The sequence below is a fragment of the Rhizobium sp. NZLR1 genome (genome assembly GCF_017357385.1).
In the GTDB taxonomy this organism is placed as follows: Bacteria; Pseudomonadota; Alphaproteobacteria; order Rhizobiales; family Rhizobiaceae; genus Rhizobium.
In genome coordinates this window covers 1190748-1246831 of the sequence record NZ_CP071632.1, presented here as the reverse complement: position 1 = coordinate 1246831, position 56084 = coordinate 1190748, and the positions used below count along the sequence as shown (strand labels likewise).

The 56084-nt window shown below is 60.3% G+C and carries 58 protein-coding genes and 3 pseudogenes (2 of these 61 cut by a window edge); 32 read left to right on the top strand and 29 right to left on the bottom strand.

Features of this window, described 5'->3' with window-relative positions:
- On the top strand, positions 1-897 hold the 3' portion of the coding sequence (locus J3O30_RS06240) for a fatty acid desaturase family protein (protein ID WP_207583381.1). Its footprint begins 111 nt before the window's first position; the window shows 897 of its 1008 coding nt (coding positions 112-1008); its start codon lies off the left edge, out of view; it ends in the stop codon at positions 895-897.
- Between the two features lie 27 nt (positions 898-924).
- Positions 925-1887 (top strand): class I SAM-dependent methyltransferase, encoded by a 963-nt coding sequence (locus J3O30_RS06235; RefSeq protein ID WP_207583380.1) that lies wholly within the window; start codon positions 925-927, stop codon positions 1885-1887.
- A 68-nt stretch (positions 1888-1955) separates the two neighbouring features.
- Here J3O30_RS06235 and J3O30_RS33110 read toward each other — a convergent pair whose 3' ends face one another.
- The 15 genes and pseudogenes from J3O30_RS33110 to J3O30_RS06150 form a co-directional block, all read right to left on the bottom strand.
- Entirely contained in the window at positions 1956-4028 is a 2073-nt protein-coding gene (locus J3O30_RS33110; protein ID WP_246762731.1) for a hypothetical protein, read from the bottom strand.
- 154 nt (positions 4029-4182) lie between these two features.
- A complete protein-coding gene (locus tag J3O30_RS06215) occupies positions 4183-4500 on the bottom strand; it encodes a hypothetical protein (protein ID WP_207583379.1) in 318 nt (105 codons plus the stop codon).
- Complete coding sequence (locus J3O30_RS06210; RefSeq protein WP_207583378.1) at positions 4497-5501, bottom strand: tail fiber domain-containing protein; 1005 nt, start codon at positions 5499-5501, stop codon at positions 4497-4499. The genes J3O30_RS06215 and J3O30_RS06210 overlap by 4 nt, the downstream gene beginning before the upstream one ends.
- Positions 5467-5883: a GNAT family protein gene (locus J3O30_RS06205; protein ID WP_207583377.1), complete on the bottom strand. Its 417-nt coding sequence runs from the start codon at positions 5881-5883 to the stop codon at positions 5467-5469. Before J3O30_RS06205 ends, J3O30_RS06210 begins: the two co-directional genes overlap by 35 nt.
- On the bottom strand, positions 5880-7703 hold the full coding sequence (locus tag J3O30_RS06200; protein ID WP_207583376.1) for a hypothetical protein: 1824 nt from the start codon (positions 7701-7703) through the stop codon (positions 5880-5882). Before J3O30_RS06200 ends, J3O30_RS06205 begins: the two co-directional genes overlap by 4 nt.
- The gene (locus tag J3O30_RS06195) at positions 7700-8407 is read right to left on the bottom strand and encodes a hypothetical protein (protein WP_207583375.1); all 708 of its coding nucleotides are present in this window, start codon (positions 8405-8407) and stop codon (positions 7700-7702) included. The genes J3O30_RS06200 and J3O30_RS06195 overlap by 4 nt, the downstream gene beginning before the upstream one ends.
- 29 nt (positions 8408-8436) lie before the next feature.
- Entirely contained in the window at positions 8437-9000 is a 564-nt protein-coding gene (locus tag J3O30_RS06190) for a hypothetical protein (RefSeq protein ID WP_207583374.1), read from the bottom strand.
- 206 nt (positions 9001-9206) lie between these two features.
- Positions 9207-9992, bottom strand: coding sequence for a hypothetical protein (locus tag J3O30_RS06185; RefSeq protein WP_207583373.1), 786 nt, complete (start codon positions 9990-9992; stop codon positions 9207-9209).
- Positions 9993-10015: 23 nt separating this feature from the next.
- On the bottom strand, positions 10016-10990 hold the full coding sequence (locus tag J3O30_RS06180) for a phage major capsid protein (RefSeq protein WP_003587937.1): 975 nt from the start codon (positions 10988-10990) through the stop codon (positions 10016-10018).
- Between the two features lie 15 nt (positions 10991-11005).
- On the bottom strand, positions 11006-12094 hold the full coding sequence (locus J3O30_RS06175) for a hypothetical protein (protein ID WP_207583372.1): 1089 nt from the start codon (positions 12092-12094) through the stop codon (positions 11006-11008).
- Positions 12095-12129: 35 nt separating this feature from the next.
- On the bottom strand, positions 12130-12441 hold the full coding sequence (locus J3O30_RS06170) for a hypothetical protein (protein ID WP_207583371.1): 312 nt from the start codon (positions 12439-12441) through the stop codon (positions 12130-12132).
- 19 nt (positions 12442-12460) lie between these two features.
- Positions 12461-14554 (bottom strand): annotated as a pseudogene (locus J3O30_RS06165) (hypothetical protein).
- A complete protein-coding gene (locus J3O30_RS06160) occupies positions 14554-16125 on the bottom strand; it encodes a terminase (protein WP_207583370.1) in 1572 nt (523 codons plus the stop codon). Before J3O30_RS06160 ends, J3O30_RS06165 begins: the two are co-directional and overlap by 1 nt.
- Positions 16091-16561 (bottom strand): terminase small subunit protein, encoded by a 471-nt coding sequence (locus tag J3O30_RS06155; RefSeq protein WP_207583369.1) that lies wholly within the window; start codon positions 16559-16561, stop codon positions 16091-16093. The genes J3O30_RS06160 and J3O30_RS06155 overlap by 35 nt, the downstream gene beginning before the upstream one ends.
- An 18-nt stretch (positions 16562-16579) precedes the next feature.
- A complete protein-coding gene (locus J3O30_RS06150; protein ID WP_207583368.1) occupies positions 16580-16816 on the bottom strand; it encodes a hypothetical protein in 237 nt (78 codons plus the stop codon).
- A gap of 759 nt (positions 16817-17575) precedes the next feature.
- Here J3O30_RS06150 and J3O30_RS06145 point away from each other — a divergent pair.
- Positions 17576-18421, top strand: a complete 846-nt coding sequence (locus tag J3O30_RS06145) for a dienelactone hydrolase family protein (protein ID WP_207584273.1) — start codon at positions 17576-17578, stop codon at positions 18419-18421.
- 282 nt (positions 18422-18703) lie between these two features.
- On the opposite strand, the gene J3O30_RS06140 is transcribed toward J3O30_RS06145, so the two are convergent.
- Positions 18704-19261 (bottom strand): YidB family protein, encoded by a 558-nt coding sequence (locus J3O30_RS06140; RefSeq protein WP_207583367.1) that lies wholly within the window; start codon positions 19259-19261, stop codon positions 18704-18706.
- A 294-nt stretch (positions 19262-19555) separates the two neighbouring features.
- Between J3O30_RS06140 and J3O30_RS06135 the strand changes: the two genes are divergently transcribed.
- The 7 genes and pseudogenes from J3O30_RS06135 to J3O30_RS06105 form a co-directional block, all read left to right on the top strand.
- Positions 19556-19885, top strand: a complete 330-nt coding sequence (locus tag J3O30_RS06135) for a metalloregulator ArsR/SmtB family transcription factor (protein WP_207583366.1) — start codon at positions 19556-19558, stop codon at positions 19883-19885.
- Entirely contained in the window at positions 19882-20346 is a 465-nt protein-coding gene (locus tag J3O30_RS06130; RefSeq protein WP_207583365.1) for an SRPBCC domain-containing protein, read from the top strand. The genes J3O30_RS06135 and J3O30_RS06130 overlap by 4 nt, the downstream gene beginning before the upstream one ends.
- A 43-nt stretch (positions 20347-20389) precedes the next feature.
- Positions 20390-20806: a GFA family protein gene (locus tag J3O30_RS06125; RefSeq protein WP_207583364.1), complete on the top strand. Its 417-nt coding sequence runs from the start codon at positions 20390-20392 to the stop codon at positions 20804-20806.
- Positions 20807-21055: 249 nt separating this feature from the next.
- Positions 21056-21406, top strand: a complete 351-nt coding sequence (locus J3O30_RS06120) for a metalloregulator ArsR/SmtB family transcription factor (protein ID WP_207583363.1) — start codon at positions 21056-21058, stop codon at positions 21404-21406.
- Positions 21381-21860 carry an SRPBCC domain-containing protein gene (locus J3O30_RS06115; RefSeq protein WP_207583362.1) on the top strand — a complete coding sequence of 160 codons (480 nt, stop codon included), beginning with the start codon at positions 21381-21383 and terminating at the stop codon, positions 21858-21860. Before J3O30_RS06120 ends, J3O30_RS06115 begins: the two co-directional genes overlap by 26 nt.
- Positions 21853-22473, top strand: coding sequence for a glutathione S-transferase family protein (locus tag J3O30_RS06110; RefSeq protein WP_207583361.1), 621 nt, complete (start codon positions 21853-21855; stop codon positions 22471-22473). The genes J3O30_RS06115 and J3O30_RS06110 overlap by 8 nt, the downstream gene beginning before the upstream one ends.
- Before the next feature lie 29 nt (positions 22474-22502).
- A pseudogene (locus J3O30_RS06105) lies at positions 22503-22748 on the top strand (isocitrate lyase/phosphoenolpyruvate mutase family protein); the annotation flags it as partial.
- A gap of 67 nt (positions 22749-22815) precedes the next feature.
- Here the strand turns inward: J3O30_RS06105 and J3O30_RS06100 are convergent.
- Both J3O30_RS06100 and J3O30_RS06095 read right to left on the bottom strand, forming a co-directional pair.
- Complete coding sequence (locus J3O30_RS06100) at positions 22816-23352, bottom strand: hypothetical protein (RefSeq protein ID WP_207583360.1); 537 nt, start codon at positions 23350-23352, stop codon at positions 22816-22818.
- A gap of 412 nt (positions 23353-23764) precedes the next feature.
- Positions 23765-24511 (bottom strand): glucose 1-dehydrogenase, encoded by a 747-nt coding sequence (locus tag J3O30_RS06095; protein ID WP_207583359.1) that lies wholly within the window; start codon positions 24509-24511, stop codon positions 23765-23767.
- Between the two features lie 107 nt (positions 24512-24618).
- Here J3O30_RS06095 and J3O30_RS06090 point away from each other — a divergent pair, with 107 nt between their 5' ends.
- A complete protein-coding gene (locus tag J3O30_RS06090; protein WP_207583358.1) occupies positions 24619-24963 on the top strand; it encodes a helix-turn-helix domain-containing protein in 345 nt (114 codons plus the stop codon).
- A 45-nt stretch (positions 24964-25008) separates the two neighbouring features.
- Here J3O30_RS06090 and J3O30_RS06085 read toward each other — a convergent pair whose 3' ends face one another.
- Positions 25009-25497: a RidA family protein gene (locus J3O30_RS06085; protein WP_207583357.1), complete on the bottom strand. Its 489-nt coding sequence runs from the start codon at positions 25495-25497 to the stop codon at positions 25009-25011.
- A 196-nt stretch (positions 25498-25693) separates the two neighbouring features.
- Here J3O30_RS06085 and J3O30_RS06080 point away from each other — a divergent pair, with 196 nt between their 5' ends.
- The 5 genes from J3O30_RS06080 to J3O30_RS06060 all read left to right on the top strand — a co-directional run bounded on the left by J3O30_RS06080 (position 25694) and on the right by J3O30_RS06060 (position 30908).
- Positions 25694-26428, top strand: coding sequence for a TetR/AcrR family transcriptional regulator C-terminal domain-containing protein (locus J3O30_RS06080; RefSeq protein ID WP_207583356.1), 735 nt, complete (start codon positions 25694-25696; stop codon positions 26426-26428).
- A gap of 121 nt (positions 26429-26549) precedes the next feature.
- On the top strand, positions 26550-26864 hold the full coding sequence (locus tag J3O30_RS06075; protein WP_246762729.1) for a hypothetical protein: 315 nt from the start codon (positions 26550-26552) through the stop codon (positions 26862-26864).
- A 390-nt stretch (positions 26865-27254) separates the two neighbouring features.
- Positions 27255-27905, top strand: coding sequence for a pyridoxamine 5'-phosphate oxidase family protein (locus tag J3O30_RS06070; protein ID WP_207583355.1), 651 nt, complete (start codon positions 27255-27257; stop codon positions 27903-27905).
- A gap of 100 nt (positions 27906-28005) precedes the next feature.
- Entirely contained in the window at positions 28006-28797 is a 792-nt protein-coding gene (locus J3O30_RS06065) for an aldolase (protein ID WP_207583354.1), read from the top strand.
- 197 nt (positions 28798-28994) lie between these two features.
- Positions 28995-30908, top strand: coding sequence for an adenylate/guanylate cyclase domain-containing protein (locus J3O30_RS06060; protein WP_207583353.1), 1914 nt, complete (start codon positions 28995-28997; stop codon positions 30906-30908).
- A gap of 48 nt (positions 30909-30956) precedes the next feature.
- Here J3O30_RS06060 and J3O30_RS06055 read toward each other — a convergent pair whose 3' ends face one another.
- Positions 30957-31331, bottom strand: coding sequence for a helix-turn-helix domain-containing protein (locus tag J3O30_RS06055; RefSeq protein ID WP_207583352.1), 375 nt, complete (start codon positions 31329-31331; stop codon positions 30957-30959).
- A 45-nt stretch (positions 31332-31376) separates the two neighbouring features.
- On the opposite strand from J3O30_RS06055, the gene J3O30_RS06050 reads away from it, so the two are divergent.
- Positions 31377-32186, top strand: coding sequence for an SDR family NAD(P)-dependent oxidoreductase (locus J3O30_RS06050; protein ID WP_207583351.1), 810 nt, complete (start codon positions 31377-31379; stop codon positions 32184-32186).
- Positions 32187-32231: 45 nt separating this feature from the next.
- Here the strand turns inward: J3O30_RS06050 and J3O30_RS06045 are convergent, their stop codons facing one another.
- Complete coding sequence (locus tag J3O30_RS06045; protein ID WP_207583350.1) at positions 32232-32966, bottom strand: phosphotransferase; 735 nt, start codon at positions 32964-32966, stop codon at positions 32232-32234.
- A 206-nt stretch (positions 32967-33172) separates the two neighbouring features.
- A complete protein-coding gene (locus tag J3O30_RS06040; protein WP_207583349.1) occupies positions 33173-33907 on the bottom strand; it encodes an aminoglycoside phosphotransferase family protein in 735 nt (244 codons plus the stop codon).
- Between the two features lie 248 nt (positions 33908-34155).
- Here J3O30_RS06040 and J3O30_RS06035 point away from each other — a divergent pair, with 248 nt between their 5' ends.
- The gene (locus tag J3O30_RS06035) at positions 34156-34653 is read left to right on the top strand and encodes a DinB family protein (RefSeq protein WP_207584272.1); all 498 of its coding nucleotides are present in this window, start codon (positions 34156-34158) and stop codon (positions 34651-34653) included.
- Between the two features lie 402 nt (positions 34654-35055).
- Positions 35056-36846, top strand: a complete 1791-nt coding sequence (locus J3O30_RS06030) for an ABC transporter ATP-binding protein (RefSeq protein ID WP_207583348.1) — start codon at positions 35056-35058, stop codon at positions 36844-36846.
- Between the two features lie 183 nt (positions 36847-37029).
- Here the strand turns inward: J3O30_RS06030 and J3O30_RS06025 are convergent, their stop codons facing one another.
- Positions 37030-37944 (bottom strand): LysR family transcriptional regulator, encoded by a 915-nt coding sequence (locus J3O30_RS06025; RefSeq protein ID WP_207583347.1) that lies wholly within the window; start codon positions 37942-37944, stop codon positions 37030-37032.
- A 99-nt stretch (positions 37945-38043) separates the two neighbouring features.
- Here J3O30_RS06025 and J3O30_RS06020 point away from each other — a divergent pair, with 99 nt between their 5' ends.
- Both J3O30_RS06020 and J3O30_RS06015 read left to right on the top strand, forming a co-directional pair.
- Positions 38044-39024 carry an aldo/keto reductase gene (locus J3O30_RS06020; RefSeq protein WP_207583346.1) on the top strand — a complete coding sequence of 327 codons (981 nt, stop codon included), beginning with the start codon at positions 38044-38046 and terminating at the stop codon, positions 39022-39024.
- A 125-nt stretch (positions 39025-39149) separates the two neighbouring features.
- Positions 39150-40418 (top strand): multidrug effflux MFS transporter, encoded by a 1269-nt coding sequence (locus tag J3O30_RS06015; protein WP_207583345.1) that lies wholly within the window; start codon positions 39150-39152, stop codon positions 40416-40418.
- Between the two features lie 211 nt (positions 40419-40629).
- On the opposite strand, the gene J3O30_RS06010 is transcribed toward J3O30_RS06015, so the two are convergent.
- Positions 40630-41154 carry a DUF2867 domain-containing protein gene (locus J3O30_RS06010; protein ID WP_207583344.1) on the bottom strand — a complete coding sequence of 175 codons (525 nt, stop codon included), beginning with the start codon at positions 41152-41154 and terminating at the stop codon, positions 40630-40632.
- A 479-nt stretch (positions 41155-41633) separates the two neighbouring features.
- Between J3O30_RS06010 and J3O30_RS06005 the strand changes: the two genes are divergently transcribed.
- The 7 genes and pseudogenes from J3O30_RS06005 to J3O30_RS33100 form a co-directional block, all read left to right on the top strand.
- Positions 41634-42823, top strand: a protein-coding gene (locus J3O30_RS06005) for an IS3 family transposase (protein ID WP_207582029.1) whose coding sequence is annotated in 2 segments (ribosomal slippage) — positions 41634-41886 and positions 41886-42823 — 1191 coding nt in all. Because the reading frame shifts where the segments join, the coding sequence is not laid out codon by codon here.
- A 48-nt stretch (positions 42824-42871) separates the two neighbouring features.
- Complete coding sequence (locus J3O30_RS06000; RefSeq protein ID WP_246762727.1) at positions 42872-43258, top strand: transposase; 387 nt, start codon at positions 42872-42874, stop codon at positions 43256-43258.
- Positions 43249-43611 (top strand): IS66 family insertion sequence element accessory protein TnpB, encoded by a 363-nt coding sequence (tnpB, locus tag J3O30_RS05995; RefSeq protein WP_207584271.1) that lies wholly within the window; start codon positions 43249-43251, stop codon positions 43609-43611. The genes J3O30_RS06000 and tnpB overlap by 10 nt, the downstream gene beginning before the upstream one ends.
- 71 nt (positions 43612-43682) lie before the next feature.
- Positions 43683-45227, top strand: coding sequence for an IS66 family transposase (locus J3O30_RS05990; RefSeq protein WP_207583342.1), 1545 nt, complete (start codon positions 43683-43685; stop codon positions 45225-45227).
- A gap of 89 nt (positions 45228-45316) precedes the next feature.
- Positions 45317-45610: a hypothetical protein gene (locus J3O30_RS05985; protein ID WP_207583341.1), complete on the top strand. Its 294-nt coding sequence runs from the start codon at positions 45317-45319 to the stop codon at positions 45608-45610.
- Positions 45611-45733: 123 nt separating this feature from the next.
- A complete protein-coding gene (locus J3O30_RS33105) occupies positions 45734-45934 on the top strand; it encodes a hypothetical protein (RefSeq protein WP_246762726.1) in 201 nt (66 codons plus the stop codon).
- Between the two features lie 133 nt (positions 45935-46067).
- A pseudogene (locus tag J3O30_RS33100) lies at positions 46068-46166 on the top strand (ATP-binding/permease fusion ABC transporter); the annotation flags it as partial.
- 450 nt (positions 46167-46616) lie between these two features.
- Here J3O30_RS33100 and J3O30_RS05970 read toward each other — a convergent pair.
- Positions 46617-46958, bottom strand: a complete 342-nt coding sequence (locus J3O30_RS05970) for an NIPSNAP family protein (RefSeq protein WP_207583338.1) — start codon at positions 46956-46958, stop codon at positions 46617-46619.
- Positions 46959-47166: 208 nt separating this feature from the next.
- Between J3O30_RS05970 and J3O30_RS05965 the strand changes: the two genes are divergently transcribed.
- Positions 47167-48177, top strand: coding sequence for a DUF4105 domain-containing protein (locus J3O30_RS05965; protein WP_207583337.1), 1011 nt, complete (start codon positions 47167-47169; stop codon positions 48175-48177).
- Between the two features lie 720 nt (positions 48178-48897).
- Here the strand turns inward: J3O30_RS05965 and J3O30_RS05960 are convergent.
- Entirely contained in the window at positions 48898-49839 is a 942-nt protein-coding gene (locus tag J3O30_RS05960) for an NmrA family NAD(P)-binding protein (RefSeq protein WP_207583336.1), read from the bottom strand.
- 74 nt (positions 49840-49913) lie between these two features.
- Between J3O30_RS05960 and J3O30_RS05955 the strand changes: the two genes are divergently transcribed.
- Positions 49914-50717 carry a helix-turn-helix transcriptional regulator gene (locus J3O30_RS05955; protein ID WP_207583335.1) on the top strand — a complete coding sequence of 268 codons (804 nt, stop codon included), beginning with the start codon at positions 49914-49916 and terminating at the stop codon, positions 50715-50717.
- 184 nt (positions 50718-50901) lie between these two features.
- Positions 50902-51729, top strand: coding sequence for an acyl-CoA thioester hydrolase/BAAT C-terminal domain-containing protein (locus J3O30_RS05950; protein ID WP_246762754.1), 828 nt, complete (start codon positions 50902-50904; stop codon positions 51727-51729).
- Positions 51730-52440: 711 nt separating this feature from the next.
- Here J3O30_RS05950 and J3O30_RS05945 read toward each other — a convergent pair.
- From J3O30_RS05945 to J3O30_RS05935, 3 genes are all read right to left on the bottom strand, one after another.
- Positions 52441-52983: a hypothetical protein gene (locus J3O30_RS05945; RefSeq protein WP_207583333.1), complete on the bottom strand. Its 543-nt coding sequence runs from the start codon at positions 52981-52983 to the stop codon at positions 52441-52443.
- 169 nt (positions 52984-53152) lie between these two features.
- Entirely contained in the window at positions 53153-54418 is a 1266-nt protein-coding gene (locus J3O30_RS05940; protein ID WP_207583332.1) for an NAD(P)/FAD-dependent oxidoreductase, read from the bottom strand.
- Between the two features lie 244 nt (positions 54419-54662).
- Positions 54663-55193, bottom strand: a complete 531-nt coding sequence (locus J3O30_RS05935) for a dihydrofolate reductase family protein (RefSeq protein WP_207583331.1) — start codon at positions 55191-55193, stop codon at positions 54663-54665.
- A 343-nt stretch (positions 55194-55536) separates the two neighbouring features.
- On the opposite strand from J3O30_RS05935, the gene J3O30_RS05930 reads away from it, so the two are divergent.
- Positions 55537-56084: the 5' portion of an NYN domain-containing protein gene (locus J3O30_RS05930; protein ID WP_207583330.1), read on the top strand. The gene runs 226 nt beyond the window's last position; only the first 548 of its 774 coding nucleotides appear in the window; its start codon is at positions 55537-55539; its stop codon lies beyond the right edge, outside the window.

The window sequence follows — 56084 nt, the reverse complement described above, 5'->3', positions numbered from 1 at the left end:
ATGGTCTGGGTTCAGATCGTTATCTCTTGGGCGATCGCGCTCTTCGGCCCTTGGTGGGTGCTATGGCTGCCATTCCTGATTAACTCCGCGGTAACGCAAGGCATGTTGCTTTGGGTTCACGAAGCGTCGCATTTCCACCTCTTCTCCAGCCGCCGCAAAAACGATATCTGGTGCGATATATTCTTTGCCGCGCCTGTCGGGATGTCAGTCGGCGCGTATCGACTACGCCACATGAGCCACCATGCACATCTGGGTACAGAAAAGGATGAGGATGGTTACCCCTATCGCGAGCCGATCAAGGGCTTCCGGGCGCTCGCGTGGGTAATGGTAAAGGCGCTGAGCGGTGGCATGGGAGTGTGGCTGGCGGCTGACAAATATGGTGGTCTGGCTCGAAAGAAAGCATCGGGTAACTCGCTGTCGCCTTCCTGGTTAGCGCCGATGGTGACCATCATCTTCAACGGCTTGCTGTTTGCACTCTGCATTGTCACGGGACGATGGTATCTCTACATTCTGTTATGGGGTTATCCCATTGCTGCCGTGGCAATCGCCCTGAATATTATACGCACCATCGCGGAGCATCAGCCCGAGGATTATCCACTTTACGAGGACGGACGGGAGCGGGCCATGATGCCGCTCGCCCGGACGACAGTCCCTAATTGGTTTGAGAAATGGCTTATGTACCAGGCGAATTTCAACTATCATATCGAACACCATCTTTTTCCCGCCATTCCGCAGCACAATCTCGCAAAACTTCATAGGCACCTGCTCAAAGGTGGTTTCTACGAGCATTTTCCGAGGTGCCTGCAGCGCAGTGGTTTTGCAAAATTCATCCGACTCTCGAGAAATCGTAAGAACGATGATTTCTCAGATTCGGTTCAAGATGCGTTGGCTCTCTAGGGTCTAAAGGTATTGAACGCGGCAAACATGAACTCTCAAGCGACAAATCATATAAGATCAACCCCTACAACGTGCAGCGGTTGCGGCAGTGACAGCTGCACAGTTGTCGCTACCGGGCGCGACTATATATATCACGGCAGTGAAGACTTCTTCAGATACGTCCGATGCGATGGATGCGGTCATTTCTATCTCAATCCGAGACCCGACATCAGCCAACTGTCTTTGATGTATCCGGCGAACTACGGAACCTTCTCGAATAGATTTCAGAGCCGGGCAAATCTCCTTGGACGAGTAAAGACCATCGTCAATCGAAAGCGCCTTAAGGATGTTGTCGCGCATCTCCCTTTGCGGGGAAGAGTGCTCGATGTAGGATGCGGCAACGGCGAACTTTTGATTGCACTGCGTCAAGCGCGTCCTGATCTTGAGCTCTTCGGTCTCGATTGGCATTTCCCGGCTGAAACGCGTACCGCCCTGGAAAAACAAGGAATAAAGGTAGTCGAAGCGCCGCTCGAAGCGGCGGAATTGCCGGCCCAGCCATTTGATCTCATCGTCATGCTCCAGCTTATAGAACACCTTTGGGAGCCAGAAGAGAGCTTGCGGCGCCTTGTCCTCGCCTTGGCGAAGGATGGCCGGTTATTGATCGAAACGCCTAATACTGACGGCTGGGACAGACAGCTGTTTGCGGGCTGTGCATGGGGCGGATATTATTTCCCGCGGCATTTGAACCTTTACAATTTTGAGCGTTTGGCCGAACTCCTGCGCAGAGTGGGGTTGGCTGTCGAATCTCAACGCAATCTTCCGGCTCCTTTGATCTGGATTTACTCCCTGCAAGGCGCTGTGCAGGCGCGTTTCGGCTGGAAAAGCACCTTGACGAAGATTTTCGGCGTCAAAAATATACCCTTGATTGCTGCCTTTGCTTTTCTTGATATCGCCGCCATCGCGATGAGATTTACAACGTCAAACCAACAGGCAATATCGAGGAAGGCATAGCCGCCATGTGGGCTATGCCGGCGCCGAACGAGCTTTCACGCGTTGCGGCCCCGGAAGCCTGAATTGGCCTACCACAGACCACTTTGCTGCCGAGCGAGGAGCGCACGCACGAGGGCGGCCGCCGCCGGTTCGCGACCTTGGTTCATCGTCTGCCGCGGATTGCGGGAGGCCGGCCTCGGTGTCGAGTTGGGTGGGTTGTCAGGCAGGGCGAAGGGATCGGTGGCGCCGTCGGTCTGGTACTCCGGCAGAAAGCTCTTTGCTCTCGCGAGCCGGTTTGTGGCCTCCTGGTTCCCCGGAACATCGTAATCTCGAAAAGCCCAAGCCCTGTTCATCAGGCGTTGCGCCTCCTCGAGCGATTGAGCGGCGTTCAGCCTGGCGATCAGGCGAGGGTCCTCCTGCAGGAAGAACTCGGCCTGTGTCTGCGGGCTGATCGCACCCGGCTTTTCGCCCTTGGCGGCGGCGAAGTCGTAAAGTGCCTGCAGTCGGGTGTTACGCCACGACATAATGGCGCCTGATCTGCCGGGCTTTCCGCTCTTGCTTGGGTCGGACCAAGAACTATTGGCTCTCTTGGCCGAGAACTGGCTTTCGGACTGGCCCGTCGAGGCGATAGCCGCAAGACCATAAGGGTTGGTCACCTTGATGATCGACCCATCCCGCTGCTTATAGCCGTTCTTGATCGTGCCCATGAAGCCGTCGAAGACATCGGCGTCGACGGGTTGCTGGCTGGGAGTGCCCCTTACCGCCTGCCGATCGTGGCGGCCGGGTTTCGGTGTGGGAACGGGCACTTTGCCCGTTGGAACGAAGGGATCGTCGCCGGGCAGTTGGGGCGCCGTCGCGGGCTGCTGGCGGCGCTCGTCCGTCGTCAACTGCGGATCGGGATATTCCGGCCTCGGCGCGGGGACAGGCCCCTTGGCCGGCTGAGAAGGCACGGCATGCGCAACGCCCTTGGACTGTGCCGCGATCGCCGCTTCAATCATGCTGTCCGGATAAAGAGCGCCCGATGTTCCCTGCTCCTGCGTGATGAGGGCGCGAACAAACTTCTTTGCCATTGCCGGGTCGTTCAGGCGGAGATCATCGGCAGGGCCAATGCCCATCATTTGCGCGATGTTGGCAGCCGCCGTGAAAGAGTTAGGCGTCCAGCCCTTTGTTCCAGCGATGATTTGATTCGGCGTCAGCATGCCCTCTCGATACTTCTTCATGATCTGCCAGACATTGTGCTCCATGCCAGCTTCCGGCGTGGCATAGACAACTTGCGGATCGCCCTGGTCGGTGTTCTCGGAAGGGCCGATGATCCCCGGCCTATGTTGGCCGGCGTATTTGAGATTGGTGGGATTGTTGTTGCGCATGCCGGGCGGCAACTCGCCGCGACGAACGGGATCGGATAGAACCGTTTGAAGCTCTGCCCCGTCGTTTGCGGATCCGGCGGCGGCGGCGCCAGGAGCTGGCGCCGCGGGCTGTTGGCTGTGTTCGTCCGTCGTCATCTGCGGGTCGCGATATCCGGGTCTCGGCGAGGGAACGGGTCCGTTGTCAGGCAACGGAGCGAAGGCATCGTCGCCTGGTTGATCGGCCGCCATCGGCTGCTCGCGGCGATATTCGGTCGTAACCATCGGGTCGCGATAAGGCCGCGGCGTCGGAATGGGAGGGTTGGCAGGCGGTGCGAATGGATCGTCGCCAGGCTGGTCGGCCGCCCGGCGATAGTCCGTCGTGACCATCGGGTCGCGATAGGGCTTCGGCGTCGGAATAGGCCCGTTGTCGGGCAGCGGCGCGAAGAGACCGGCGCCGGGCTGGGCGGCCGGGGCCATGGGCTGTTCGCCGCGATCATCAGTCGTCATCAGCGGGTCGAGACTGGGTCTTTCCGGCGGAACGGGCCCGTTGTCGGGCAGCGGCGCGAAGGGATAGTCGCCCGGATCGCCGGCCGGCGCCGCGCTGCCCTCACCGCTTGCCTGCTGCTCCTGCTGGCGGATCGCCAGCCCGCCCAGGAGAGCCTGGACAAGACGCGCGGCCCCTTGCCAGGGGGATTGTACGGGGCCCGAATCCATGCCCTGCTGCAGCATGGCATCAGCCAGCTGCTTGCGCCGGTCGCTGATGTCGCCCTGTGTCTTGCCGGTATCGCCGCCGAAAATGAATGACGCTAGTGACATTGGTCCACTGCCCTTTCGTAGAAGACGCGGTCGAAACCGTCTGTCTGGATGGATTTTTCACACATTATTGAACACGAGGCCGATCCGGATCGGACCGCCGTCCCTGTATCGGTAGGGACCGATCAGCACGCCGTTATCCCGCTGATGTCCTAGTTCAGCCGTCAGTCCGGCGCGTCGGCCCGCCACCGAAGAACAGCGACAGGAAGCCGGGAGAGGCCGGCGCTGGTGTGGAAGGCTGGCCTGTCGGAGCGACGGCACCTTGACCGGCGCCTGACTGCTGCGCCTGCCGTTGCTGGCGAACCGCCCAGCCGCCGAGCCCGCCTTCGGCAAGCCGCGCGACCCCTTCCCACGGCGATTGCACCGGGCTCATATCCATGCCCTGCTGCAGCATTGCGTAGGGCAGTTGCTTGCGCTGGTCGTCGATATCGCTCTGTTTCCTGCCGGTATTGCCGCCTGAGATGGTTGGGATCATGCGACTGCCCTCTCGTAATCGACGCGATCGAACCCATCGGCAGCTTCGAACACGGCGTCCGGGTGAACCTCGCGCACATCATCCGACATCAGGCCGATCTGCATCGGGCCGCCGTCCTTGTATTTGAAGGCGTAGACCGGCAGGCCGTTATCCAGCGTGCCGACGCGTTTGATGTTTTCCTTGAGCCGACGGTCGGATTTCGCCCAGCCGCCGAGCAGTGAGCCACCAAGGCCGAAGAGGCCGCCCATCGCGGCGTTGGACTGGGAGACCTGGCGGTCGTAGAGGCCCATCTGCTGATTGAAGCCTTCATTGATCAGGCCGGCCTGGTCGACGTTCGGCAGCTGCGTCGTCGGCGTGTTGACATAGCTCGGCTGGTGGACCTGCGATCCCGACATCAGCGCCGAAATCTCGTTCAGCGGCTGGTTGCGCTCGGTCAGGATCGAGTTCTGGGCATTCGAATACATATCGCCGAGATACTGGTCGGAGGCGGCCTGCTTGCGCGTGGAAAAATCGCGCAGCGCGTTGTCATAGGCCGCCGAGCCCATCGAGATGCCCTTGTCGGCAAGGCTCTGGTCGAGGCTTGCCTGATCGCGATCCCACTGGTTGTTGAAGCCGGACTGCCAGTGATCGTTGACATATTTGTCGACATTGCCGGCGCTCAGATCGACATTGGTGCCGAGCACACCGGAGATCTTGCCGGTCTGGTCGTTGGCGAGCCTGGCGAGGCCGAGCTGGGTCTGCTGCGTCTGGTCGTAGATCGCCTGGTTTTCAGGCGAATAGGTCTGATAGGCCGAATAGGTCGGCAGTTGGTAGCTCTTGCCGGTCTGGTCTTTCATCGTCTGGTAGCCGCTGACCTTGTATTCCAGCGAACCATCCGGCGTGTACTGGTTGGTGTGGCTCAGGCCGGCATTGGCAATGGCGGTGTCGACGTTGGTTGCCGTCTGTGCCGCTGCGGTCTGTGTCGGATCAGGCGCCTTCGGGGCCTTCGGCGTGGAGACCATAGGGAAAATCCTCCTTGATGATTGCGTAGAGCAGCGCGTCGCAGTCGCCGAAATAGGCTTGCTGGCGGCCTTCCAGCCGTGCGCCGAGTCTTTCGAGCATCGTCTGGGCGTCGAAATTGTCGGCCCGTGTCCTGGCGGTTGCGCGGCGGCAGCCGAGCTGATGCACGACATAGCCAAACACCGATCGCATCAGCGTCCGCGTCAGCCGATCGGCGGCCAGCGAGACCTCGACGTCATGCGCGGTCCAGACGTTGAAGACGAAACCGGCGATGATCCGGCCGCGGTCGATATGGGCAAGCGTGGTGTAAGGCGGGTGGAAGCTGACGCCGATCCGGCCGCCGACCCAGGCGGCGATATCCTGGCGCGGTTCGGAGACGATCAAATCGGCGCGCCTTTTTCATAAAGCACCGAGCCGCCGACGACGGCCGCCTCGGAGACGGAGCCGGAGGAGCCCGAAATCAGCGCACGGATCGTCGGCGCCAAGGCCGAACCGGCGCCGCCGGCGGAGGCGAATTTGCGCACCAGCGAAACGCCGGGGAATTTCGACACACCCCAGACCGCCGTTCCCCATTTCGCCGCCGCATTGTTCTCGACCGAGGACAGCAGCGCCGTCGGTATCTTGGTCTGGTAGTCGACCGAGATCCCACCATACATCAGCGAGGAAACACCGATCTGCGCCGTCACCCCGATTAGCTTCGAGAGCTTGGTCGAGAGCCCGTCGCCATATCGGCTCCAGGCGCCGACCATCAGCGCATCGATCGCCACGCCATTGTCGTTGGCGCCGACCTCGGCCTCATAGACCGCGCCGTCGCCGGCGCCGAAGAACAGCCGGTCCTGCCAGGTCGCCCAGCAGGAGGCCGGCATGCCGACGAAGCGGCACCAGGCGCCGGTTTCGGTGTTCATCACATATTGATAGGGGCCGAAGGAGGACGGCAGGTTGACGATCGCCATCTGCCTGGCCGGGAAGCTCGAAAGCTGCCACTCCTGCGAAGTCGTGCCGATCGCCGCAACGGTCTCGCGCCATGTCGGGCCGATCCTGGCAGTGATCGCTCCGAGGCTGGTGGCGCCGCGGTCGAGCTGCACCGCCTTGGTGATCGGCACGATGCCATCGGTGGTCATGATCGCCAGATCGGCGCCGACCGAAAGCAGGCATCGATCGCTGCCGAGCGGCCGGCCGAGCTTGAAGGTGCCGATCAGGCCCCAGTTCGAAACACTCGAAGGATCGGAGCCCTGGAAGACGATCACCTCGCCTTCCGAGGAGATCAGCACCAGGCACTGCTGCAGGCCTGTCGAAACCGGAATCGTCCAGACGTTGATCGCAACCAGCGTGCCGCCATATTTCATGTTGCCGCCGACCGGCAGCACCGTGGCTGCGCCGCTGACGGCGTCGGTGGCGAGATACCAGACATTGGTCGAATTCTTCTCGATGAACCACAGGCGCGAGCGATAGGCGGTGACCGCGATCAGCAGCGAAGCGTCCGGTATGCCGGTGATCATCGTCGAGGCAACGTAAGGTGTGGCGACCGCGCCTTTTTCCAGCTGCGCATTGGTCACCGTTCCCGTCACGGTGACGACAAGCGTGCCGGCCGCCGGCGTGAAGGTGAGCGACACCCGATTGTTGACGCCGGTGCCGTTCAACGTGCCGGAGAAGGCGCCGGAGAGCGTGACCGAGCCGTTGCCGAAGAAGCTCAGCGTATAGGCCGTGTTGCGGACGGCAACGTTCTGGGTGGCGAGCGTTGCCGTGCCGGTGAGAAAATTGTTGGTCCAGGAGCTGCCGTTGAAGAGCAGCGGTGTATCGAGGCCATTGACCAGGCGTAGGAATTCCTGGCCGGCCGGGTTGGTATATTGCTGCACCGACCAATGGGCGCTCGCCATGCCGGAGACGACGGGCGCACCGGCAGCGCCCCCCACCGTCACGTCGAAGATCTTGTCGCCGGCGGCGGCAAACAGCCTGTTGCTGACGCCCGAATAGGGGATGACCGTCTGCACGTCGGCGCCAAGGCCGGTGGAAAAGGCGAGGAAACCGTAGCGGGCGCGGACGCGGTTGGCCTCGGGAAAGAAGTTGTCGAGCTGAAACGCCGCATCCTCAGGCATATCCGCCATCTCGACATCGGTTCGCCAGCCGCCGATCGGGGCGATCCAGTCTTTGCTCGGCGAAACGCGGCGGCTGCGGCCGTTCGGAGGGACAGGTCTGCGAGTCATGGATTTGCCACCGTGATCGTGCCGGGCCAATAATTCTCGGGGCCCTCACCCCTCGCCGGCAGCGAGAGGTCGACGGGGCTTGCGGCCCGATCGGCGCCGATGGCGGCTTCCTTGGATCGCTCGAAACTGGCGATCTCCTCGCCGTAATCGAGGCCCTTGGCCCGCTTCCAGCGCCAGATCAGCGAGAGTTCGAGAAGGTCTTCGGGAAAACGGGCCGTATCGGTATCGTTTGCCCAATTCGCCCCAGTGGTCGAACCGCCATTCACCGCCACCCAGAAGCCGGAGATATAGGCATATTCCACCGTCTCGCCTGGAGCGTTCGGATAGATGTCGAGCTTGCCGCCGGCCATGCGCCAAATCTGCGGCACCGGGTTGGAATTGAGGATCGTCTGGCGCTGCCAGGTCTGCGGCTCGACGGGGCCGTTGAGCTGCCAGAGGCGCGAGGCATTCCAGATCTTGGCATTGGCGGCAAAGCGGTTCCAGTCATCGGGCGGCTCGGCCGGCTCAGGATTTGCACCGGTCGCCACGAACTGCCGCCGCACCATCAGCGCCGACCAGTCATGCTCGCGCACCAGGTCGCGGCCGGCGCGGGTGGAGAGGATGCGCAGCTGCATGATCTGCGGATCCGCCGAGGACATGACGGCCGTCGGCGGATCGAGGTCGATTTCCGCGCAGACGTTCTGAATGATGGTCAAGAGCGACATGCGCGGGATCTCCTGTTCAGGCCAGTTGTTCAGGCGGCAGAGCGACGGGCTTTGTTGCCCTGGCCGTCGCTTTCGAGCGCCTCGAAGCGCGAGGCCATCTCCCTCATCTGCTCCTGCAGGCGGGTCACCTCATCCTTCAGCCGCTCGTTCTCGGCGGCGAAGGCCGAGGCGGCGCTGGAGTTTTCGGCAGTGGCGAGATAGGCCCGGGCGGCGGCGACGAGCTCGTTGGCGCCCATGCCGATCTTCTGCTTGGCGGTGTCGGAAAGGGCTGCGAGCTGCTCGACGGTGTAGATATTGACCGCCTCCATCTCCTTGATCTGGCTGGGTTTCAGATAAGGCCACTGCGCCAGCGGCGTGCCGGTCAGCTGTTCGCGGGCCTCGGCCCCCTGCTTGAACCGCTTATAGGCGTCGGCAAAGCGCTGTTTGTCGTTGTCGGTCACCTCGCGATAGACCTCGGTGTGTTTGTCGCCGGCGATAAAAATCCGGACGAATTCCTTGTCGGCAAAGATCGGCCGTCCTTCCTTCTCGGTCAGAAAGGTCTGCTCGACCGGTTCGAGGCTGAAGGAGGCATAAATTCCGGTGTTGTCGGGCATTTGCTGGTCTCGCTGTTGATGGCGGGGAAATAGGGATGGGCGGGGGAAGTATTCCCTCCTCGTCATCCTCGGCCTTGTGCCAAGGATCTGCTGCGCATCGACCGGCGGCAGAGGCTCGGGACAGGCCCGGGCATGACGAAAGGAGAAGTTGGAAGGCATTGGCAGCAGCCTCAGCGGGCGCCGAAGCGCCCGTTGATGGCTTAGGTTTAGTTCACCTTCGACAGGAACGGCCGCATCAGCGTCGCTTCGAGCACACCGGTCGCGGTGATGGTGATGCCCGTGCCGTTGGCGGTGGCGTTGGCCGAGAGCGTGATGCTCTGGACGACGCCGTTCGGGCTGTAGGTGATGCCCGAAATCGTCGTGCCGCCAGGGACACCCGTGCCGGCGACCGCCGCGCCGATGAACGGGCCGGAACCGGCACTCAGACCGGAAATACCCGCCAGCAGATTGGAGCCGTTGACGGTGGTTGCCGTGAACGTCTGGTTGGCGGCCGCAAAGTTGACGTTGGCGATGGCCTTGGTGGTGGCCGTGGCCGAGGCCGGGGCGCTCGCCTGGCCTGCGGTGGCGGTGGTTTCGGCAACGACGAGAGCCGCCGTTGCGGTTGCCACCTGCGACGGCGCCTGGCCGTTGCGCTGCAGCCAGAGATAATAGGTGCCGGCTGCGAGTGTCACGGCCCCGACCGGGCCGCCGGTCAGCGTCGGCGGCTGGGCGGCCCCCGAAAAGACGCCGCAGCGCTGGCCGACGACGGCCGCCGCCGTGGTCAGCAGCGAAGCGACATAATCCCGGGTCCACTGGAACCACTGGCCGGGCTGAAGGGTCGTCTGCGACGCCAGCACCAGCTGGCAATAGACCCATTCGGATTCACGGTCCCCGCCGGCGATAGCGCCGAGGGAGAAGTTCGGGCCGGGAATACCGGAGCCGGAAACGATCGGGCCTTCGACGACGAACGGGTTCGCGCCAAGACGATCGGACTGGATTGTTGCGACCGACATTTGCTTGTTCCTTTCGTTGACGATCAGGCGAACAACACGCCCTGCAGGAAGGCGTTGTTCATGGTGAGGTTGCCGGCAAAGCCCATCAGCTGGACGAAGGCATCCTGGTTGGTGTTCATGCGCTCGTCGCCGATCGGGGCCATGTCGCGGTCGCGGTGCGGGCGGTAGAACAGGTATTTGGTGTTCAGGAAGAACATCTGGTTGAGCGGCGCACCGCCGCCGAAGCCGCCGTCGAAGATCACGTCGGCGCCCATATATTGCAGCGACTGGAAGCCGGCCATGCCCTTGTCGGCCGAGGTGATGCGCTGGATTGCCTGCAGCGATTCCCAGTAGAGGCGGAAGAAGTTGTTGTCGGCGACGACGAGATCGGGCGCGTCGGAGCCGCGAACGCAGGACATATAGAGCCGGTTCATGTAGCTCTGGATATTGGCATTGGTGGCGGCCGCACCACCATCGGCCGAGGCCGAGAATTTCTGGTTGCGCCAGAAACCCCAGGTGGCGCGCGAGATGCCGCCGACGGTGCCCGAGGTCGGAGAGGTCGAGATCAGCAGCTGCAGGCCGCCGATCTGCCGCCCGCCATCGGCCGTGCCATCGGAATAGCAGTCAAGCGCGATGTTGTTCTTCAAAGTGGTTTCGGCGTTCTCGATGCGCTGCTCGAGCAGATCGAGGATCGCATCCTCGCCGGAGTTCTGCAGCTGTTCGAGGCCGGACATGGAAACTGCGACCGCGGCCTGCTTCAGATCGTATTCGGCCGCAGTGATGACGTCGGACGGCTGCACATTCAGGATATCGTAGCCGGAATAGCGCTTGAAGGTGCTGTTTTCCTGGTACTGCAGTTCCTGGACGATTGTGCGACCGCCGGAGATCGGCTTCTTGCGGCCGCGGCTGTTCAGACGGGTGAGAAGACCGTTGTTCTTCGTCACGTCGTCGGCCACCGTGCCGCTGCGATTGCGCAGCGTCGTGGTGACGATTTCAGAGAGGTTGGGCGAAATGGGCATTGATCATTCCTTTGCTCAGACCTGACCGCGCGAAAAGCGCATGGCGTCGCGCAGCGAGTCTCGGATGGAGGTGGGCTGGCCCCTTGCCGCATCGCGGGTCGGGCCCGGCGCGGAAGAACCAGAGATGGATCGCGAGGCGCGGCGGGCTTGATCTGCCGCTGCTGCCCTCTGGGCTTGCTGTTGTGGGACAGGCGCCGGTGCAGTCTGGCTGATCAACTGCTGGCGAATGTCCGGGCGCATCCAGCATGCGGCGTCGTAGGCGTCCTGGAGCGACGTTGCCCGCCCTGCGTTGACGAGGGCGATCATGTCGTCGAGCACATCTTCGGCGTGCGCGTTTGCCGGGTCGGAAAGGAAGGCATCGACTTGAGTTTCGGTGTCCCTTTTCCGCAAAACATGTTCGACCGTCGCCTCGACATTGAAAGATCGAGGCTGCGGCCCTCCTTGCTGGGGTCCGGCCTGCTGCGAATTGCGCTGCAGGATCTCTCCCGTCTGGCCATTGACCAGGGCGTGAAGATTGACCCCGGCCATCCTGGCAACGTGAACGACGGTGTTGACGGGATCGTGGATCAGCGCCTTCTCCCAGTCGATCGCCCGACGCATGACATCGGCATGGGTCATGCCGGCCTGGCGGACGATCGGGGTGAATTCCTCCAGCCCCTTGTAATCCTGCAGGACGCGGAAGCCGTTATCGACTTCCTGTTCGCGCTTGGCGATCGCCGCCTGCACTTCCCCGGGAAGGCCCCCGAATTGCGCCTTGGCTTCCGCCGACCAGCCGGGCGGAACCCGGTTGCCGATGGCTGCCGGCTGTTCTCCGCCCTGCCCGCGGCTTGGCACGCCCTGCTGCTGGGCGAGCGCGGCGTTTGCCGCAGGCGCCTGTCCTGCCCGCGCCGTGGCGGCTTGCTCCTGCCCCTTGGCCATGAAGCGGCCGTTTTCGCCGTCGCGCGGCTGGCCTGATATATCGCCCGGTCCATTGGTCTCGACGGTGTCGATCGCCGCTTTCAGGCTGTCGCGGATGCTGACCGGCCTATCGTTCAATGGCTTATCGTCGAACGCACCAAAATCTTCGCTGCCGTTGCCGGCCTCGTTCAGGTCTTCCATATCCATTGGGAAATTTCCTATGTCGGGGATTGATGCCCGGTTCAGGCGTTGTACTCGGTGTAAATTCGCCTCAAGTCGTTGCGGATCTCGCTGCGATCCGTCTTCGGCTTCTCGATCGGCTGCGGCTTTTCATTGCCGATCTCGATCACCCCGGCTGCCCGGTAAGCCGAACGCAGCCTGGCCTTCGAGGTGTAATGCTGTCCGTCATGCATTGACTGGATGTCGATGCTGTCGCTGACGAAATGCGGTGCCGGCAGATCCGACTGCGCCGGGTTTTGCGCTGGCAGGCAATTGTGCGGCCACTGATCGAGTTGGTGCCAGCCGCCGCAGACGCGGCAATAGCGTTCTCTCATGCTGTTGCTCCCGACCAATTCATTGGTACGCTGGCTGCTGGAACTGCTGCACGGCCTGCGCCGCCATTTCGCCGCGCGCCTGCTCCACCGTGGCGCGATGTTCGATCTCGGCCTCGGCGACGCTGAGCTCGGCTCTGCGCTGTTCGGCGCCGGCCTTCACCTCGGCCGTCTTCAGCTTGAGCATCTCGCCGGGCGCAGGCTGCGGCTCCGGTTTTGGCGTGGCTGCTGCCTGGGAGAGCTGCGCTCCCACCTGCTCCAGCGTGCTTTCGAGCTGACGGCCGGCCCGGAAGCCGCGGGCGGCAAAGAGCAGCGTTTCGACCATTACCGGCACCAGCATCGGGCTCTGCTGCGCCATCGCTCCCGCCTGCTGCATAAAGCCGCCGACCATCTGGACGAATTCCATGCGGCGCTGCTTTTCGGCATCCTCGTCAGGCTCGATGGTCGAATCCGTCTCGATCTCGATCTGGAAGCCGCGAATGCTGTCATTGCGTAAGAGCTGCACCACCTCGTCGATCGTCGGCTGCTGCATCATCTGCTGCAGCTGCGGCGGCATTTCGGGCGGCGGTGGCGCCGGTTGGCCGGTCTGCTTTGCCCGCATGGCCGCCTGCTGTGCCGCCATCTGCATCTGCTGCATCTGCATCTCGACCTGCTGCTTCTCGGCCATCGTGGGCAGCCGGATGCCGCTGACCACCATCAGCGTTTCCGGCTGGAACTGGTCGCAGATGATCTCGCCGGCAAGGCGGATGATGTCGCGGGCAAAGCGGGCCAGCTCGGCCTGGCGGTCGCGGATGCGGATCGAGCCCCACTGGCTCTTGATGCGCTGCGCCGTCGCGGTTTCGGAGGCCTGGGTGTCACCGCGGACGATGTCGGAAATGCCGGTAATCTGGTAGACATCCTCGATCAGCTGCTTGCGCGCCGTCATGCAGGCAATAAGGACCTTCTGCACCTCGTCGATCGGCAGCGTCACGATGGCCTTCGAGCCGCCCTTGTCGGTAAACGCCGCCCATTCCGGGATCGGCACCATGACCATGTCGTTTTCCGGCCGCATCGCCTTCTCGATCGCCGGCGAGATCGCGCCGTCGCCGGAGGGATAAAACACTTTCAGCCGCAGCTGATCGGTCAGCTTGTTGATGCGTTTGGTCAGGAGATCGATCTCGTCGCATTGCTGCTGGTAATAGACATAGTCGGGAACCGGGATCAGCGAGCTCGTCGACATCGTGCCATAGGCCGGGCGCGGGCACGGCCAGAAATGCGTCAGATCGAGCGGCGGCTCGGAGACTTCCAACGCCACCGGCGAACCGTCGGCGATCCAGACGGTATAGTTCTCGCTCTTGCACCAGATCTCCCAGACATGGGTCTTGCCCTCATTCTCCAGGCGCTCGGCCTGGCTGATGCCCGTGCGGCTGCCGGCACCTTCCGCCGCCCGCGAAGCCATGGCATCAGTGCCGAAGCGCTTCTCCATTTCCGCGTCGGTCATCGGAACGCGCCGCGCCACCCAGGTCACGTCCTTCCAGCGCCGCGCCGGCGAATGCAGGAAGTCCGACCAGTGGACGTAATCGATGCACACACGCTCGTCGCTGATCGCTTCCGGCTGAGCACCGCCCATCCGACCGGGCAAACTCTCGGGTAGATTTTGGGCTGCCGCCGGGTTCGAGGGCAGGACGCCCATATCGAGCGGCTCGAAATCGGCCTCCTAGCGCAGCCACACCGTGCCGCGGGCGCAGAGCAGAAAATCGTCGCGCACCGCCCGCATGATCGAATCGATATCGGCCTCATCGCCGGTATAGGCGAGATTGCGCTCGACCAGCTCCGAGGCGATGCGCGCCACCGGCTGGGCATCCTTGAAGCGGCGTTCGACGACCGGCTGCGGCACGCGGGCATAGACGGCCGGCTGCAGCACCGAAGTATTGGCCCAGAGCATCGGAAAGCGGCGCTTGGCGGCGCTCGTCTGGTCCGACTGCTGGTCGAGATAGATCTTCTCGATCTTGACGCAGCGGTCGTGCCAGAACTTGAAATAGCGCTGGGCGCGTTCGAGCTCTTGCTGCCAATGGGCGCCGACCTTGGCCGGATCCCAGCGCTGCTCGCCGTCTGAAGCCGTCATCTCGTCTTCCATCAAACACGCTCGCTTTGGCCAGGGGTGGAATCGGCAAATTCGTTGAATGTCATCGTCTGGAATGTCGGCAGCGCCTTACGCTCGGGCTTCAGCGGTTCGGGCGCCAATCCGGTGAAGATGATCGCCAGGCCGCCGAAAGCATCGGCGCCGTGTGAAGCCCAATTGTGCAGCGGCTCGTCGCGGAAGACGCTCAGATCCTCGTCCCAATCCTTGCGGTAGTTGCGCAGGCACTTGATGCCCTCGATGCAGCCGGCCTGGTCGAACTCGATCCTCGCCAGCATGCGCCGCGTGGCGTTGATGCGGTCATGGACATAGGCGCGCTCGACCTTGCGAACGGTGCCGAGACCACGCGCCCTCACCTCTTTCAGCATGACTTCGATGCGGGTCATGCCGCCGCGCGTCCACTCCCGGACCTTGATGTCATGCGGCATGTTGTGGACGCCGTAGACATAGCCGTTGTCGCGGGCGCGCCGCTCCAGCTCGTCGAGCATGCCGTCCATGCCGGTGCCGGTATGCTCGAAATAGCCGATCATCCGCACCCGGCCGGGCAGCACCTGAAACAGCCAGACGCTGTTGGCATCGTCCATGCCGATGTCGGAAATGGTGTGAACCGGATAGCCTTCGGCATGCGGGAAGACCCCGATGCGCTCTTCGGCGTCGGCGACCGCCATCTGCTCGGCGTAATAGGCGCCTTCGACGCTCGCCTCGAAGGCTTCGGCCGGCGTCGAGGGATATTCGCGCTTCATATCGCCGAGCTGGGTTTCGGCCTTCTTGACGTACCAGGCCTTCTGCCCCTCGGTCAGGGTGATGCCCTGGTCGCCCAGAGTGCGGAAATATTTGGCGAAAGCATCGCTGACGATGACGCCCTGAGGCGCGAGCGCATATTGCGGTTCCTTCCACCAGGGAAAGAAATGGAACTTGAAGTCCAGCTCGGTGAGCTTGGCGACTTGCCGCTGCTTGACCTTGGCATCCTCGCAGAGCGTATAGAAATGCCCTTCCTGGCCTTCCGCCGTGCTTTCGATGAACACCAGCTGGCCGGCCTGCACCGTATTCAAAGCGCCGGTCCGGACCTCCCGCGCCTTGTCGGGATATTTGGCGCAAAGCTTTCCATATTCGGAGATATGCAGGTATTGCAGCGTGCCCGAGCGCAGCGAGGTGCCGACGCGGATGCTCGAATTGTTGGCGAGCAGCAGTTCGGCCTGGTTGCCCCTGAAGACCGGCACGGCGTTGCGGATGGCTTCCGGCAGATTGTCGTAGGGGTATTTGACCTTGTCCCGGAAGATCGTCTGCACGTCACCCAGCGTATGGGCGATGGTGCCGGCCCTGATATCCCGGTTGAAGACGCAGGCATCGAGCATGAAGATCTGGATGAAGGTGGTCAGACCGAGCTGCCGGGCCTTCAGCAGCACGTTGAGATAATGCATCTCTTCGAAAAACGTCATCTGCGTCCAGTTCATTTCGAACCTGACGCGGCGGCCCGCTTTGTCGGTGATCCAGTAGAGATTGTTCAGCCGCCAGCGCCAGTCGGAAAACTGGTCAACCGCCGTTTGGAAGTCCGCGGGTTTTGCCATTGATATCTTCCAGCAATTGCGAGACTTCGCCGGTCACGCCCTGTTCGGGCTCGATCTTCGAACCGTATTTCTTCGGCTTCAGCTTCTCGGCGACCCATTGGCGGGTGGCGATGCGCAGTTGCGAGCGCCTTATCGCCTCGCCGTTCTCCTGCCAGCCGGTGGTCTCGCCGGCGGCATTCTTCTTCTCGATCCAGTCGTCGCTGCGGTCATCGGCAATTTCGACCAGTTCGTCGACGAAGCTGTCGGCGAGGATCTCGCGGGCCAGCGCATAGCGCGCCCGAAACGCCGCCTTGTCGTCATCGGCGAGCCAGGAGAGCACCGTCGATTTCGCCGGCATATCCTCATCCCGGCAGATCGACCGCAGGCTTTCCCTGTCGGCAATGCGCTCGCAGATCTTCTCGGCCAGCGCCTGGGTGAACTCGGTCGGTCTGCCCATGGGTCTGTTTCTGAGTGCTCAGAACAGCGCGATGATGTTCGACGCCGTCGTCCCGGTCAGCGCCACGATTGCCGCATGCACCGGCAGGATCGTCCCGGCCGGCACGCTCTTGAAGATCACCGGATCCATATCCCGCCGCGGCGCAATCGCCACATCTCCCGCCGTGCCGATATAGAGCGCGCGCGCCCCGACAATGGCACTATCATTCGGCGTCACCACCGAGGCCCGCGAGGCCGGAGCAATCGAAGGGTCCATTGCAGTTCTCCTTGAAAGGACACAGCCCGACCCGGCTCGATCCCGATGTGATCGAACATGAAGGCTCGGGCGGAAGGGGTGGGGATCGACGACGATCAGAGGACGCTGTCAGGGCCTCGGAAACGGCCGGTGCGCAAATCGTGCAAGTGACGCACGCGACCGCAGGCCGGCGCCGACTTGGTCGATCACCTCTGAATTCAAATCTCGCAGTTTGGATTTACGGTAGTCTTAACTGATCTGCCGGGGGGTGATCAAGGGTTGATCGTGGGTTAGTTTTGAAATCAAGCCTGCCCGACCAATTGGCGGCAGAATGCCATCCGCTATCCAGCAAGTTTGGCAAAACACGCTCCCCAACCTCCGTCCTCCTCGGCCTTGAGCCGAGGATCCATGCCCGCTGCTGATGGAGGCCACCGTGGATCCCCGGGTCAAGCCCGAGGATGACGGAGCAAGGGGTGAGCTCCTTGGGAAACCCGCGGCTGTGCTCAATGACCGTGGCGGCTCGCAAGTCTGGGCGAGTGACGCATGCGGCGGGAAGGACGACGCCGATTTGATCGTCATTCGTTAAGGACTCAAATTTCGCAGCTTGAATTTACGGTAGTCTTAACTGAGCTGCCGGGGGGTGATCAAGGGCTGATCGCGGATCGGTCTAAACTCTGCCCTGCCCATGCCCCAATCGGCAGCAGAACGCCCCATCCGCTTTGCCAACCTTCAGCTCCGGCGTACAATTGGCAGCCTGTCGGTCAAACGGTGGAGGCGTCAGTGAAAACCGCGGGACTTTTTCTTTGCCTTGTCGCTTGTCTCGGCATCACGCTTGCCGAAAACCGGGCCGATGCCGACGAATTGGTGCGGTTCGAAAGCGTGCCCGTCAAGCTGAGCCCCTTCCGGATACGCAAGGCTGGCGAACAAGGAGAAATTATCTCCCAACCGCAAGGCACGCCATTGCTGGGTTATCTGTCCCGCCCCCAGGGTCAAGGCCCCTTCCCGGCCATCGTCGTCATGCATGGATGCGATGGCCTGCGGTTGAGCGTCAAAGACCTTTGGCCGAAACGGCTGGTCTCATGGGGGTACGTCGTGCTGGTCGTCGATAGTTTCACCACCCGCAATATCAAGGACACCTGTCAAAGCACTCTCCCCGACCGGGTCTTCGACGCCTATGGGGCTTTGGATTTCTTATCGAAATCGAGTTTTGTCGACGTGCAGCGCGTCGCGCTGATGGGCTTTTCGGCGGGCGGCACCGCGACGCTGGAGGGAACGAAAATCGAAGGTAACGAACAGCTGATGGATCACAAATTCAGGGCGGCGGTTGCCTACTATCCGGTCTGCGCAGCCAGTCAGGGCGATGCGACGGTGCCGATCCTGATTTTGAGTGGCGAACGAGACAATTGGAGCCCAACGGAACCATGCCGGAAGAGGCTTGCCAATCTGACTGACGATAGTCCGCCGATCGAGCTGAATATATACAAGGGTACCTATCACGATTTCGATGCCCCGGAGTTTGCAGTGGGAAGGCGGGTGTTCGGTCATATCGAAAAATACGATCCGGACGCCGCAGCAAAATCCATCCGCAGCGTTCACACATTCCTTCGAAAGTATCTCTCGAACTAACGGGAAACTCCGCGATCTGGTGCGACATCGTAATGCGCCAGCGGCGAGTGTGGCACCAGCGCACCCCCAATCTCCGTCATTCCAGGCCTTGAGCCTGGAATCCATGCCCGCTGCTGATGGGGCCGGCATGGATCCTCGGGTCAAGCCCGAGGAGGACGGAGGGTGGGGTGAGCTACGCGGCAAATCACGACGTATGGCGGAATATAAGGGCAATTGCGCTTCCCGATCGCCCTCGCAACACGCGCCGGCTGCCTGCCGGCCGCGCGCCCATTTACCCAGGATTTAGATGCTGCTCGGCCGTGCCGACGTGGTCGAACTGCTCGCCGAAGACAAAAAGTCTTCTTCGGCGCTCGGCAGCTTGCCCTGCGGCGTCAGGTCGTCGACGGCCTTGGGGAGATCGCGGCTCAATCGGCCAAGAATCTCCTCGTGCGAAAGGCCGGTATTTTGAGCAATTTCGTTCAGAACATCCGGACCGAGGGCTTCGGCGAGCTGGCCGTCATTGATCTCGGCATTCTCGCCGGGCTTGACCCACGAGTCGATCTTGTCGCCGTGGCCGTTCTGCTGAAAGGTCTTGAGGAGATCGCCGAGACCGCCGCTGACGATGCCGCCGGAGGTGAGACCGCCGAGAAGGCCGCCCAAACCACCCGAGCCGCCCAGCCCGCCGAGGATGCCGCCGAGCCCGCCCGGCTGCTGGCCTCCGGCACCGGCCTGCTGCTGGCCTCCGGGGCCGGCCTGCTGCGGGTTCTGCATGCCGCGCAGGAGTTCCCCGATCTTGTCTCTGTTCTGATAGCCGGCAAGGGCAAGAACGGCGAGAAGCGCCTTCAATTGACCGCTCATCATGATGAATCCTCCCATGGTTTTCCAAAGCGCAGCCGACCCAAGCAGAGTGCTGCATGGGCAGCAATGTCCAGAGCGCCCAAAGGTTCCGCGCCAGGCGCTTAAAGCCCGGCCGTTCACCCTGCCGCAGACGCCGCAGATCAGATTTCCGGGCAGCCGCGCCGGTTGGCAAAGGTCATTCCTCAACGCAAAGAAGACGCGTGGCGGGCGCGGGCTAATCGATGCGGCCACTTCACCGTCCCTCTATCAAACTAATTAGTATTGACTCATCAATTAGTCCACGCTATTGCTTTCCTCATGATCGAAACCGCCTCCATTACCGCCGTCATGCGCGCCCTTGCCGATCCCACCCGGCGGGCAGTGTTCGAACTGATCGTCCGCTCCGACGAGATCACCGTCGTCGAACTGACGCGTGCAGGCCACGTCACCCAAGGCGCCGTTTCCCAACACCTCAAGGCGCTGAAGCAGGCGGGGCTTGTCACTGAGCGTCCCGAAGGCCGAAAGGTCTATTACCGTGCCGCCCCTGATGGCCTCGAGCCGCTTGTCGACTGGATGAGCCATTACGGCCTCTTCTGGCGCGAACGCTTTGCCGATCTCAGAACATTGCTGAAGGAAATCGATCCATGAACGAGACCGCATTGAAGCCCGACACGCAGGAGATCGTGATCGACGAGATCTTCCCGCATCAGCCGGAGACGCTCTGGAAAACATTGACCACGGCCAGTCTGATGGGCCGCTGGCTGATGGTGCCGGCCGGTTTCGAGCCGGTGGAAGGCAAATGCTTCACCTACGAGACGACGCCGGCCGGCGCCTGGGACGGCACCATTCACTGCCAGGTGCTGGAGGTGACGGAAAACGAACGTCTGGCCTATGCCTGGAAAGGCGGGCATGCGGAGAACGCCGGATATGGCTCGCCGCTCGATACCGTGGTCACCTTCATCCTGACCAGGGTCGAAAAGGGCACGCGGCTGCGCCTCATCCATTCCGGCTTCGTGCTGCCTCGCAACGAAACCGCCTTCCAGAAAATGGGCGAAGGCTGGAAGAAGGTCGTCCAGAACATCGGCGCCATCGCCGAAGGCAAGAACTGAGGCGACCAACCCGTCGTCCAACAACCCTTATCAGGAGAGAGACATGAGCAAGCCCTACACCGGCGGCTGCGCCTGCGGTGCGATCCATTATGAGATCGCAGCCGAACCGATCGCGATGAATGACTGCCAGTGCCGCGACTGCCAGAAGACCAGCGGCACTGGGCACGGCTCCTATCTGACCTTCCCGAGCCGGCAGGCGGTGAAGCTTGAAGGCCAGGCGACGCATTGGGACATGGTCGCCGACAATGGCAACGTCAAGACCCGCGGCTTCTGCCCCGCCTGCGGCGCACCGGTCTACCTGACCTTCTCCTACATGCCCGACTTCTTCACCATCCATGCCGCCAGCCTCAACGATCCCGATAGATACCAGCCCGAGATGGTGACCTACACCCAGAGCGGCCTTGGCTGGGACCAGGTCGATCCGACCGCGGCGAAATTCGAAACGATGCCGCCGATGTGAAGCTAGGCCAGCGGAAGTCGCGCGCTTCTTGTTCACGCGATCTGAACAGCAGATGCCGTATTCGCAGGAAAGCTGGGCACCACATTTGGCCCAGTTTTTCCCGTTGCGGGAATCTGCAGACGCGGGACTTCCCGCTTCGTTGCCAACGGGTGAGTTTCTTTCCCGTCACTGCCAATCTACCGCAAAATTGCCTTTGACATTTCGCTCCATAGAATATATCCATATGGCTATATAGCTGCATGGTGATATATGGACGACAGGCTCGATGCGATTTTCTCCGCACTCTCCGATCCCACAAGGAGAGCAATTCTTGGGCGGCTTGCTCACGGCAAGGCGACCGTGGCCGAACTCGCTGATCCCTTCGAGTTGTCTCAGCCTGCCATATCAAAGCATCTCAAGGTCCTGGAACAGGCCGGATTGATCCGCTCCGGCCGTGAAGCGAATTCGCGTCCCCGCGTCCTTGAGCCGGACGCGTTGAAGACAATCGCTGATTGGATCGCCGATTACCGACGCTTCTGGGATCAAAGCTTTGATCGTCTCGATGACTATCTGTCCAAGGTACAAGGATACGAAAATGACAAATCCGGAGATCGACACTGACAACACCCGCGACCTGGTTCTTGTGCGAAGGTTCGATGCCCCATGCGATCTCGTTTTCAGGGCATGGACCGACCCGAAAGCGTTGGCGCAATGGAGTGGTCCTCACGGTTTCAAGGCGGTGGGCGACCAGCTTGAAGTCCGGCCGGGCGGTAGACACCGCGCCTGTCTGATCGCGCCAGGTGGAGAAGAGCACTGGGTCGGCGGAAAATACCTGGAGGTCGAGCCGCCACACAGGCTTGTCTTCACACATGCCTGGGAGAGCGGGACCGGCGAAAATAGCCCGGAAACGGTCGTCACGATCACGTTCAGGGAAAGCGACGGAGGCACTGAAATGACTTTTCGGCAGAGTGGATTTGAAAGCGCATCATCGCTTGAGGGTCATGAAGCCGGTTGGTCGCAAAGCCTCGAGCGATTGGGCGTTTTTCTAGAATCCGAAGGACTGGATCATGCGTAAGGCGGCGATGAAACTATACTATTGCGAGACGCTCAATCCTCGGAAGGCCTGCGCCGCCGCTCGTTTTCTTAAAGCCGACGTCGAGTTCGTCAGGATTGACCTGGCAAGCGGAGAACAGCGCACCGCAGAATTCCTGGCGCTTAACCCGAACGGGAAAGTCCCGGTGTTGCAGGATGACGCCGGAACCTTGTGGGAAGCGAATGCCATCATGTGCAGGCTGTCTGACAGCGTTGCATCGGATTTCTGGCCGCATGACCACCGGCAGATCGACGTGCTCCGCTGGTTGAGTTGGGATGCCAGTCATTTTACCCGGCACGGGGCAACACTGTGGTTTGAAACCTTGATCAAGCCGTTGTTCGGTGGAGAGCCTGACGTCGGCCTGATCGAAGATGCGAAGACGAATTTTCGGCACCATGGCCGCGTGCTGGACGATCATTTGGCGAGGAACAGCGTCGCCGTCGGGAAGACCCTGACCGTTGCGGATTTCGCGCTGGCCGCTGCACTTCCTTATGCAGCCGCCGCCGAGATTCCCCTCGCCGAGTTTCGGCATATCCAAACCTGGTACGAACGGCTTGAAGAACTGGATGCGTGGCGAAACCCTTTCCCGGCGTAGGAGCGCACCGGCGAAGGACCCCTTTGCGTGTGAAAGGCGTTGTCAACGTGGTCATGGGCTTACGCGGACCGAGTTACTCCGTTGCCGAACTCTCGGCCGGCGGCGTGCGGCGAGTTAGTGTCGGCGGATCGTTTGCGCGGGCAGCACTCGGGGCTTTGATGCGGGCCGCCGAGGAAGTGAGATCAGCCGGCACGTTTGGCTATGCCGTCGACGCGCTCCCGGCTGCTGTCATCGGCCAGCTGATGTCACAGGGAAAACGCCGTGACAGGCAATGAGCCAAAGCGCGGGCCACGCGTCCGGCAATGCGATCAAGGCGTCAGTTGCAAGCGGATGAAGTTTTGCCTAAGGCGCTTTAACGACCGAAGTCTCGACCCACGCATTCGAAACGTCTTGCGGCGTGCCACTGTTTGTGACCACCACAGTCATCCACGTGTTTTGGCCCTCTATCAAATAGGCCGTGCCGCTTTGCCTGCGCTCTTTCGTTATCTGACCCAGCGAGGCTGCAGAGAGCCCAGCTTCGAAGGCTTCAAGCTCAACGTTGGAACAATGCATCCCTTCCTGACCACCCTTGCCCAAGGCTAAGACAAAATTGAACGAGCAAGTGGCAGAAAAGAGGTTTCGGTATTCCCGAAAAAGCATGGCGAACCGCTGCCCGCTCGGCATCGTGTAAACCTCGCTGCCGGTTCTTGGCTCCGAGCTTGCATTGGGCGGAGAAGAAATCGCGTCGACTTTCCAATCGCCTCGATCAACGCCGCTGTGCAGGGCAGCCAGGCTTCGGCCATTCAATACGCAGAGCTTCAAGGTATCGTCGAGAGGACACGCAACCGCTCCCACCTGGCTCGATATGATTATAATCGCCAAAGCTGCAATCAAACGCACGCGCTCAATCCCCAAATCACCCTGTCGGCACCGTAGTTTGGATGCTGGAGAAAGCAAGACAGCAGCCAGGCAAACACCCGCGGTGAAGCTTGAAGGCCAGGCGACGCATTGGGAAGTCGCCGGCGACAGCGACAATATCAGGAAAGCGCGGCTTCCACCTGGGACGCGGCGCGTCTTGGACGCGGTTCTGGCGATATTGCGCAATCGATCACGCGATATCTTTCCCTGGTCCGTGCCGCAGGCACCCGGGTAAAACCGTCAAGCGAAAGCTCAGGAGAGCCGCATCCTAAGGCGCGGGGGCCGAAGGCCGGAGCCTCGAAGGAGGGGGCGGGTGCCGCAAGGCCGCGGCAACCTCCCGTTTCTCTGGCTGGGAGCGCGCGCCCGGCAAGGCGCGCGCAACCTTCAACCAGCCTTAGCGAAAGCCGCCGCTGGCATTCAGCCGTTCGCCGGTCAGCCAGCGGGCGTCGTCGGAAGCGAGGAAGACCGCGACGCCGGCAATATCGTCCGGCTGGCCGACGCGGCCGAGTGGCGTCTGGCCGACGATGACCTGCTGGAAATCCGAGCCGATGACGCCGGCGGTGTGCGTGCCCTCGGTCTCGACCATTCCCGGCAGGATGGCGTTGACGCGGATTTTGCGTGGGCCGAGTTCCTTGGCAAGCACGCTGTTGATGCCTTCCACGGCTCCCTTGGTGCCGGTGTAGACCGCAGAGGCCGGCGGCGCCATGCTGGTGACCACCGATGAGATGTTGATGACGCTGCCACCCTCGCCGAGATGCTTGACCGCCGCCTGGGTGGTCAAAAGAAGGCCGAGCACGTTGACGTCGAACATGCGGTGATAATGTTCCTCGGTCACCTCATCGATCGGCGCGAATTCGTAGACACCGGAGTTGTTGACCAGCACGTCGAGCTTGCCGAACTCCCTGACGGCGGCATCGACCAAGCCCTGTGCCTGCTCGGCCTTGGAAACATCGCCCTGTACCGCGATCGCCTTGCCGCCGGCGGCGCTGATCGCCTCAACCACCGCGTCTGCCCCGGCCTTGCTCGAAGCGTAGTTCACCACCACTTGCGCACCTTCCGCCGCAAGGGCCTTGGCAATCGCGGCACCGATGCCCTTGGAGGCCCCGGTTACCACAGCGACCTTTCCCGTGAGCTTTGCCATATCCAATTCCTTCTGACCCGGACTGCCATCGACACTGACGGCCTTGTTCCGTAGTTCAGAAATTCGGAACTGTTGATCTTAATGTCAAGGGTCGCTATATAAAATTCATGAGACCGCTCTTTCACCCAGCATTAGAGGACATCCGCCCCGAAGCGGTCCTTTATGCGCTTTCCGATCCGGAGCGCGCCGCAATTTTCGCGTGGCTTTCCGGCGCCGGCTGCGGCGGGACCTGTTCTGCGCTCGGCCAGCTCGGCGAGCGGGTCATCCCGAAGTCGTCGCTGTCGAACCACTTCAAAGTGCTGCGCGAGTCTGGGCTGATCCTGAGCGAGCGCCAGGGCGTGGAGATGCGCAATCAAACCCGCTGCGCCGAGCTGGACGAGCGCTTCCCGGGCTTGATCAAGGCCATTCTGACGGCTTACAAACAGCTTCCCGGGCAGCCGGAGGCAGATTGACGGGCGGACTGCCGGAGCTTGCGCCGCCCGCTATTCCAGCCATCCTTATTCCAAGATGACGACGGCTTCGACCTCGAAGAGCATGGGGTCGATCGCCAGCTTGGGAACGGGAATCAACGTCTGCGCCGGCAGTGCAGCGCCGAACATCTCCCTGACGTTCTCCGTCAACACTTGAAGCTTGGACATATCGTGATCGACCACGAAGACCGTCAGCTTGGCGACCTGATCGGGCCTGGCGCCAAGCGCATCGAGGGCAGTGCGCAGATTGGCGTAGGCCTGCTTCACCTGGACGGCGAAGTCTGGCGACAAGGCGCCGGTGCTGTCCTGGCCGCCCTGTCCGGAGATGTAGGCCAGCCGGCCTTCCCTCGGCACGATCACCGCCGTGCTGTAGCCGTTCGGCGAGGGATCGTAGAGGTTTTTCGGATTGACGATGGTCAGCTTGAGATCGTTCTCGTTGGCTTTCGTCGCAGCGGAAATTCCGATGGTCATGATGATGAGCCCTCCGATGAGCAGATGCGTGATTGCGCGTGACATGAATTCTCTTGGGCGTTGAGGACTGAGGGGAACCTCCCCCACGGCCTGCAGGTTTGAACGTCGAATTGTTGCCTATACGATTGGCTCGTACATTGTACGATTAACTCGCATCGTACAATGTACGAGTCAATCCGTCAGCATCGACATTCGTCGCTTTGTCGGCTTAAATTGACGTTTTGTTCACTAAGGAAATCGGATGGCAGCCAAACGCAGCGGCGCTCGGAGCAAGCAGTCTCAACGGAAAACTCCGTTGCCCCAGTCCGGGCCTGAACCGCGCCATGAACCGCCTCTTTCTCTCGAACGGATCGTCGCGACGGCGGTCGAACTGCTGGATACCGAAGGGCTGGACGGATTGAAGATGCGTCGGCTGGCCGATCGCCTCGGGGCCGGCGCGATGAGCCTCTATTGGCACGTCGGCAACAAGGAGCAGGTCTTTGATCTGGCGCTCGATTCGGTGCTCGAATATCGCGGCCCGGCGCCAATCGATGCGTCGGAAGACTGGCGCGGCGACGTGGTTCACATGCTTGAAGACTGGCGTGCCGGCATGCTGCGCCATCCCTGGTCGGCATCGCTCTTGCCGCGCCGGGCGCTCGGCCCGAACATCCTTTCTCGCCTGGAACTGCTGGGCAGAACCTTGTCCAGAGCCGGCGTGGCGGACGCGGATTTGAACGTCGCAATATGGTCGCTGTGGAACTATGTGATCGGCGCCACCACCACAAGGGCAAGCTTCGAGCTCTCGGACGAGGACAGAGCCGCCGCGCAGCAGCGCCTCGCAAGCCTCAGCCAACACTACCCGACAATCGAACGCTCTGGTCTGCTGTTGGACAATGACTGGGACGGTGCTTTCAGCAAAGGCCTCGACTTCCTGCTCGATGGCCTCGTTCCCAAACAAGGAAAGTCGTCGCGCCTGGAAAATGTGGGAGGGAAGTGATTTGTTTCGTTATGTCTGCGGCGTAATATTTGCCTGCGTGCCGCTTGTTGCCGCCAATGCCGAATCTCCCAAATTTTGCTGAAACAGTATCAAGCTGAACGAACCGATCGAGACGCGATTCATGGGAATCGACTACGCACTGATGGTGCATGTCCTGGCGGAGAAATATTGCGGGGCAGAGCCGAAGCCGATGCGTCCACGATTTTTGGGATATATCCAAAAGCAGGGCTGTCCTCCAGGAACGCAGATATATTCGGACGTTGAGGAGGCGATCGCAAAATTGGAGGGAGCGAGCTTGCAGTTTCTCGCTGAAACTGAAGTCCCTGACCTACCGATTTCCGAACGGCAGGCGCAGGAGTGGGCATCAAGCGTTACGAAAGAGCTTGGGGGATGCGACGCACTGAAAAACGCTCATGATGCCGAGCTTCAGCGGTAAGGCACAGACGCCATTTCTTTCCGACCAGCCACACAGATATATCCTTTGGCAAAACGCCCCCCACCCTCCGTCATCCCGGGCATTGAGCCTGGGATCCATGCCCGTCGCGGATTGAGGCGGCGTGGATCCTCGGGTCAAGCCCGAGGAGGACGGAGGGTGGGATGAGCCTCGTGAATCCAGCGACGTGTGGTGCAAGAAAAGTGTCATTACCCCCACGGCCCAGCCTCGATTATCGCCGGTACTGTCGAGTGCGCCGGCGGCGGGTCTGGCGAAACCGCTCCCACCCTCTGCCGCGTTACGGACATTGACAAACCGCGACATTATGAGGTACGTACATCATTATGGCGCAAGGCTGATCAAGCCAATAACGCAACTCGAAAGGCAAATGGAATGAAGGAGTTCAAGGTCAATCCAGATTTCGCCATAAGAGATGAGCGAGCTCTTCGAGGTCTGTTCGAGGCGACACATGCTCTGGCCATTCAGAAGTGTCAGGACACTATCGGCAAACATGCGCAAGAATTTATCAGGCGTTCGCCATTCCTGTGCATCGGCACGCAGAGCCCGGATGGAAAAGCCGATGTCAGCCCCCGCGGTGATCCTGTGGGCTTCGTCAAAATACTTGACGAGCGGACGCTGGCGATACCGGACCGGCCCGGCAATAACCGCCTCGACACCTTAGTCAATATTCTCGCCAATCCGAGCGTCGGGCTGTTGTTCATCATTCCGGGCTTTGACGACACATTGCGCGTGAATGGCTACGCCACTTTGATGACTGACCCTGAACTTCTGCAAAGCATGAGTGTCAACGACCGCGCTCCCAAACTCGCGATCGTCGTCAAGGTGAATGAGGTTTTTCTTCACTGCGCCAAGGCCTTCCGGCGCTCGCACTTGTGGAACCCGGATCATCTTCAGGATCGCACCGAGATGCCGTCCCTTGTAAAGATCATTCTGGATGAGACGACTGGCGCGCCAAGCGATGAGGATGAGATGCGGAAAATCGATGCCGATCTCGAAGATGCATACAAGCGGACGCTTTATTAACCGGCACGCTTGCGTTTCATTCCAGCCGGCTTGATGCCAGGGTCATGCGGGCGTAATTCAAATAACCGCCCTCTCCGCGACACCCATCTGAAACGATCCCATGGCCCACTCGCTCAACACGACCCCCTCGCCTGCCGCCGGCCCCAACCAGCCGAAACTCGATACGGAGGAAATCTGGCAGGCGCGCGTGGATCTGGCGGCCTGCTTCCGGATGGCGGCGCGGCTCGGCATGGAGGAAGGGATCTGCAACCACTTCTCGGCGGTGGTTCCCGGCTATGACGACCTGTTCATCGTCAATCCCTACGGCTACGCTTTCGCCGAACTGACGGCTTCGATGTTGTTGATCTGCGATTTTCACGGCAACGTCGTGTCGGGCAGCGGTCAGCCCGAGGCCACCGCCTTTTACATCCACGCCAGGATCCATAAGAACATTCCGCGCGCCAAGGCGGCGTTCCACACGCATATGCCCTATGCCACCGCCCTTTCGATGACCGAAGGCGATCCGCTGATCTTTGCAGGGCAGACCGCGTTGAAATTCTATGGACGCACGGCCGTCGACCGGGATTACAACGGTCTGGCGCTCGACGCGCGCGAGGGCGATCGCATCGCTGCAGCGCTCGGCGATGCCGACATCGTCTTCATGAAGCACCATGGCGTGATGGTCTGCGCAGCCAATATCGCCGAGGCCTGGGACGACCTCTATTATCTCGAGCGCGCCTGCGAGGTGCAGACGCTCGCCCTGTCGACCGGGCGCCAGGTCCTTGCCGTCGCGCCTGAGATCGCCGAAGCGGCGTATCGGCAGATGCGCGAAGGAGATCCGGAGTCGGCCCGGCTCCATCTGGAGGCGGTGAAACGCGCGCTCGATCGCAGCGAGCCCGACTATAAGCGCTGAGCCCTCGCGACATTCTGCAGCGACAGCGAAGTTCTCTCCAGGGCGGGAGAACTGATATCAGCGGCTTGTGCAAGCCTTCAAAAAGCAGTTAGCTGGCATCGTTGGGTCTGTTCATTCCTGCTTGCCGAAGACAGGCCCCACAAGACGGGCATTGAGCTATAACTGCCGAGACGTGTCCGCATTTCGGGGGAAATCGCGTGCGCTGGTCCAAACCCCTAAGACTGCATCTCGGCGTCCTGGTCGTCGCGTCGCTGCTTTGCACGTCGGCGCCGATCATCTGGATGGCATTCAGCCACGGAAGCGATGCTGCGGTCAGCGCCGGCGCGCAGCAGATGCGCGCGATGAGCTTGCGGCTGATCGAGGGATACCGGAATACGCTGCAGGGCGGCACCGAGGCCGTGGCGCTGGCATCCACCCTGCCGCAGCTCGTTTCGCCACCGCCTCAGGATATCAAGGCAAAACAGCAATTCTTTCAGGAGGTTCTGCGCAACGTCCCGAACGCCACCAGCGTTTACGCCGGCTATCCCGATGGCTCCTACCTGCAGGTGATCAATACTGCCCGGCGCGACGTCCGCCAGACGCTTGCCGCACCCGATGGCACGGCCTTCGCGATCAGAATGATCGCACGCAGACAAGCGGCCGACATCATCTCGACGCTTGGTTTTCTCGATCGGGATGCACTAGTGATCGGGGAGCGGAATGGCGAGGATACATCTTACGATCCGCGGCAACGCCCCTGGTATCAATCGGTCGTTCAAGACGGCGTGCCGGTTTCCGTCGGACCCTATGTCACCCGACCTCTCAATGTTCCGACGCTGACGATCGCAGCCCCGATGCGGGACGATGGCCAGGTGGTCCTCGGCATCAACATTCACCTGCAGACCGTCAGCCGCCTGCTGGACGCAGGTCAGATTTCACCGCGAGCCCGGGCTTACATCGTCGATGCCGGCGGCAATCTCGTTGCCCATTCCGACCCTGCTATCATGAGCAGGATCATCGGATTATGGTCGAGAACATCAGGCGCCTTTGCCGTAACGGCAAACAGTTTCGACCCGAGCCTCGAAACCGTGGCGCGGCTCAGGCAGGATCCGGCCTTTGCAGGCGGCGGCCTGGCACGGGTCGATTTCGATGGCGAAACCTATCTGGTGCAGATCGCCCCGGTCAGCGTGTCCGGCCTGTTCGAGGGCAGCGTGGCGGCAATCGTCGTGCCGCTGGAGGACCTGGTGGCGGAGGCCAATCGGCTGTTGCTGCGCAATCTCTTCGTTGCCGCCGCCTTCGTGCTCGCCGGTGTCGGCGCCTCGGTGATGCTGTCGCGCATGGTCAGCCGCTCGCTCTATCGGCTGGCGGACGAGGCGCGCAGGATCGGCGATCTGGAAGTCGGCGAGAAACCGATGTCCCACTCCTGGATCAGCGAGATCAACACGCTGGCGAGCGCGCTGGCGGCCAGTCGTCATGCCATCGCTCAGTTTGCGCTTTATGTCCCGCGTGAAGTGGTCCGGCAGATCGTCAATCCCGAGACGAGAGCGATCGTCAGGGCAAAACGACAGGATGTGACCGTGCTGTTCACCGACATCAAGGACTTCACGACCATCGCGGAACAGCATTCGCCCGAGGAAGTGGTCGACACGCTGTCTGCCTATTTCGAACTGCTGAACACCATCGCCGAGCGCAATGGCGGGGCAGTCGTGCAATATCTCGGCGATTCCATTTTCGTCATGTGGAACGCCCCGGTCGACGATATCAGCCATGCCGAACATGGTTGTCGATGCGCACTGGCGATGAAAGCGGCGGTCGACGGCTTGAACGAAGCCAATCTCAGCAATGGCCGCCCCGAGCTCCTGACGCGATTTGGATTGCACACCGGCCCGGCCGTCGTCGGCAGCTTCGGCGCGATTTCGCGTCAGCAGTACACGGCGATGGGCGATACGATCAATGTCGCGTCACGGCTGGAAGGCATGAACAAGGAACTGAACACATCGATCCTGACAAGCGCCGCCACCCGCGACGCCGTCGCCGACCGCTTCGCCTTCCGCGCCTTCGGCCTGGCCCCGGTCAAGGGACGCGCCGAGAAGGTCGACATATGGGAGCTTGTCGGGAAAATCGGCGCCTAAAGCCTAGCGCGCGATGGCCTGCCCCGGTTGTGAAAGCAGCGCCCAGCCTTATCGGGAATGAGAGCGGGAAAATTCCCGGAGCGCGATCATCACCGGCATCAGGCCGCGGCCGGCATCGGTCAGCCGATATTCGACATGCGGCGGCTGCTCGCCAAAGTCTTGCCTCGCCACCAGCTCGTCGTTCTCCAGCTCCCGAAGATGTTGCGTCAGCATCTTCTGGGAGATGTCTGGAATGTCGCGCATCAGCTGCGACGTCCGCATCGATGGCGCGGCGAACAGACGAAACAGGATCGGCAGCTTCCATCGTCCGCTGATCATGCGCAGGACCCTGGTGACATGGGCAACCGATCCATCCGGCCCGAGGCAGGCATGCCTTTCCCCCCGGTCCATGGGCACTTTTAAGTGCGTAATTGCCTCATCCATCGTCCTGTCCTCTTAATCCGATCTCTCAAACATAGGAGTTGCGCCGTGGATTTGAAACTTGATGGGAAGGTTGCGCTGGTCACCGGCAGCAGCAAGGGCATCGGCGAAGGCGTAGCTCGAGGGCTGGCGCGCGAGGGCGCCATCGTCATCGTCCACGGCCGCAACAGGACGAAGACCGAGGAGGTCGCTCACGATATCATCACCGGCGGCGGGCGGGCGCATACGGTGATCGGCGACCTGACGGATGAAGACGCTGTGCAACGCCTGGCCGAGGAGGCGCAGGCCTTCGTTCGCCCCGTCGAGATTGTCGTCAACAATGCCGGCGGCTCCGGTGGAACGGAAGACTGGGCGACGGCGCGGCCGGAGACATGGGCGGCGAGCTATGACCGGAATGTGCTTGCGGCTCTCAGGATCACCACCCGGCTGTTGCCGGCCATGCGGGAGGCGAAATGGGGAAGGATCGTCAACATCTCCAGCCTTGCCGGGCTGATGCCTCCGCCCAGGAAGCCGGACTATGCGGCGGCAAAGGCGGCGATGATCGCAATGACCGCCTCGCTCGCCAAGGCCGTCGCCATGGACGGCATTACCGCAAATACCGTTTCACCCGGGACGATCCATAGCATCAGCCTCGATGAAGCCTTCCGCAAGGCTGCGATCAGCCAGGGGCTTGCCCCGGATGCGCCGTGGACGGAGATCGAGCAGAGCGTGCTGCCGATGTTCGCCCAGGTGCCGATCGGACGGGTGGGAACGCTCGAGGAGATTGCCGACGCCATCTGCTTCCTCGCCAGCCCGCGCGCCGGTTATATCACCGGCACAAACCTGCGGCTCGATGGCGGGGTCTGGCCTGGGCTCTAGCCTTCTCTTGGGGTTGAGGCCGCGCCATACTTGGCGGGCCGTTGCTTAGACCGCTCGAACTTCGGCAAGTCGCTTGATAGCGTATTCGTCCTCCCAGCAGACGGCGGCTTCCCATGCGGCCGATGCTTGGGCGGCAATGTCATTGGCACTGCCTTCCAGACCGGCGGCATTGTAGGGCAGGACGAGGTCAAGGTCGGGGACGTCAACATGCGACTCATCCCAGTCGATCAGTGCGACGCGGTTCGCGGTCATGCGGATGTTGCCAGGGTTATTGGGGTTGCCGTGGACGACGCTTGTCTCGCGACCGATAAGCCGCGCCCACGCCGCTCGGCATCGAGCGACGCCATTTGGCGGCATCGCGGCAAGATCGATCCTCGTCCCGGTTTCGGCGTGCAGGAGGTCAGTCGAGGATCGCCAACCGGGGCGCTGCTGCCAGCCCTGCGTCAACCGATGCAGCTCGCGGAGTGTCTCGGCCACGCGACGCCAGTCGGCCTCCGTCTCGGGTGGCCCGCCATGGATGTATTCCATCACCATCAGGCCATCGGCGAACAGGCGGCCATCGGCCGTCGGGATCGGCACCGGCACGCTCAGACCTTCGCTGTCAAGATGGCGTAGGAGCTCGGCCTCCCACGCGAGATCAGCGTCGCTCCTGATACCCAGACGACCGACTGCAAGTTGCCCGTGGACGCGAACGCTCCAGACATCATTGGCAACTCCGCCAGAGAGCTTTTCGATGCGAGCCGCGTCTTTGTCCCACAGCTCTAGTGCTTCCCATCCCACTAGCGGCATCCTCGACTAACCCGATGCGACTTGCGTAAACCAAGCTCCCGATCGGCACAAGTCGGACCAGCTCGGCCAAGACGACGCTGCTAAGCTGCCACTGGTCGGTCGCAGATCGCACGGCAGTCCTGGACCAATTAGCAGGCGAGAGGTTCTGGCAGAAACGAGCCAACGGATACATGCCTGGTATTGCCGACACAGGCCCCTCAGCGACCTGCGTTGATATCACCAGCGAGGAGGAGCAATTCGGCTTCCTCATCCGGCACGCCCTCCGCCAGGCGCGCCGCGGCGACCGGCGACAGCCAGGCGAATACATCGTGGGCCTTTATCCCAGCTTCGGAAACGTAGGCTTCGACATAGTCGTTCGCCAATTCGGGCGCAGCATGGCGCGACAAAACATACGTCCGGCACACGTCCGCTAACGGATCGCCCGTGCAGGCATCGAGCCAATCCACCACGATATCTCCAATCACGTTCCATGGATGGAAGTCTCCGTGACAGAGGCAGTCGCCGTCCGGCAAGTCATGAAGTTGGCGAATTAGCCGCTCACGCAGCGCATCGTCCAACAAACTGGCGCGTCGAATATTGGCCGCCAGTCTGGACTTCATGGAAGTCAGTCCATGACCGGGACATGCGTGAATTTGGCGATGTAACCGCGCCATCTTGTTGAGCATCGGCATCCGGTCCGTGGATGGCATCACATCGCCTAAACACGGACCTTGCACCCGGTCCATGACCACGCCCCAGCGGCCATCATATTCATTCACGGCATGAACTCTAGGAGCGGATAACCCATTCCTCTCGACGACAGCAAGGTGAGCAGCCTCTCTGAATGAGGATGCTTTCGACACTTCCGGCTTGTAGAGCTTGAGTGCCAGTTCTCCGAATGCGAACACCTCGGCTTCCTTGCCGACGCCAAGCAAACACCCGATTTCGTTCATGGCGAATCCAACTTATCAGTTCTCTCTCCTGCCACGATATAGGACGTTGCGGCGCGAACGCTGAGGATTTTGCGGGCGGGCTGACCTGTCACTTCGCGACGGCACCACAAGACTGCAAAGGGCCAAGAGCGATCATGACGCAGAAGCGCCCCTTGCTGTCATCGCAACAGTCAGCAACAACCCCTATGGGTTTTTCCGACCATTCGCCTATCTCCACCCAACATCGCCAACCATTGGAGCCCGAGACAATGATCTCAGCCGGATATTGCCGACTTATGGCCCGTTACAACAGCTGGCAGAACAGCTCTCTGGTGACTGCCGCCGATGGGCTTACGCCTGCGGAGCGCTGGAAGGATCGAGGGGCGTTCTTCCAATCGATCGCCGCGACGCTGAACCATCTTTATTGGGCCGACGCCCTGATACTGGAGCGATTGAAGGGCAATGGGCGCCCCGAGGAAACCATCAAGCACTCGCTGACAAGCCCATCGGATTGGGATGAGTTCAAGACACTGCGTCTGCAACGCAATGCGGAAATCGAAGCGTGGGCCGCAGGATTGCGCGACGCAGAGCTTGACGGCATGCTCGTCTGGTATCCCGGCGATGGTGCAACGCGGGTCGAGAGGCCAAAGGCGCACTGTGCCGTCGAACTGTTCAACCACCAGACCCACCACCGCGGCCAGGTGCACGCGATGTTGACGGCAGCGGGTGCAAAACCGGAGCCGACCGACCTTTCGCGTCTGCCATAGCCTGTCCGCCTCGGGCTCGACGAACCTGCCCCCAGCACTCGGCAAGCGCCACTGCCTAAACCTGCACGTTCCAGATTGTGTCGTTTCCGCATCACTTTCTGTCAGGTTGTAAATTCCCGGTTGGCAACGGCGATCGCCTTCGCTACAAGAGGCTTACCGCGTCAGATCGAACATAAGGGAGGCGTTGCATGACAGCAGTATTCACCAAAATCCTCCCGTGTGGAATGTCCCGACACTAGGTCATTTCCATTCGCGGCCCGCCTCAGGCGCGCCCGACATGCGGTTTTCACTCCCTTCATAGCCCGATTGATCTGACGGGATCATTTCGTCTCCCGTTTGGGCTGTGCCAATTCACTCTCGATTTTGAGGACCGGTTGCCAATATGCGGCCGGGTTGGTTCAAATGACTCGCAAGAAGCTCGATTTCCGCGCCGATGCCTATCGCAACGTGCTCGGCTTTATCTTTCATCATTGGACCCACCGGCCTGCTTTGGTGGGGCTGATCATCGTGCTGGTGATATCGAGCACGCTGGCCGAAGTCATGGTGCCGGTCTTCTCCGGCCAGATCGTCGATGCCATCGCCGGCACGAATGCGGCCGACGGCGCGCTCAGCGCCTTCGTCATCGTCGTGGCTTTGGGCTTCAGCAGCGTGGCGCTGCGTTATTTCATCTTCAACGGCATCATCCGGCTGACGCTGCGCACCATGGCGGATGTCACCAATGGTGGTTTCCACAAGGTGCAGCGCTTCTCCACCGACTGGCACGCCAACAGCTTTGCCGGTTCGACGGTGCGCAAGATCACCCGCGGCATGTGGGCGCTGGATTCGCTCAACGACCTGCTGCTGGTGGCGCTATTGCCGTCGATCGTCATGCTGGTCGGCGCCAGCATCGTGCTCGGCAGTTACTGGCCGATCATGGGGCTGATCGTCGGCCTGGGATCGCTGATCTATATCGGCGTCACCGTGGCGCTTTCGATGGGCTTCGTGTCGCCGGCGGCAAGGCTTGCCAATGCCTGGGATACCAAGCTCGGCGGCGCGCTGGCCGATGCGATCAGCTGCAATTCGGTGGTCAAGGCATTCGGCGCCGAAAACCGCGAAGAGATCCGGCTCGGCCATGTGCTCGGCAGGTGGGACAAGCGCACGCGGCGGACATGGAAGCGCGGCACATTGAGCGGCACGATCCAGGGCTTCATGATGGTCTCCATGCAGGCCGGCATTCTGGGAACGGGCCTCGTCATGTGGCAGCAGGGGCTGGCGACGCCTGGAGATGTGACCTTCGTGCTGGCGATGTTCTTCGTCCTGCAGGGCTATTTGCGCAATGTCGGTCAGGACATCCGCAATCTGCAACGGGCCGTCAACGACATGGAAGAGCTGGTGCTGCTCGACAAGATGCCGCTCGGCATCGAAGACAGGCCGGACGCCACACCGATCAGGATTGGCAAGGGCGAGATCGTCTTCGATCACATCACCTTCCAATACGGCGCGCATCCCAGCCCGCTTTATGAGGATTTCTCGGTCGTCATCGAGCCGGGCGAGCGTGTCGGGCTGGTGGGGCATTCGGGCTCGGGCAAGACGACCTTCGTCAAGCTCATCCAGCGCCTTTACGACGTGAACTCGGGCGCAATCCGCATCGACGGGCAGAATATCGCCAGGGTCGAGCAAGCAAGCCTGCGCGGCCAGATCGCCATCGTCCAGCAGGAGCCGATCCTGTTTCACCGCACGCTGGCCGAAAACATCGCCTATTCCAGGCCGAACGCCTCGCGGCGGGAAATCGAGCAGGCGGCGAAACAGGCGAGCGCCCACGACTTCATTCTGAGCCTACCGAAGGGCTATGAGACGATGGTGGGAGAACGCGGCGTCAAACTCTCGGGCGGTGAGCGGCAACGCGTCGCCATCGCCCGCGCCTTCCTGGCCGATGCGCCGATCCTGATCCTCGACGAGGCGACCTCCAGCCTCGACAGCGAGAGCGAAGTGCAGATCCAGCAGGCGATGGAACGCCTGATGGACGGCCGCACCACACTTGTCATCGCCCATCGGCTATCGACGGTGCGGGCGCTCGACCGGCTGCTGATCTTCGACAAGGGCAAGATCGTCGAAGAGGGCGATCATCAGGCGCTGATCCGGCGCAGCGACGGCATCTATCGCCGACTGTTCGAGCGGCAGGCGCTGGAGCTGACCAAGGGTCTTGTGGCCTGAACCGAAACGCCAGGGTTTTGCTCTGGCGTTTCCTTTCTCGTGTTCAGCGAACAATGGCTGCGCTGTTCTGCAGGCAGTCAGGAAAGTGGGTCTATGGGGGTGTCCGCTCAGACCTTCATATTTAGGAAGCAGTCGAGGAAACGATTAGATCGGCAGCTCTTCTAGCCGTGATGAGGAAATTCATCAATCGACTGCGAATGAGTGTCTCTGTGGATAGCGGAGCGCTTTGATCACCGCTTGGAAAGCCGGTGTGGCCTGCCGTTTACTTGGATAATAGATGTGATATCCGGAATAGGTGGGGCTCCAGTCGTCGAGCAGCAGGACCAACTGCCCATTCTGGATGCGCTGCACCACCATTTGCTCCGGCATATAGGCCAGGCCGTGGCCAGCAAGCACCGCATGAAGGATCATGTGAGCGGTGTTGAACACGAGCTGCCCTTTGACGCGGACATTGACCTCTCTGCCATCTTTGCGGAACTCCCACGGATAGACGCCGCCGTAGGTCGGAAGCCTGTGGTTGATACAGTCATGGGAGGTGAGATCCTTGGGATCGAGCGGAAGCTCCCGGCTTTCCAGATAGGTCGGTGAGGCGACCACCACCATGCGCATGTCCGGTCCGATGCGCACTGCAATCATGTCCTTGGCGATGTATCCCCCGGACCGTACGCCAGCATCATACTGCTCGGCCACGATGTCGCTGAGGCCGTAGTCGACTACGACCTCGACCTCAATGTCAGGATATTCGGGCAACAGGCGATGAATGGTCGGCCATAGGATGGATTCCGCTGCGTTTTCGTCAGAGGTCAATCGGACCTTGCCCGAAGGTTTGTCTCTAAGTTCGCTGAGCGCATCGAACTCGTGCTTTATGCCGTCTACGTAAGGACCAACCGTGCGAAGCAAGCGCTCGCCGGCCTCGGTCGGCGCAACGCTTCGGGTCGTTCTGGTGAGCAGCCTGAGCCCCAGCCTCGCTTCCAGTTCCCTGACTGTGTGGCTGACGGCGGACTGAGAGACACCCAACTTGGCAGCGGCACGCGTGAAACTGCGCTCTCTCGCGACGGCGAGAAATGCCACGAGGTCCTGGATGTTGTCCTGCGCCATTCATGAGCTCCGTTTCTGAAATCATGCGCATATCAGCGGATTATCGTTCAGTGGGAAATCCGTTAGTTTCGTCTCGTTAGATGAGGAAAGGAATTTTAGATGAAGAAGAGAGTTTTGGGTCGCGAAGAACTGAACGTCTCGTCCATCGGCCTGGGATGCATGGGCCTTTCGTTTGGTTATGGCCCGGCGACGGATCGCGATGACGCCATTGCGCTGATCCGCGCCGCGCATGATCGCGGTGTGACTTTTTTTGATACCGCCGAGACCTATGGTGCGGCAAACGAAGAACTGCTGGGCGACGCCGCCGCTCCATTCCGCAAGGACGTAGTGCTCGCCACTAAGTTCGGCATGAAGGATGGCAACGCGCGAGCGGGAATGGACAGCCGTCCCGAACGTATTCGCTTCGTCGCAGAGCAGTCGCTCAAGCGGCTCAAGACCGACGTGATCGACCTGTTCTATCAGCATCGCGTCGATCCCAATGTCCCTATCGAGGACGTCGCCGGTGCCGTCAAGGACCTGGTGGCAGAAGGCAAGGTGAAGCACTTCGGTCTGTCCGAGGCAGGGGTCGATACCATCCGCCGTGCCAATGCCGTTCACCCGGTCACTGCCCTGCAGAGCGAATACTCCATGTGGACGCGCGAACCAGAGAACGAGATCCTGCCGACCCTTAACGAACTGGGGATTGGCTTCGTCCCCTTCAGCCCGCTCGGCAAGGGGTTCCTCACCGGCAAGATCGACACCGGCACCAGCTTCGGTGACGGCGATATTCGCAGCACGCTGCCTCGGTTCACCGAAGAAGCTCGCCAGTCTAACTTGAAGCTCGTGGAACTGGTGGGGCGCATCGCCGAGCGCAAGAGTGCAACGCCGGCTCAGGTGGCCCTTGCATGGTTGCTGGCGCAAAAGCCTTGGATCGTTCCGATCCCCGGCACCACCAAGCTGCATCGTCTCGCGGAGAACGTCGGCGGCGCGGACGTCGAGCTGACCGAGGAGGACAGACAGGATCTGGCAAAGGTTCTTGCTGCGGTGAAGATCCAGGGTGAACGCTACAATGTCCAGCAGCAGAGCATGATCAACCGCTGATCAATGGGCTCGCGGCCAATCGCCGCGAGCCGCCCGGTCATCTGCCAATTGCACGAACCGCGGTGCACCCACGGGCAGGCTGCCGTTGGCATAAGCGAAACTGCGGCGATTTGGGACGAGATCACATGGACGAGCAGCGCACGGTAGCAGAGCGGATCGGGAGCAGTGTATCGACACCTTCGCGTCTGCGGGAATTTCAACGACTGGCGATCCTCAGCACGCTGATGGCCTTTGCGGCGATCTCGACGGACCTCTATCTGCCCGCCATTCCCAATATGAGCGCGTCGCTCGGTGCCAGTCAGAGCACTCTGGAATGGACGGTGTCGGGCTATCTTATCGGCTTCAGCCTGGGCCAACTCTTCTGGGGGCCGATCAGCGACCGCTTCGGGCGCCGTATGCCGATAGCGATTGGGATCGTCATATTCATTATCGGTTCGGCAGGGTGTGCCCTCGCCACGGACGGATGGCAATTGATTGGTTGGCGGATCATTCAGGCGCTTGGGGCATGTGCGAGCGTAGTGCTATCCAGAGCCATTGTCCGTGATCTCTACGGCAGAGATCGCGCGGCACGCGTTCTGTCGACCCTGATAACGGTTATGGCTATTGCACCATTGGCGGGACCAAGCCTTGGAGCCCAAATCCTTGTGTTCGGCTCGTGGCAAGTCATCTTCTGGGTGCTCGTCGTGATCGGTATGGCGACCTTGGCGGGCCTATTTACGCTGCCGGAATCTCTGGCATCAGACAACAGGAACCATGAACCCCTGACCAAAGCCTTAGCTGCTTATGGCTCACTCCTCCGAAACCGAAAGCTTGTCGGCTACGCGGGCACGGCCGGGTTCTTCTTCAGCGGCACCTTTGCCTATATAGCCAGTTCGGCTTTTGCGTTTATCGACTTCTATGGCTTGTCGCCTGAGAGATACGCATTGCTGTTCGCAGTGGGAATCGTGGGGCTCATGATCTCAAACCAGATCAATGCCCGACTGGTCACTCGGCTGGGTAGCGACCGAATGCTGTTGATCGGTGCTATCGGTGCAGCGATTACCGGACTTGTCGTGGCCGTGGTTACCTTCACTGGTCTTGGCGGCGTATGGGGATTGGCGATATCAACCTGGCTCTTTATCGGGATGAACGGCTTCATCGTTGCCAATTCGATCTCCGGCGCATTGGCGGATTTCCCGCATCGCGCGGGAACGGTTTCGGCACTCCTCGGTGCCATCCAATACGGTAGCGGTATAGGCGGCTCAGCGGCTGTTGGCCTCTTCGCCAACGGAACGCCCGCTCCCATGGGATGCATGTTCGCCGTGGCAGGGTTGGGCTGCCTATTGTCCGTCCTTTGGATGAGCAGCACTGGCGATCATGAAGTAGGACCTTCAACCAGCAAGAATGGCAGCTAAGCAGCCTTGGGTGCTGGAAACCGGTGTTGCGGCTCTCCCAACCGTCGCCAAACTGATAAGGGGGTTGACGGCATCGTGCGAAAATCAAGAATTCTGCCCATGCGGTTGGCCTGGAATGGCAGGGCTTTTCAGAGTGGACTGTGTGGGAAGAAGCACAGGGCGGGTTCGCCCCGCCGTGTTTTATCGTTCGAAATTCGAGGTTTCTGCAGCTCTACTGCGGTTGTGTTTGTGCACAGCGTGCCAGGTTGGCCCTGACCACGAGGTGATGAAAAGGCCTGATCGCGTTGAGATAGGTGAAGCCCAAGGCATTGTGGGTATGCACAACGGTTGTCGCGATGAGCAACGTGCCTATTGGAGAATGCCGTCGGAGCAGAGATAGCCGGAAGTCCAGGTGTCGGTCATCCGTACCGAGCACAATTTCGTCCTTGGCCTCCCAGTGCACCGGGAAGAAGTCCACCCGTTCATGGCTATCCCGGGACGTCCTGACCGTATCGGAGGTTTTGATGCGAAAGGGCGTAACCATGGCGTCACGCAGCGCGATCAACGCCTTTTGCCACGCGGGTGGATTGACGAGTGTCCGCGTCGCCAGCTCGCGCATGCTCGACTGTTCCGATGCGCTCAAGTCAATGCTGTAGCTATCGAGTAAACTGGCGTTCTCGTACCAGCTCGCAATGACACTTTCCGACGGCGGCGTCGTGCTGCGTACCTGCGGTTTGCGGTCTAAACCCATGCTCATGATAATGCCACCTATTCAAGGGGCCATCAACTACGGGCGTGAAGACAAGCAAAGGTCAATGTTCGAGGCCGATTCAGGCTCAAACCAGGAGGGACTGATTGCGGCTAGCTGCATTGAGAAGGAAGTCCGCTCCGGGCCGAGAGCGGACGTCGATGCCATCGGCAGGACGCTACACCCAGGGATAGTGAGGACAACGCTGCAAAGTCGTTAAACGCGCGCCGACAGCGATTGAATTGACCAAGCCTATTGGAGTTTTATAAAATAGCTTTTTGCGAAACGCCGATTGGCCAAAACAATCATTTTAAATCAATGAGTTTTTACCGTAAGCTCTGTTTTACCCCCACCTTCCGGACTGCCGGTTGATCGTTGATGTTGTGCTCGAACGGGGCTTCGACATATGACGATTACAGGACTTATGACCTGCCACTGCGAATTTCTTCCAGAATTGATTAGAGTCCGGCCTTACGAAGGACGGACGAATGAAGAAGCAGAGATTTACAGAAGAGCAGATCATCGGTGTGCTGCGTGAGCAGGAGGCTGGCGCAAAGGCGGCTGACCTCTGCCGCAGACACGGAATTTCAGAAGCGACGTTTTATAATTGGAAGGCCAAATACGGCGGCATGGAGGTGTCCGAGGCGAAGCGGCTGAAGGCGCTTGAGGACGAGAACGCCAGGCTGAAGAAGCTACTGGCCGAACAGATGCTTGATGCAGCCGCGCTCCGCGAGCTTCTTGCAAAAAAATGGTAGGGCCTGCCGCCAAGCGTGAAGGCGTCATGCATCTGAAGGCCGTCATGGGTCTTTCGGAGCGGCGGGCCTGCCAGATCATATCCGCCGACCGTAAGTCGGTGCGTTATCGGTCAAGTCGACCGCCGGAGGTAGAATTGCGGGCGAAGCTGCGCGACCTCGCCAATGAGCGGCGGCGTTTCGGCTATCGGCGACTGTTCGTCCTGCTTCGGCGGGACGGAGAACCGTCCGGGGTCAATCGCATCTACCGGCTCTACCGCGAGGAAGGACTTTCCGTTCGCAAGCGCAAAGCCAGGCGGCGTGCTGTCGGCACGCGTGCACCGATCCTGGTCGAAGCGAAGGCCAATGCCCGCTGGTCGCTGGACTTCGTGCATGACCAGTTTGCTTGCGGCAGACGCTTTCGCATCCTCAATGTCGTCGATGATGTGACGCGCGAATGCCTGGCGGCGATCCCGGACACCTCGATCTCCGGTCGTCGCGTCGCTCGCGAACTGACGACCCTCATCGAACGGCGCGGCAAACCGGGAATGATCGTCTCCGACAACGGCACGGAATTCACCTCGAATGCCATCCTTGCCTGGTCGAAGGATCACAAGGTCGAGTGGCACTACATCGCGCCGGGAAAGCCAATGCAAAACGGTTATGTCGAGAGCTTCAACGGCCGGATGCGCGACGAGCTGCTCAACGAAAGCCTGTTCTTCGGCCTCGATCATGCCCGAAGTGCCATCGCTGAATGGGCCGACGATTACAATCATTTCCGACCACACTCATCGCTCGGATACCAGACCCCGGCAAGCTATGCCGAAACCATCGCCGCAACCGGCTCCAACGCTGCGCAAGATGAAAGCTTCGCGTTTCCGCCGGTTGCTCACACCGCGCCACTTGGCGTATTCAAAACCCCCGAGGCTCTAATCGCAGCTGGATGAAAGTTCAGTGGCAGGTCACTTACGCATAGCACCAGGGCTGATGATGTGGTGCAGCGGTTTGAGGTTTTCACCGGCGCTGGCCGCCGTCGCGAGTGGAGCGATGAGGAGAAGCACCAGATTGTCGCTGAGAGCTATGGCGGCGAGGTGTCGGTGAGTGCTGTTGCTCGACGGCATGGTTTATCGCCCGGTCAGTTGTTCACTTGGCGGCGGCAGTTGCGAAAGCAGCCAGAGCAAGCCTCATCAGCAATGTTTGTGCCAGCAGTGATCGATATCGCAGCGGAAAGGCCTTCGACCCGGCGCAAGACGATAGCTAGGAACACTCCGCATCTTTTTGCTATTGAGTTGGAGATTGATGGAGCGATACTGAAGATCGCACCTGGCACGGATGCCGCGACGATTGCAGCCGTCATTCAAGCCCTGAAGGCATCATCGTGATTTGTCCGTCAGGCGCGGTTAAAGTCATGATCGCCATGAAGCCTGTCGACTTCCGCAAAGGTGCAGAGGGGTTGGCCGCGCTGGTGAAGGCTGAGATGGGAGCCGATCCGTTCTCCGGAACAATCTACGTGTTCCGGGCCAAGCGAACCGACCGCATCAAGTTGATCTTCTGGGATGGGAGCGGCGTGTGCCTGGTGGCAAAGCGGCTTGAGGATGGCGAGTTCCAGTGGCCCCGGATGCAGGATGGCGTGATGCATCTGACATCCGCCCAGTTCTCGGCTCTATTCGAAGGGCTGGATTGGAAACGCGTGCATGCGCCGAGCGAAACGCGCACGCCTGTTCAGGCCGGATAGCAGCCGCGACGAATTGAATCAGCCGCACCAGACATCTCGTCTTGCGGGGCTGAATATGCTGTTCTTTGCCCATGACGATCAGAGCGGACGAGCTTCCGGATGACCTGAACGCGCTGAAAGCTATGGTGCTTTCGCGCGAGGCGGAGAATGCTCGCTTACGGCAGATTATCAAGGAACTGCAGCGTCATCGTTTTGGTCGCCGCGCCGAAACGCTTCCCGAGGATCAGCTTCTCCTGGGCTTGGAAGAGGCCGAACAGGTCGAGGCGGACGGACTGGAGGAGAAAGAACAGGCCTCAACCGATCTGCGCCAGACGCGGGTCGCCAAACGGCGAACGAACCGAGGCTCGCTTCCAGCTCACCTGCCAAGGATCGAGATGGTCGTTGATATCGATGATCATGCCTGCCCAGGTTGCCATCATGATTTGCATCGGATCGGAGAAGACATCAGCGAAAAGCTGGACATTGTTCCGGCCCAGTTCCGGGTACTGGTTGTTCGCCGTCCGAAGTACGGCTGCCGGGCCTGCGAGGATGTCGTCGTCCAGGCTCCGGCTCCCGCCCGATTAATCGAAGGCGGCATTCCGACCGAAGCAACTGTTGCCCAGGTTCTAGTCTCCAAATATGCCGACCACTTACCGCTCTATCGTCAGGCGCAAATCTACAAGCGGCAAGGGATCGACCTCGACCGCTCGACGCTTGCCGACTGGGTTGGCCGTGCCGCTTGGCACCTTCGTCCGGTCCATCAACGGCTGCTCGACGTGTTGAAGACATCATCCAAGCTCTTCGCGGACGAGACGACAGCACCGGTGCTCGATCCGGGGCGTGGCAAGACCAAGACCGGCCAACTCTGGGCCTATGCGCGTGATGACCGGCCGTGGCAGGGAAGTGATCCGCCGGGTGTCGTTTATATCTATGCACCGGATCGCAAGGCCGAGCGCCCGATGACTCATCTCGAAGGCTTCGTCGGAGTCCTGCAGGTCGATGGTTACAGTGGTTATCGACCGCTTGCGGCCAAAAATGCCGTGTCCCTGGCATTCTGCTGGTCTCACGTTCGACGTCGCTTCTATGAACTGGCCGCTGCCGGTCCCGCACCCATTGCCACCGAGGCGCTACGGCGTATTGCCGAACTCTACAGGACTGAAGACGACATCCGTGGCCGCGCCCAAGACGAACGCCGCGCCGTCCGACAGGAGAAGAGCCGCCCGATCACCGACAGTCTTGCTTCCTGGCTCACCGAACAGCTCGGCCTCATCAGCCAGAAGACAAAACTGGCCGAAGCAATCCGATACACCTTGTCGCGCTGGGATGGGCTGACCAGGTTCATCGATGACGGCCGCATCGAAATCGACTCCAACGCAGTCGAGCGATCTATCAGGCCAATTGCTCTCAATCGGAAAAATGCCCTCTTCGCGGGTTCCGACGCTGGGGCCGAGCACTGGGCGACCATCGCATCACTCATCGAGACGGCCAAGCTCAACGATGTCGAACCGCTCGGCTATCTCATCGACGTGCTCACCAAGATCGTCAACGGCCACCCGAACAGTCAGATCGACACTCTTCTACCATGGGCCTATCTGTCCGAGCACAACCTGAGCCGTAAAATGAAAGCACCGCGATAAACCGCTAAGCTTTCGTTCCGCTGTACACGATGATACCAATGAGAAACGAGCTAGGTCTGACTATGTTGCTGTTGGAGTTCTAAGGGTTGATGGCGGGACTGTTTAAATCATTGAAGAGAGTGCTGACTGGAAAGATAATCCGACAATCAGACGTTCAAATTATGAACGGCAGTTGCATTATGTCCTTGCGTATTAAACGCGATAGCGGAAGCGGCGGCGTCTATGTGGTGTTAGCCTCTAAAGCATCGGGCAACTATCAATATTACCCTTTCGATGCAGAAGAGTTCGACAGTTTCGTTGATGCTGCTATCGAGATCAAGAAAGCGTTACGGGCCGATGAATCGGCTGGTATCGGTCAGACCCAAGCCAGCGTCAAACCGTGACCCGGGAACACCGCTTACTTTTTACCGGATGGTGGCAAATCAAGAAAGCGGAGCCAGCGGATTGGCGAAGCGACGCAGTGCGGCTGTCTGCATCAGCCATGGAGAAACACGATTATCAAGATAATGGTATTGCTGCACAGCGCCGATGGCGTGGATTGGCAGTCTCCCCCTAAAGGCACAAGCCTGAAGACATTGAGCGAAGCCGAAGAGCAAGGCTTCATCCTGATCCGCGGGGAATTTCAGAAACGACAATTCCGTCTGACAAAGCTGGGCTCCGACTATGTCGGGCGCGATAAGCGGCGTCTGGAAGCTCGCAGGCTCTGAACCGATCCCGTCACGCTGAAACCAATGACGCACTTGCTTGGTTACGCTGGAGTTTTCACACAAGTTCGACCGATGGCCGTCATGACGCAGAAGCGCCAACCAGTCACTGTAGCTGTCGCAAAACTCCCTATCTCTGCTGGTCTTCGACAAGGGCAAGATCGTCGAAGAGGGCGACCACCAGGCGCTGATCCGCCGCAGCGACGGCATCTACCGCCGACTGTTCGAGCGGTAGGCGTCGGAGCTGACCAAGGGTCTGGTGGCCTGAACCGAAACGCCAGGGTTTTGCTCTGGCGTTTCCTTTTTGCGGGATCAACGAACGATGGCTGCGCTGTTCTGCAATTGTCATGTTTCCGCTTGATGGTCGAGATGGCGGCGGCCCCGGCGGAAGTCCGCCTCGTGCAGATTGCGCCATTTGCGGACGTCGGCTCCCGCTCGATGGGTGACGGATTTGGGGCCGGAAGGAGACCGTCCGATGCTAGGGCCAATAGGCCGAAAAGCGGACATTTGATTGATCTGCGCCAAAGCGGTGTGGCTTGGATCGACGTCGGCGGTCGAAGCAACTTCGCAGCCATTTCGTGCGTCGATCGCCGGAAGCCTCCTCTGTCAACCGGCGTATAAAACTTCCACGCCGAAACACATCCGAAAACACTTCTCAATCAATTGCGTGCGGAGTTTCTGGCCGTTATTCCGACGGTTTGGAGAAGCCGCGGTAGAAGCGTGTCGGCTGCAGCAGCGAACTGACGATGTTGGCGACGATCTGCCCATCCGCCTCGCTCTTCGCCTTCGCTTCCTGCCACTCGCGATCGGCCATGAACTCGGCCCATTTCTGCTCGCGCTCCGCCAGCGACCGCCATTCGAGCAGGTAGGTCAGATCGTTGCTGGAAGAACCGATCATCGTCGTCCAGAAGCCGAGTGAGCGGATGCCGAGGCGTTCCCAGATCGCCAGCGTCGCGGTCTCGAAACGCTGCTGCAGTGCCGGCAGCCTCCCCGGCAGACATGTATAGATGCGCAATTCGTGGATCATCGGATGCTCTTCATGTTGGATCAGGCAAGATCGTGCATATCGTTCAGCGCCGGAAAAAGCGAGGGGCCGCTTGCCAGCGGAATTCAAGCCATACCAAAATAGAGAATCCGGAGCCCCGTCGCTTCGGATAGGTTCTAGGCTTCAAGTCCGGAAACCGATAGGGTCCAACGATCAGGACGAACGCTTCAAACTCGTTTGGAAAAGCAAAATGGTTCGACCGGTCCGTGCGATCGTCATTGCAGTGCTCCTGTCAGTCGTCGCCGTTGCCGTTGCCTGGTCGTCGCTCGCGCTTTGGTACCGCTTGCCGTTGCCCGAGGTCGGCAGGCAAGCCAGCGCCATCTTGTTCGGGCTTTTTGGCGCCTCCGTCATCGTGGCGCTCTTTGGCAGGAGACGCATTCGTGCAGTCCTCGCGTTTGCGGCCGCGTTCGTCATTGTCCTCTTCTGGTGGAGCACGATCGAGCCGCAGGCAAATGGCGCGTGGGCTCCGGATGTTGCTCGTCAGGTCACCGGCGAATTCGACGGTGATCTGTTGACGCTGACAAATGTCCGCGATTTCGAGTGGCGCAGTGCCACCGACTTCACGGAACGATGGACGACGCGCAGTTACGACCTGAACAAGCTGAAGAGCGTCGACATGTTCATGTCGTACTGGTCAGGTCCGACCATCGCGCATGTCATAATGAGCTTCGGCTTCGACGACGGCCGTTATCTGGCGTGGTCTATCGAAGTGCGTCGCCTTTCCGGAGGTTCGTTCTCACCGCTGGCGGACCTCTTCAAAAGCAGTCCTCTGGTCATCATCGCGGCAGACGAAAGGGATGTGATCGGCCTCCGCTCCAATTTTCGCGGTGAGGACGTCCAGATCTACCGCCTGAGGGCGACGCCGGCGGCTGCGAGGCTTCTTCTGCGCGAGTACGTCTCAGACGCAAACGCGCTCGCAGCCAGGCCCGCCTTCTACAATTCGCTGACGACCAATTGCACGACGACCATCGTCAAGATGATGCGTGTGACAGGCGACGCCGTGCCGATGGACTGGCGCCTCATCGTCAACGGATACCTGCCGGAATACGCCTTTGACCGGCGCGCGCTGGACATCTCTGTTCCCTTGTCGCAACTGCGGTCGGCCGCACACATCGCGGCAAGAGCGCACGAGGACGGTCTTTCGCCGTCTTTTTCGCAGGCCATTCGCGTCGGCGTTCCGTCGCCACAGGGCGCGTTGTAACGTCTTCTATCGATGGGGTCTCGCTCGAAGAGATAGTCGAGGCTTATAAGAAGTCGCAGGAAGACTGACCCTGTGACCCAATCGAAAAGCCGATTTCCTTTGCTTCTCACTGAGAGGCTGAACCTGCGCGAACCGGTTATGGTGGGTGGCTGGGCAAGGGTTGCCGCAAACATGAAAGTGTAAATCCGAGCCTATTTGAACGTGGCGCAACTTCCGGAATTCCGACGCTTTGGCTGCACGGAATCCATGACCAGTACTATCGGATCGAGCACTGCCGAGGAAATTTCGAAAGGTTTTTATCGGCTGGCGGACAGGGAGAGTTCATTGCTGCGCCCATGGGCCACGCTTTGATGTTCAAACCAGCGCTGTGGAAGAGCCATCTTGATCAGTACATGGGCGGCATGTCGCAGAAATCCTGACATATGCAGCATTCCGGCCTTCCGTCTCCGACGCCGGTTGGACCGAGAATGAGCGAGACGTGATGGCCGATCATCGCTGGTGGTCTGAGCAAGAGCTTGGAGAAACCAGCGACACCGTATTCCCTGACTGCCTCACAGACTTGCTGAGGAAGGTATGACCGCACGGGGCCGATAGCCGGCCTCCGGTTTTGGCAGGAACGCGCCAATTGCGGTCATATAGCTGCCGCAACTCAATAATTTGCGGCTGCGTCCAACAAAGACTGGAGATTGCTGGGGGGCAAAAAACAAGCGTGACATTCAGCTAGTCCCTGGCAGTCCACATGGGAAACGTCTCTCGTTCGTCTCCCGCTCTGACTGCCTCCAGGTAACGCGGCTTCCAAACCTCGCCAATGAACACCTCCATCGTTGTGGGCAATTTTGGGCGATCCTCGTGCTCCCCATGGAACTTTACGATGCCATTGTTCAAAGCGTTAGCAGTCAGGGTGTCGTCCTGCCATTTCTCCGGCGTCCCGAACCGCGCCAGAAATTCAGCTTCCACGTCTTTGCGGGTCGTCTCGATGTATCGATACTCCACCGGACTGCCGATCTTCTTGCCAATGAGCACGGCCAGTTCGTTCATCGAGACATCTTCCGAGCCAACTTCGAGATAGACGCGGTGTCTGCCCGTCGGATTGGTCAGTTCCTTCGCTGCCAGCCATGCGATGTCATCGGTGGCCACCCAGGGCATCTTCAAATCAGGTTTACAGAACCAGGCAATTCGACCGTATTTGGCAACCGGCCTCGTCCACATTGCCACGTCGTCCATGAACCAGGCGGCGCGCAGGTGGACCAAATTGATATTGCCGAGTTCGTTGAGCTTTTCGTCCAGATCGTGGAAGCACTCGAAATGACCCGTCTTCCCCTTCACGTCCGAACCCATGGCCGTCAGGCTTACGGCCAGTTTGACGGAGGATTTTTCAAGCGCATCGACAAAGCGCTGGGCAACAGCGGGGTAGTGTCCCTCGATGTTGTTCCAATCGGTCTTCACCATCAGGAACGCAGCATCTGCATCGTGGAAAAATTGGTCAAGGTCTCCCTCTCCTGTGTCAAAGCTTCCCAGGAATGGCTCTGCTCCAAGCGCGACCAACCCGTCCAACCCTGGGCCACCTCTCGACAACGCTCTGACCTGATGCCCGGCGCTCAGCAGGGTCCGGGTCAGCTTAGCGCCAATTCGTCCCGTTGCGCCGACGACAGAAATTCGCATGACAGTCTCCATTCGATTGTTGACCGCCCGATAATAGACTATGGCAGTCCGCAAGAATTTGGAGATAATGCCAAATGATCTCCAAATTGGGCCAATCCGCAAAACTGCTGCGTTCCTGCTACGACGACTTCGATCCCGACTGGTCGGATCGCCTGGCTGTCGCTGTCAGCCTCGACTTCAGTGACTATGAAGCTGAGGTGCCCCAGCACCAGCACAAGCAAGGGCAGCTCATTTTGGCCTTGCACGGGGCAGTCACATGCAGGACGGAGAATGGCCTCTGGATTGTCCCACCGGACTGCGGAGTCTGGATACCCGGCGGCATACCGCATAGCAACCTGGTCACGTCCAACGCACGCCTGTCCTATCTGTTCGTTCAACCCGACGCGGCGACGCTGCCGCAGGAGTGCTGCACTTTGTCTGTGTCGCCGATGCTCCGCGAGATGATCCTCCGACTGGCAGATGTATCGGTCAACTCTGCTCCGGACGATCATGTTGGCCGTCTGGTGCGGGTCTTGTTGGACGAACTCACGCAGATGCCGATACAGGGCCTGGAGTTACCCGCTTCCAGCCATCCCAAAATCAACGCGATCACCGCTGCCCTGATGGCGGAGCCGAGCGACCGTCGCACCCTGGTCGATTGGGCGGCACACGTTGCCATGAGTGAGCGATCCCTGAAGCGGCTGATGGTCCAGGAAACGGGACTGACCTTCGGCCGATGGCGGCGGCAACTGCACCTGGTCATCGCATTGCGCGAACTGGCCAGCGGTGCGACGGTCCAGAGGGTGTCGAGCGACTTGGGATACGAATCTGCTACCGCCTTTATCGTCATGTTCAAGAAGGCATTGGGCACAACGCCAACGCGCTACTTCGCGAGCTGATTTGCCGAATGGCCAATTTCGGCAACGCTGGCCGGCCTTTGCGGCACGTGCCATGACCGCTTCGGGCCGACAGCAGACCAAAGGCGTTGGCAAGGCCACAAGCGGAAGTTGACGTGTGATCCATCCAGGATCGTGATCCGCCAGATCGATTATTAAACTGGGGCTGAAAGTGATCGCCTACGACATCGAGCAACTGGACGGCAAGGTTAGAGGCGCTTTCCTTCAAGGCGTTAATTCCGGAAAAACTGGAGTGATCGTTCTCGGCGGCTCCAGCGGCAGAGTCGATACGGCAAGGGCGGGATTGTTGGCAGAAGTCGGGGCTCGCACACTGGCGTTGCAATGGTTTGGAGGAGCTAATCAATCGCCAGGAATCTGCGAAATACCCCTTGAGACTTTCATCGACGGAACGGACCTTCTGGTGTCCAGAGGATGTGAACGAATAGTTATGGTTGGAACCTCGAAGGGCGCTGAAGCAGCCCTGCTTGCTTCGACCATTGATCAGCGTATCAACGCAGTCATAGCAATTAGTCCTAGTTCTGTGGTTTGGGGCAACATTGGCGCGGGCGTTGACAGAATAGCTTGGCCTGAGCGTTCATCTTGGTCGTTTGGTAGAGCCCCACTAGACTTCGTTCCCGCCGATATCAACTGGCAGAAGGAATACCGGGATGGACTCGTTTCCTATCGGTCATTTTTTGAAAGATGCCTCACAAACGATCTTCAAGCGAATAGACGAGCACGAATTCCAGTCGAAAATTCAGCCGCTGATTTGATCCTTGTCGCTGGCGGTAGCGATGCGCTCTGGCCATCGGACGATTTTGCTCGGGAGATAGTTCAGTCCAGGCATGCGCATGGCAGATCGGCAACGCTGATCTTTGATCAAGATGCTGGGCATCGCATTCTATTTCCCGGCGAGACGACGCCACGATCAACCCTCCACGCACACGGCGGAACTGACGAAGCCGATGCAAGGCTTGGGCAGAAGGCATGGCGAGCTATAGCCGCGATGCTATAGGTTTGTCGGTATCGCGCCAGTAGGCGACATCTGGATGATACACTGTAATCACCGATGTGGCTGTCTATAGGTCCCACTTCGGTCCGTCTGTTGACAGGACGATTTCCACCGGATCACCACACACTTCAACAAGCGGCCCATCGGTCTCATTCCAGCGGAATAGGTTGAGATGCCACCCACCGGGTATCATGCGAGACCTGTCGATGATGCCGTCTGCGCCTGCTGCTCGCGCAATATTGACAGCCCGCCACGACGCCGGTTCGCGTCCTTCCGACAATGCTGTTCGCCAAGATTCGTTAGATTACTCGCGATCTATCCCGAGGCGTTTACAAGCCTCTTCATCATGCTGGTCGAGTACCATCGCGTCGACGACCCTCAGCGGAACGACAACGCGCGGATATCCGTCCTCGCGCATGTAGCCAGCTATAGCGCGTATGGACCACTCCAATGCGGCGCTCGTGTAAAGGGTCCGCTCGCCAGGACGATGATAGCGCCCTGCACTGTTCGGTCCCGGCGGGTCCAACACTTGGTGAACTCTATCCGTCACAACAGAGCGGTAGAATGTACCGGAAATTTCCTTGAATACATCACGGGCTTCGGCCATCGCGGTAGGTCTTTCGCGCGGGGATCATTTTTACGTCTATGAAAGATGCATGACACTGGCGTGACGTCCGCTCAGGGCCGACAATAGCCTTCGGCCGCCAAAAGCGGTCAAAGGACACCTCGTCTCAAATCGAAGCTTACGCCCCCGCCGGCCTTTCCGAAGCAATTCACGAGAACGACTTCACGCCTCGTGAAAGTGTCCTCATCGCTCCTCCATTCCTTGAAAGCGATCCTCACTGCATACAGTCGAGGGGGATCGGAATGCGGGGCTCCGAGGCTCTGCGTCTCAGGCGAATAATCGCCGGGAACGGTCACCAAGACTTCGCAACAGTCGGGATTGATCGCCAGGAAATTGGACACGGACGTATAGCGCCACGGATTGCTCGCCGTCCGCTGATGACCGATTTCATGAGCGATTCCGGCTTGGACATAACGGTCTGCGGCACCGGCGATGAGGGCCTCATGTGTTACACTTTTGCAGCGTATCTCTTCTTCGGCCGAAAGAGCCTTGGCAGAGAAGCTGGCTGCATTATCAAAAGGTGCTGTCAACCACCCATAGCCCAAGTCTATGATTGCTCCGCTGGACAAGAACAGAGCGATAAGGAAGGCTGTGGCCAGGACGATCTTCGAAGTCGATGGTCTGCCCGTCATTAAGTTTATCTCCAAACGGTCATCGGCGTTATTGGTTGGATGCCGATTTGATCACATCGGACATTAAGTCAGCAATGGGCCGAGAGCGGACATCCATGGAAAACCAAAAGTGCCATCAGGCATTTGCAGGCGGCTCAGAATAAATTGATCATCGTTGGCACCGCGCCGGTCACGAATGCCCTATGAGGTGTTCGACGAGGCGGGGCGCTTCTTCGGTGATTGCCAATATGATGCCTGACTTGCGTGTGGAGGCGAAATCCAGTCCGGCAAAGTAGAGGCCCGGCAAGACGCCCACCCCATCGGCGTGAACGGGCTGCCCGGCAGCATCCAGCGCACCGGGAAGTCTCATAAAGCTGAAATCGCCCTTGAAGCCCGTGCACCACACCAGGCTGGTGATGCCGGATAGGGAGAGATCGAGCGAATTGATAGCCGGGTCCGGCCGACGCCACGCGACCGTCTCCGCCGGGTCGGGCTGCGAAACCGGTGCGTCGATCCCGGTGCGGCCGATATAGTCGTCAATATGGCGTTTGGCATTGTCAGAGGCTTCATCCGCAAAACGAACATTCGTTTCGAGATCGTCGGCGAAAGAGAGGCGGCCGCCACCCGCAACCCCGGTCAATCGCCCGAGAAGCACGATACCCTGTGCGCCAAGCCCTTGAAGGCTGATCGTGTGTTCCGATCCGAGCACACCACGCGGCGGGATGCGTCCCGCAAGCCGAATGACCTCCTCTCGCCGCACGTCGAGAAGCCCGCTTTCGAGGAGCCAGATCATGATGTCGCGACCCCGATAGCGGCGTGGAAGCCGCCCGACGCGACTGGTCGCAAGGAAGACCGTCCGGCCCGCTTCCGCCAACTCCTCCACGATCTGGGCGCCCGATTGGCCGCTTCCGACCACCAGCACTGCTCCGCCGGGCAGATCGGCAGCGCTGCGATAGCCGGAAGCGTCGATCTGGCAAAGGTCAGGCGGCAATGCATCTGGCGGGATCGGGCGCACGGGACAATTCAGGTTGCCGCTTGCGACGATCACCTTCCGCGCCCGAAGCGTGCCCTGCGAGGTGGTCAGCCGATAGACGCCATCCTCCCGCGCGAGTTCGCTCACCGCGGTATCCGCTTCGATCGGCAGCCCGTTGCGGCCGGCGAAGTCTTCAAGGAGAGCGACGAACTGATCGCGCGTGAAAACACCATAGGGATCCGGACCCTCATAGCGGTCGCCAGGCATGACGGTCTGCACGTTGGGCGTATTCATCCGAAAGGACTCCCAGCGCTGCGTGCGCCAGGTCTCGCCTATGCGACCCCGCTCCAGGACGCTATGACGCAGGCCCCGCCGTGCCAGCCAATAGCTGACACCGAGGCCCGCCCAGCCGGCGCTGATGACGACGACATCAAGAACATCGGCACTCCCATTCTTCTGCCACGATGATCTCACGAGCGGCATCCCCCAGCCATCCCCGCGCGGCATTAAGCCTTGTTCACGACAATGAGTCCAGCGTCGCCGATCTCCGTCCGACTGGCCCCGGCCGTGCCTCGTGCTGATGCCACGCATGGCATCGCAGACCTCAGCCATTTCCCATCTGGTAGCCAAATGACCGCGTCGCGCCGACTGCAGTCACGGCGCAGAAGCACGAGGATCAGTCATCGTGGCTGCCGCGTCGACGCGATCGATCCGGCAAATTGCCCGATCAGGCAGGAACATAGGTCAATCTGATCGCCTCCTCGCCGATCCGATCGCTGGCGACAAGGCGGAGCGGCGGCCGGGGGCCGGTGAAGAACGGCTTGCCGCGGCCGAGCACGACGGGGTGGAAGTAGAGCCGATATTCATCGATAAGGCCGAGGTCGGTCAGGCTTCCCGCAAGGTCCGGCCCGGCGACTTGGATCTCCCCGGCAAGCCCGGCCTTCAGCCCGCGGATCGCCGCCTCGACATCCTCCGCGACAAGGGTGGCATTGGGGCCGACCGACTGCAACGAGCGCGACACCACCCATTTCGGCTGGCTCCGCCACGCCATGGCGAAGTCGCGTAAATCCGGGGTCCATTCAGGATCGTCATCGTCCCAGTAGCGCATGACCTCGTACATGCGGCGGCCGTAGAGGCTACCGCTCAGGCCGCGCACCTGCTCGATCCAATGGCGAAAGAGGGTGGCGTCGGGCGCAAATTCCTGGTGGTCGACGTAGCCATCCAGCGACAGGTTCATTCCGAAGACGAGCTTCGCCATGTCATATTCTCCATCCCGGGTTCTTCAGGATAGCTTACGCCACTGATAGGGGTAAGTGAGCTAGGCATAAATTGCACGATTTACCGGTATTGTGGAGCAAGCGCCGCAAGAACCTGACGAGCACTAACGTCCGCACGCCACGTTGATGCGCGGCGCGACGAAGGCCGATGATCATCGTAGTGCTGGCGCCCCACTTTATCTTACCAATCAGGATTGACATTCTTCGCGTTGACTGCTTCTGCGAACTTTTCATTCTAGCGATCTATAGATGTACTGTCATCCAGGATCGTAGTTGCAATAATCAGGACAATGTATACTTTGCGAGCAACGCGGGGAGAGGTAAATGGCAGCAAAAAATTCCGGAACCTTAGCGGTGCTGATTGATGGCGACAACGCTTCGCCGAAGATCGTCGTCGGCCTCATGGCGGAGATCGCCAACTGCGGAACGGCCAGCGTCAAACGCATCTACGGCGACTGGACGGGTCCGAACCTAAAGGGCTGGAAGGAATGCCTGCTCGAATATTCAATCCAGCCTATTCAGCAATTCGCCTATACGACCGGAAAAAACGCGACCGACGGCGCAATGATCATCGACGCCATGGACTTGTTGTATACTGGTCGTTTCTCGGGCTTCTGTATCATCTCCAGTGACAGCGATTTTGCGCGACTGGCGGCGAGAATCCGGGAACAATGCGTCACTGTCTATGGGTTCGGTGGGAGGAAGACGCCTCGTTCCTTCATCACGGCCTGTAATAAATTCGTCTATTTCGACGTCCTCAATGCTCAGGCTGCAGAAGTCGACGAAGCAGCGGCCCCCGCCCAAAAAACCACAGTCCAGGCCAAACCTACGGCTACGAAGGCGCCGTCTAAAAAGGCTGGATTGGATAAAGC

Coding starts and splice junctions, on each gene's coding strand:
- J3O30_RS06200 (WP_207583376.1), bottom strand. CDS start 7,703: ATGACTCGCAGACCTGTCCCTCCGAACGGCCGCAGCCGCCGCGTTTCG.
- J3O30_RS06115 (WP_207583362.1), top strand. CDS start 21,381: ATGACAAATCCGGAGATCGACACTGACAACACCCGCGACCTGGTTCTT.
- J3O30_RS06195 (WP_207583375.1), bottom strand. CDS start 8,407: ATGTCGCTCTTGACCATCATTCAGAACGTCTGCGCGGAAATCGACCTC.
- J3O30_RS05935 (WP_207583331.1), bottom strand. CDS start 55,193: ATGGCGAAGCTCGTCTTCGGAATGAACCTGTCGCTGGATGGCTACGTC.
- J3O30_RS06235 (WP_207583380.1), top strand. CDS start 925: ATGAACTCTCAAGCGACAAATCATATAAGATCAACCCCTACAACGTGC.
- J3O30_RS06035 (WP_207584272.1), top strand. CDS start 34,156: ATGATCTCAGCCGGATATTGCCGACTTATGGCCCGTTACAACAGCTGG.
- J3O30_RS06215 (WP_207583379.1), bottom strand. CDS start 4,500: ATGATCCCAACCATCTCAGGCGGCAATACCGGCAGGAAACAGAGCGAT.
- J3O30_RS06085 (WP_207583357.1), bottom strand. CDS start 25,497: ATGTCACGCGCAATCACGCATCTGCTCATCGGAGGGCTCATCATCATG.
- J3O30_RS06015 (WP_207583345.1), top strand. CDS start 39,150: ATGGACGAGCAGCGCACGGTAGCAGAGCGGATCGGGAGCAGTGTATCG.
- J3O30_RS06210 (WP_207583378.1), bottom strand. CDS start 5,501: ATGGTCTCCACGCCGAAGGCCCCGAAGGCGCCTGATCCGACACAGACC.
- J3O30_RS33110 (WP_246762731.1), bottom strand. CDS start 4,028: ATGTCACTAGCGTCATTCATTTTCGGCGGCGATACCGGCAAGACACAG.
- J3O30_RS06130 (WP_207583365.1), top strand. CDS start 19,882: ATGAACGAGACCGCATTGAAGCCCGACACGCAGGAGATCGTGATCGAC.
- J3O30_RS05985 (WP_207583341.1), top strand. CDS start 45,317: ATGGCGGGACTGTTTAAATCATTGAAGAGAGTGCTGACTGGAAAGATA.
- J3O30_RS06010 (WP_207583344.1), bottom strand. CDS start 41,154: ATGAGCATGGGTTTAGACCGCAAACCGCAGGTACGCAGCACGACGCCG.
- J3O30_RS06075 (WP_246762729.1), top strand. CDS start 26,550: ATGGGAATCGACTACGCACTGATGGTGCATGTCCTGGCGGAGAAATAT.
- J3O30_RS06135 (WP_207583366.1), top strand. CDS start 19,556: ATGATCGAAACCGCCTCCATTACCGCCGTCATGCGCGCCCTTGCCGAT.
- J3O30_RS06185 (WP_207583373.1), bottom strand. CDS start 9,992: ATGTCGGTCGCAACAATCCAGTCCGATCGTCTTGGCGCGAACCCGTTC.
- J3O30_RS05955 (WP_207583335.1), top strand. CDS start 49,914: ATGATCTCCAAATTGGGCCAATCCGCAAAACTGCTGCGTTCCTGCTAC.
- J3O30_RS06125 (WP_207583364.1), top strand. CDS start 20,390: ATGAGCAAGCCCTACACCGGCGGCTGCGCCTGCGGTGCGATCCATTAT.
- J3O30_RS05960 (WP_207583336.1), bottom strand. CDS start 49,839: ATGCGAATTTCTGTCGTCGGCGCAACGGGACGAATTGGCGCTAAGCTG.
- J3O30_RS06190 (WP_207583374.1), bottom strand. CDS start 9,000: ATGCCCGACAACACCGGAATTTATGCCTCCTTCAGCCTCGAACCGGTC.
- J3O30_RS06110 (WP_207583361.1), top strand. CDS start 21,853: ATGCGTAAGGCGGCGATGAAACTATACTATTGCGAGACGCTCAATCCT.
- J3O30_RS06175 (WP_207583372.1), bottom strand. CDS start 12,094: ATGGATATGGAAGACCTGAACGAGGCCGGCAACGGCAGCGAAGATTTT.
- J3O30_RS06030 (WP_207583348.1), top strand. CDS start 35,056: ATGACTCGCAAGAAGCTCGATTTCCGCGCCGATGCCTATCGCAACGTG.
- J3O30_RS05945 (WP_207583333.1), bottom strand. CDS start 52,983: ATGACGGGCAGACCATCGACTTCGAAGATCGTCCTGGCCACAGCCTTC.
- J3O30_RS06155 (WP_207583369.1), bottom strand. CDS start 16,561: ATGGGCAGACCGACCGAGTTCACCCAGGCGCTGGCCGAGAAGATCTGC.
- J3O30_RS06025 (WP_207583347.1), bottom strand. CDS start 37,944: ATGGCGCAGGACAACATCCAGGACCTCGTGGCATTTCTCGCCGTCGCG.
- J3O30_RS06040 (WP_207583349.1), bottom strand. CDS start 33,907: ATGAACGAAATCGGGTGTTTGCTTGGCGTCGGCAAGGAAGCCGAGGTG.
- J3O30_RS06170 (WP_207583371.1), bottom strand. CDS start 12,441: ATGAGAGAACGCTATTGCCGCGTCTGCGGCGGCTGGCACCAACTCGAT.
- J3O30_RS06150 (WP_207583368.1), bottom strand. CDS start 16,816: ATGGACCCTTCGATTGCTCCGGCCTCGCGGGCCTCGGTGGTGACGCCG.
- J3O30_RS06020 (WP_207583346.1), top strand. CDS start 38,044: ATGAAGAAGAGAGTTTTGGGTCGCGAAGAACTGAACGTCTCGTCCATC.
- J3O30_RS33105 (WP_246762726.1), top strand. CDS start 45,734: ATGGTATTGCTGCACAGCGCCGATGGCGTGGATTGGCAGTCTCCCCCT.
- J3O30_RS05940 (WP_207583332.1), bottom strand. CDS start 54,418: ATGCCGCTCGTGAGATCATCGTGGCAGAAGAATGGGAGTGCCGATGTT.
- J3O30_RS06055 (WP_207583352.1), bottom strand. CDS start 31,331: ATGGATGAGGCAATTACGCACTTAAAAGTGCCCATGGACCGGGGGGAA.
- J3O30_RS06080 (WP_207583356.1), top strand. CDS start 25,694: ATGGCAGCCAAACGCAGCGGCGCTCGGAGCAAGCAGTCTCAACGGAAA.
- J3O30_RS05970 (WP_207583338.1), bottom strand. CDS start 46,958: ATGATCCACGAATTGCGCATCTATACATGTCTGCCGGGGAGGCTGCCG.
- J3O30_RS06120 (WP_207583363.1), top strand. CDS start 21,056: ATGGACGACAGGCTCGATGCGATTTTCTCCGCACTCTCCGATCCCACA.
- J3O30_RS06180 (WP_003587937.1), bottom strand. CDS start 10,990: ATGCCCATTTCGCCCAACCTCTCTGAAATCGTCACCACGACGCTGCGC.
- J3O30_RS06095 (WP_207583359.1), bottom strand. CDS start 24,511: ATGGCAAAGCTCACGGGAAAGGTCGCTGTGGTAACCGGGGCCTCCAAG.
- J3O30_RS06140 (WP_207583367.1), bottom strand. CDS start 19,261: ATGATGAGCGGTCAATTGAAGGCGCTTCTCGCCGTTCTTGCCCTTGCC.
- J3O30_RS06065 (WP_207583354.1), top strand. CDS start 28,006: ATGGCCCACTCGCTCAACACGACCCCCTCGCCTGCCGCCGGCCCCAAC.
- J3O30_RS05990 (WP_207583342.1), top strand. CDS start 43,683: ATGACGATCAGAGCGGACGAGCTTCCGGATGACCTGAACGCGCTGAAA.
- J3O30_RS06070 (WP_207583355.1), top strand. CDS start 27,255: ATGAAGGAGTTCAAGGTCAATCCAGATTTCGCCATAAGAGATGAGCGA.
- J3O30_RS06090 (WP_207583358.1), top strand. CDS start 24,619: ATGAGACCGCTCTTTCACCCAGCATTAGAGGACATCCGCCCCGAAGCG.
- J3O30_RS06160 (WP_207583370.1), bottom strand. CDS start 16,125: ATGGCAAAACCCGCGGACTTCCAAACGGCGGTTGACCAGTTTTCCGAC.
- J3O30_RS05965 (WP_207583337.1), top strand. CDS start 47,167: ATGGTTCGACCGGTCCGTGCGATCGTCATTGCAGTGCTCCTGTCAGTC.